Raw genomic sequence first — 57671 nt, 5'->3', positions numbered from 1 at the left:
CATGCGCGGCACCGGTCCTTATGCCGATATGATCGCACAGAGGTTTGCCGCGGCCCTGCGCCGCTATGGATACGCGCGCAAGCTGCCCGATCTGCGCACGGATCTGTTCGGCCCGCCTGCGCAGGCGGGCGATCAGCTGTCGCTGTTCTAGCGCTCAGCCGCCCCGGCGGCGGGTGCGGCGCGGGGCAGGGGCATTGTCGCCGGTGCCGTCCACATCGGAGGAAAACCCGCCCAGCGTCTCGGTGATCTGGTCCAGCGTCGGGCGCGGCCCGCGCGGGCGCGTCTCCAGCGCCTCGCGCATCTTGGTCAGATGCTCGGCCATGGTGCCGCAGCAGCCGCCGATGATCGTGGCGCCCGCATCGCGCGCAAGGCAGGCATACTCGGCCATCAGGTCCGGCGTGCCGTCATAATGGATATGCCCGTCCACGAATTTGGGGATGCCGGCATTGCCCTTGGCCACGATGGGCCGCTCGGAGCCTTGGGCGACAAAGCCCAGCACGGTGCGCAGAAGGTCCGACGCGCCGACGCCGCAATTGGCGCCGTAGGCCAGCGGCTTGTGATCCAGCGTCTCCACCATGTCGGCCATCCCGGACGAGGTCATGCCCATCATCGTGCGCCCGGCGGTATCGAAACTCATCGTGCCGACCCATGGCATGCCCGCCAGCATGAACGCCTCGGCGGCGGCCTTGTATTCCTCGGGCGCGGAGATCGTCTCGAGCCACAACACATCGGCGCCGCCCTCTTTCAGGCCCTCGGCCTGCTCGTGGAACATCTCGACCGCCAGCTCATGCGTGAGCGTGCCCATCGGCGCCATGATGTCGCCCGTCGGGCCGACCGATCCGGCCACGATCACCGGGCGGTCATAGCGGTCGGCCACCTCGCGCCCGATCTCGGCGGACATGCGCGACAGCTCGCGCGCGCGTTTCTGCGCACCGTGCAGCTTCAGGCGCGAGGCGTTGCCGCCAAAGCTGTTGGTCAGGAACAGATCGCTGCCCGCATCCACCGCCATCTTGTACAGCGTGGTGATCCGGTCGGGGTGCTTTTCGTTCCAGAATTCCGGCGCGTCGCCCGATTCAAGACCCATGTTGAACAGGTTCGTGCCTGTCGCGCCATCGGCGAGGATCCAGTCGCGCTGCGACATCATGCGGGAAAGTGCGTTGCTCATGGGGCCATCCGTTTGATTGATGCGCGCGTTGTGTCATGCGGCGGCGCGGCCCGCAAATGCATATCCTGCAGGCCGCGCCGGGGCGCTTCAGTTCTCGGCGACAAGCTGCGCCTTGGCGGCGGCCATCAGTTCCGCCCGCTTGGCGCGGATCGTGTCGGGATCGGCCTTGTCGCCCAGATCGCCCGCGACCTTGCGGATGACATCCTCGAACCCGGCTTCCTCGAAATCGGCCTTGATGACCTCGCGCGCATAGGCGTCGGCCTCGTCTCCGGTCTTGCCCATCAGGTCGGCGGCCCACAGGCCCAGCAGCTTGTTGCAGCGTGCCTCGGCCTTGAATTTCATCTCTTCGTCATGGGCATACTTGTTCTCGAAGGCGGTTTCGCGGTCTTTGAATGTATTCATCTGTGGGTGTCCCTTCGCTGGATCGTTCTGAGTGGATCTTCCTCCAGATATGGCGCCGCGCGCGCGTGATCGCAAGAGGCGCAGTGTGCTTGCGGCAGGGCGGGCCATGATCTACATACCCCAGTAACGCAGATCGGGGCCGACTCCCCATAGGCAAGGGCAGATTCAGCATGGCACGTCGCAAGAAGATTTACGAAGGCAAGGCCAAGACCCTTTACGAGGGCCCCGAGCCGGGCACCATTGTCCAGTATTTCAAGGATGACGCCACCGCCTTCAACGCCGAGAAAAAGGCCGTGATCGAGGGCAAGGGCGTTCTGAACAACATCCTCAGCGAATATTTCATGGTCGGTCTGGCCAATATCGGCGTGCCGACGCATTTCCTGAAGCGTCTGAACATGCGCGAACAGCTGGTGCGCCAGGTCGAGATCATTCCGCTGGAAGTGATCGTGCGCAACTATGCCGCCGGCACCATGGCCAAGCGTCTGGGGCTGGAGGAGGGCACGCAGCTGCCGCGTCCCATCGTCGAATACTGCCTGAAGGACGACAAGCTGGGCGATCCGCTGGTCACAGAGGAACATATCGCCGCGTTTGGCTGGGCGTCCCAGCAGGATCTGGACGACATGCTGTCGCTCGCTCTGCGGGTGAACGATTTCCTCGCGGGCGTCATGTACGGCGTCGGGATCAAGCTGATCGACTTCAAGATCGAGATCGGCCGCGTCTATGACGGCGATTTCCAGCGCCTGATCGTCGCCGATGAAATCAGCCCCGACAGCTGCCGCCTGTGGGATATCGAGACCGGCCAGAAGCTGGACAAGGACGTGTTCCGCCGCGATCTGGGCAGCCTGACGGATGCCTATACCGAGGTGGCCAAGCGTCTTGGCGTATTGCCCAAAGGGGCCACTCCGATGGCGCGGCCCACGCTGATCAACTGATTTTTCACGTCTCTACCCAAGGATACAGCCAATGAAAGCGCGCGTTTACATCATGCTCAAGACCGGCGTTCTGGACCCGCAGGGCGAGGCGGTGCGCCACGCGCTGGGATCGCTCGGGTTTGACGGCGTCAATTCCGTGCGCCAGGGCAAGGTGATCGAGCTGGACTTGAAGGACGGCACTACCGAGGCCACTATAAATGATATGTGCGAGCGTCTGCTGGCCAATACCGTGATTGAAAGCTACCGGGTGGAGATCCTCTGATGCATGCCGCTGTCGTCGTCTTTCCCGGATCGAACTGCGATCGCGATCTTGCCGTGGCGCTCAGCCGCGCGGGGGCGCGCGTCACGATGGTCTGGCACAAGGATACCGCGATGCCGCAGGGCGTCGATCTGATCGCGGTGCCGGGCGGGTTTTCCTTTGGCGATTACCTGCGCTGCGGCGCGATTGCCGCCAACTCGCCGATTTGCCAATCGGTCAAGGCCCATGCCGAGCGGGGCGGATATGTGCTGGGCATCTGCAACGGGTTTCAGATCCTGACCGAAACGCGCGTTCTGCCCGGCACCTTGCTGCGCAACGCGGCGCTGAAATACATCTGCCGCCCCGTGCCGTTGACGGTGACGACCGCCGATAGCGCGTTCACCTGCCGTTACGAGGCGGGCCAGACGATCACGGTGCCGATCGCGCATCACGACGGCAACTATCACGCCGATGCCGAAACGCTGGCCGCGCTCAAGGATGAGGACCGCATCGCGTTCCGCTACGCGCGCAACCCGAATGGCTCGGCCGACGATATCGCCGGCATCCTGTCGCAGAACCGCCGCGTGCTGGGCATGATGCCCCATCCCGAGCGGATGGCCGAGCCCGCCCATGGCGGCACGGACGGCGCGGCGATGTTCGCGGGGCTGGTCGATCAACTGGCACACGCCTAGACGGGGCCAAGAGCCTTGAGACAGGCGCGTCCCCGCCGTAACCTCGATACATGAGCACGCCGCCCCCCATTGCACAGCGACCGACGACCACGCCGGAGCGGCGTGAGAAGCTGAAGCGCGTCGTGCGCTCCAACAGCTGGTGGGTGCGGCTGGCGCTGATCGTGATGACGGCGCTGGCGGTGGGGACGGTCTATGTCACCAACCGGCTGCTGACGGACCGCTTTACCGAGAACACGCGCAACCGGGCCGAGCTGCGCCTCGTGCTCTATTCCGGCAACCTTTTGAGCGAGTTGCGCCAGAACGCCATCGTCCCGCAGCTTCTGGCGCGCGATCCGGCGCTGATCGCGGCGCTGAATTCGGGCAACTATTCGCAATCGACGCAGCGCCTGATTTCCTTCGTTGACGAGATCGGCGCCGCATCGCTGACCTTGCTGGACAAGGACGGGCGCACGGTGGCCGCCACGGACCGCAACACGCTGGGCGAATCGCACCGCACATCGCCCTATTACGTCGATGCACTGCGCGCCAAGGACACGATCTTTACGCTGCTCCAGAATGACACGGGGCGGTTCGAGTTCATCTATTCGCGCCGCGTGGAAAGCCAGGGCGCGCTGATCGGCGTCATCCTCGTGGCCGTGGACCTGCACAAATACGAGCGCGCCTGGGCGGGCATCTCCGACGCCGTCATCGTGTCCGACAGCGAGGGCCGGATCATCCTGTCGACCGAGCCGCGCTGGCGCGGCCTGACCGAGGCCGAGGCGCTGGCACGCCAGCCCGTCAGCAGCGCGATCGAGCGCGCGCTGCAGGCCACCGCCGACTGGACGACAATCCCGCCCGATGCCTATCTGGGCGGCGAGGCGGTGATGCGGGTGTCGGGCCGCGTGGCGTTTCGCGGCTGGCGCATCGCCAACTTCACCACCTATGACAGCGTGCGCGAAAAGGTGAACGGGTTCCTTGCGCTCGAAATCATGGGGTTCGCGATTCTGCTGGCGCTGGCGTTCTATTTCCTCAACCGCAAGACCGCCGTGCGCATGGCCCTGTTTCAGCGCGAGTCGGCAGAGCTTCGCGCATTGAACCTGCGCTTGCAGCGGGAAATCGCCGAGCGCGAGCGCGTGCAGGAAAACCTTGCCGTGGCCGAACAGACGCTGGCCCAAAGCTCCAAACTGGCCGCGTTGGGCGAGATGTCGGCGGCCGTCAGTCACGAGCTGAACCAGCCGCTGGCGGCGATGAAGACCTACCTGGCCGGCGCGCGCCTTTTGCTGACGCGCAACCGCCCGGACGAGACGCTCTCGTCCTTCCAGCGGATCGACGATCTGATCGAGCGTATGGGCGCGATCACCAAGCAGCTCAAATCCTACGCGCGCCGCACCGGGGACACGTTCGAGCCTGTAAATATAGGCGATGCGCTGGCCTCGTCGCTGGCGATGATGGAGCCGCAGCTGCGCCAGCGGCGCGTCACCATCAACCGCAGCCTGCCGGACGAGCCGGTGATGGTGATGGGCGACCGGGTGCGCATCGAGCAGGTGATGATCAACCTTCTGCGCAACGCGCTCGATGCCACGCAGACCGTCGACGAGGCGCAGATCGACATCGTTCTGGCCGCGGGCTCCATGGCCGTGCTGACGGTGCGCGACAACGGGCATGGCCTGAAGGATATCGACAACCTGTTCGAGCCCTTTCACACCACCAAGGAGCCGGGCGAGGGCGTGGGTCTGGGGCTTGCCATTTCGTCGGGGATCGTGAACGACCTTGGCGGACGGCTGACCGCGCGCGACGCGGCGGCGGGAGGGGCTGTATTTGAGATGCGCCTGCCTATCTTGGATGAAGAAACCCGTGCAGCGGAGTAAAGCGGATGGCCAATGCGATGAAGATTGCGATTGTCGATGACGAAAAGGACATGCGCCAGTCGATCAGCCAATGGCTGGCCTTGTCTGGCTATGACACCGAAACCTTTCCCAGCGCCGAGGATGCGCTGAAGGCTCTGGGCCCCGATTATCCGGGCATCGTGGTCACCGACATCCGCATGCCCGGCATGGATGGGATGCAGTTCCTCAAAAAGCTGATGGGCACTGACAGCACCTTGCCGGTCATCATGATCACCGGCCATGGCGATGTGCCCATGGCGGTCGAGGCGATGCGCGTCGGCGCCTATGATTTTCTGGAAAAGCCCTTCAACCCCGACCGCATGACCGAACTGGCCAAGAAGGCCACCCATGCCCGCCGCCTGACGCTGGACAACCGCGCGCTGCGGCGGGAACTTTCGGATGGCGGCCAACTGATGAAAAAGCTCATCGGCTCCAGCCCCGTGATGGAGCGGCTGAAGGAGGACATTCTCGATCTGGGGCAGGCTGATGGCCATGTCCTGATCGACGGCGAGACGGGCACCGGCAAGACGCTGGTCGCCCATGCGCTGCATGCCGTCGGCGCGCGCGCGGGCAAGAAATTCGTGCTGGTCTCCTGCGCCGCCTACGAGCAGGAGCAGCTGTCAAAACGCCTCTTCGGCCCGATGAACCCCGAGGACAGCCGCCTTCCGGCCGTCGAGGAGGCGCGCGGCGGCACGCTGGTGCTGGAGGATATCGAGGCGCTGAGCGACGGTTTGCAGGCGCGCCTGCTGACATGGCTGAACGAGGAGGGAACGCCGCCCGAGACGCGGCTGGTCGCGATCAGCAACCTGCAGGACGAGGGCAAGACATCCGAGGACGCACTGCGCTCCGATCTGTTCTATCGTCTGGCGAGCTTGCGGATCACCGTGCCGCCGCTGCGCCAGCGCGGCGAGGATATCCTGACGCTCTTCACCCGGTTCTCCGACCAGTTCGCCGATGATTACGGCTGTGATGCGCCGCAGGTCAGCGCGCAGGAGGCGGCCCAGCTGCTTCAGGCGCCGTGGCCTGGCAATGTGCGCCAGCTGTTCAACGTGGCCGAGCGGGCGGTGCTTCAATCGCGGCGCGGGTCGGGCACCATCGTGTCGCTCCTCATGTCCGATCATCAGGACATGCAGCCGGTAATGACGACCGAAGGCAAGCCGCTCAAGGAATATGTCGAGGCGTTCGAACGGATGCTGATCGACAACACCATGCGCCGCCACAAGGGCAGCATCGCCGCCGTCATGGACGAGCTGTGCCTGCCGCGCCGGACCCTGAATGAGAAGATGGCGAAATACGCGCTGCAACGCTCCGATTACCTTTGAAATCAGGCGATGCGCCGGGCCGGACCGGGCCCGGCGTCCTGCGGCGCCGGGCAGCGCCTGCACTTGGCGCGCGCTCTTCGGGTATTTTGCCCATTGTCATTGGGGGCCATGGCGCATTACTGTGCCAATGTGGATAAACGCCCGAAAATGCGTCTTGCCACATGAGTTTCGCTGTTTCGGACAGAGTGTAGGCGCAAAGGCCGGCACGTTCGGGCAGACCGATCAGGCCACCCGCAAGGGGGCCGCCTTAACGCCGGGCCGCCCCACGGGAGCGCTTCGGATATATCATGGGCGCCGCACGCGGCGCCGGAGACCAAACGCGATGACGCGCGCAACACAGGAAAACACTCCGCCGGGGGGCCGACATGGCGCCCCCGCATGCGTGCGCAGCCTCGCCACAATCAGACATCCCCTGCACGACGCCGCCCCACCGGGGCGGCTGCGCGTGCCCGGATGCGAACGGACAACATGGCCAAGAAAATGCTTATCGATGCCACCCACGCGGAGGAAACCCGCGTCGTGGTGGTGGACGGAAACAAGGTCGAGGAATTCGACTTCGAGTCCGAAAACAAACGGCAGCTTGCCGGAAATATCTATCTCGCCAAGGTAACCCGCGTCGAGCCGTCGCTTCAGGCGGCCTTTATCGACTATGGCGGAAACCGTCACGGGTTCCTTGCGTTTTCGGAAATCCACCCCGATTACTACCAGATCCCCATCGCCGACCGCGAGGCGCTGATGGAAGAAGAGCGCGCCTATGCCGAGGCCCAGGAGGCCGAGGAAGAGAATGGCGACAAGTCCAAGCGCCGCTCGCGCGGCGGGCGCAGCCGCTCCAAGGCCGAAAAGACCAGCTCGGACGAGGATGCGGTAACGCAGTCCGACGTTTCGGGAATGGAGACGATCGATTTCGACGTCGACGAAGGCACCTCGCCCATGGACCGCGTCGCCGAAACGCCCGTGGAAGAGCCCAATGGCGGCCCGGACACATCCAATGGCGATAACGGCGACAGCGATGATGACGACAGCGACAGCGACGACGATGCCCCGCGCAAGCCGCGCCGCACATCGCGCACCCGCCGCTCGCGCCGCGATGACGACACCGACGACAGCATCGACGATGCTGCCGACAAGGATGAGGATATCGAGGTCGTCGCCGACGAGGACAGCCACGACGATATCCGCCCGCCCCGCAAGCCCCGCGCGCGCAAGTACAAGATCCAGGAGGTCGTCAAGGTCCGCCAGATCCTGCTGGTCCAGGTCGTCAAGGAAGAGCGCGGCAACAAGGGCGCGGCGCTGACCACCTATCTGTCGCTGGCGGGTCGCTATTGCGTCCTGATGCCCAACACCGCCCGCGGCGGCGGCATCAGCCGCAAGATCACCAACGCGCCCGACCGCAAGAAGCTGAAGGAAATCGCCAACGAGATCGACGTGCCCAAGGGCGCGGGCCTGATCGTGCGCACGGCAGGCGCCAAGCGCACCAAGCCGGAAATCAAGCGCGATTACGAGTATCTTCAACGCATGTGGGAGCAGATCCGCGAACTAACGCTGAAATCCATCGCGCCCGCCAAGATCTACGAAGAGGGCGATCTGATCAAGCGCTCGATCCGCGACCTCTATAATCGCGAGATCGACGAGGTTCTAGTGGAGGGCGAGCGCGGCTATCGCATCGCCAAGGACTTCATGAAGATGATCATGCCGTCCCACGCGAAGAACGTGAAGCATTACGTCGACACGATGCCGCTTTTCGCGCGCTTCCAGGTGGAATCCTACCTCAACTCGATGTTCAACCCGACGGTTCAGCTGAAATCCGGCGGCTATATCGTGATCGGCGTGACCGAGGCGCTTGTCGCCGTCGACGTCAACTCCGGCCGCGCCACCAAGGAAGGCTCGATCGAGGAAACCGCGCTCAAGACCAACCTTGAGGCCGCCGAGGAGGTCGCCCGCCAGCTGCGCCTGCGCGATCTTGCCGGCCTCATCGTCATCGACTTCATCGACATGGACGAGCGCAAGAACAACGCCGCCGTCGAAAAGCGCATGAAGGACAAGCTCAAGACCGACCGCGCGCGCATCCAGGTCAGCCGCATTTCCGGCTTTGGCCTGATGGAGATGAGCCGCCAGCGCCTGCGCCCCGGCATGATCGAGGCGACGACGCAGCCTTGCCCGTCCTGCCACGGCACCGGCCTGATCCGCTCGGACGACAACCTTGCGCTGAACATCCTGCGCCAGGTCGAGGAAGAGGGCACCAAGGGCCGCTCGCTTGAGGTCTTGGTGCGCGCGCCGGTTGCCATCGCCAACTTCATGATGAACCAAAAGCGCGAGCGCGTCGGCCAGATCGAGGTCCGCTATGGCATGTCGGTGCGCATCGAGGGCGATCCCAGCCTCATCAGCCCCGACTTCTCGCTGGAGAAGTTCAAGACAGCCACCCGCGCCGTGCCCGAGCAGGTCGTGCGCGTGGTATCGGCCGACAGCACGCTGATGGAGGATATCGACAGCGAGACCGAGGCCGATCCCGACGAACTGCCCGCCGATGATGACGCCGACAGCGACGAGGGCAGCCAGACGCGAAACGAATCGAACGGCAATGGCGGCAATGGCGAGGATGACGGCGACAAGCCCAAGAAGCGCCGCCGCCGCCGCCGCCGCAAATCGTCCTCCAGATCGCAGAACGGCGACGACAACGGCGGCGATAGCGACGATTCCGATGACGCCTCCGATGACTCCGATGATGATCAGGAGGAGGATCGCACCCGGCGCGGCAACGGTGCGGATGCGCCTGCCCAGAACGGCGATGACGCGCCCCAGCCGGTCGCCGCCGCAGCCGACGCGAACGGCGCCGCGACCGACGAAGAAGAGGCGCCCAAGCCCAAGCGCACACGCAAACCCCGCGCCAAGAAGGCGGACGCGGATACAGCGCCCGAAGCCGTCCCGGCGGCCGAGGATGCGCCCAAACCCAAACCCGCGCGCAAGCCGCGGACCCGCAAGGCAGACAGCGCCCCGGCAGTGACCACCGAAGCCCCGGCAACCGAGGCCGAGCCTCAGCCCATGCCGATGCCCGAGGCCGCCGATCAGCCGCAGGCCGCGCCTGTCGCCGACGTCGCGCCAGAGACCGCCGCGCCCCCCGCGTCGGCGCCTTCGGACGCGCAACCGGCGCAAGAGCCTGAAGCGGCCTCCACCGCAGAGGCCACGCCTCAGCCCGAGGCCGAGCCGGAAAAGCCCAAGCGCAAGGGCTGGTGGTCGCTCGGCCGCTAAAGCATTTCGCTTTTAACCTGAGCGATCAGCGAGAGGCGAAACGCTTTAACCCACCGCAGCCCCCGGCGCCGCCGCGCGCCGGGCCTGCCGCGCGCCGGTCTTCATCTTGGCGAAAATACTCAAAAAAACGGCGTGATCCTCGCGGATCGCGCCGTTTTCCAATGCTGCCCGGTGCAGGCGCAGGACCGTCAGCCGCCCTTGCGCACCCGATAGCGCGAATGCGCACCGGCCTCGTCCACCGAGACCAGCGTATGACCGGCCTCATTGCAAAAATGCGGCACGTCGATCATCGCCGCCGGATCGTCGGCGCAAAGCTCGACTTCGGCGCCGGGCGCGAGCGGCGCCATGCGCTTGCGCAGCTTTAGGACGGGCAGGGGGCACAAAAGCCCGATCGCATCGATTTTTTCCATATATTTCCAGATAATCGGCCCCCTCGCATCTGTCCACAGCCTTGTGACATTGCGCCGCGTGACGCCGTGCGATCAATGCGCTAAGCCTCGCTCATGTTCGGAATCGAAATCATGGATGCGGGCCTCATTCCCGCGATGGTCGTGGCGCTTCTGGCGGGCACGCTCTCGTTTCTCAGCCCTTGCGTGCTGCCCATCGTGCCGCCCTATCTGGCCTATATGAGCGGCGTGACGCTGCAGGATCTGTCCCAGCAGGGGGGCGCGTCGCGGCGCCGCGCGGTCCTTCAGGCGGTGTTTTTCGTCCTGGGGCTTTCGACAATCTTCCTTCTGCTCGGCGCGGCCGCGTCCGCGCTTGGGCTGGCCTTTTTGCAATACCAATCGACGCTCAGCGCAATCGCGGGGGTGCTGGTCATGGTGTTCGGCCTGCATTTCCTGGGTATCCTGCGCATCGGTTTCCTGGACCGCGAGATGCGCATGGACGCGGGCGATCGCGGCGGCAGTGCCTTTGGCGCCTATATCCTCGGCCTTGCCTTCGCGTTCGGCTGGACGCCCTGCATCGGTCCGCAACTGGGCGCCATTCTGAGCCTTGCGGCAAGCGAGGCGTCGGTCACGCGCGGCACCATGTTGCTGGCGGTCTACGCCATCGGCCTTGGCGTGCCTTTCATCCTCGTCGCCGCGTTCCTGCCGCGCCTGACCGGCTTCATGGGCTGGATGAAGCGGCACATGGACCGGATCGAGAAGATCATGGGCCTTTTGCTGTGGACGATCGGGCTGATGATGCTGACGGGCGGCTTTTCGGCCTTCGCCTTCTGGCTGCTGGAGACATTCCCGGCGCTGGCCGTGCTGGGCTGATTGCGGGGCGGACATACTCTTGCCCTGATCATCCCGCAGCATGTGCGCCCGACAGGCAGCCCCGGATATCCGCGCATGACGACCAGCCCCGCCCGCAATAGTGATGCCAGCGCCCCGCGCGCGGCGCGGCGGCGCGTGTTCTACATACCCGGCTACGATCCCATTCATCCGCGCCGCTACCGCGAGCTTTACCGCAAGGAAGGCGCGGCGCAGGCGGCCATTTCGGGCTATGAGCTGAGCCTTGCCGCGCGCGGCGGTGGCGGGCGCTATGGCTGGCACGTGACGGCGCGCATGGACGGCGCCGAGGCGCGGGCCGAGGTCGACGTGCTGGTCTGGTCCGACATCGTGCGCGCGTCGATGAGCCACACGATTCCCGCCACCTATCTGCAACTGCTGCAGACCGCATGTATCTATATCGCAAGCGGCGCGCTCTTCCGGCTCATGCGGCTGCGCAAGGGGCCGGTGATCGCCGCGCTTTACCCGGTAGGGATGTTGTTAGTTCAGCTTGCCGTCGCACTGGGGCTGGGTCACGGCGCAGGCCGTGCGCTGGCGCTGGTTCCGGCCCATCTGCCGCTGTCGAGCGGCGGAGCGGCGCTGGTGGCCTTCGTTCTTTATGCAAGCGCGCTGTTCTTCGTGGCGCGAACGGTGCTGCGCTGGTTCAAACGCAAGGACGGCAGATTCTATGCGTATTACCTGATGCACGACTACGCCTTTTCCGCGCGCCACAGCGGCGCCAATCCGCCAGCGCTTGAGGCGCGGATGGCCGAGTTTGCAGACGATATCGCTACCGCGCTCGAAGGCGACGTGGACGAGGTTCTGATCGTCGGCCATTCCTCGGGCGCGCATCTGGCAGTGTCCATTCTCGCCGATCTGATCCGCGCTGGCCGCGTGCCCGAAGACGGCCCGGCGTTGTCGCTGCTCACGCTGGGGCAGGTGGTGCCGATGGTGTCCTTCCTGCGGGGCGCCCATCGGCTGCGCGCGGATCTGGCCTATCTGGCGGCGTCGGAGGCGCTGGCATGGGTCGATGTGACCGCGCCGGGCGACGGCTGCGCCTTTGCGCTGTGCGATCCGGTAAGCGTCAGCGGCGTTGCGCCGCCGGGCAAACGCTGGCCGCTGGTGATCTCGGCGGCGTTTACGCAAACGCTGAGCGCCGCGCGCTGGCGCGAATTGCGGTGGAAGTTCTTTCGCCTGCATTTCCAATATCTGTGCGCCTTCGACCGGCCCGGAGACTATGACTATTTCCGCATCACCGCAGGCCCGATGACGCTGGGCCAGCGGTTCGCGGGCCGTGCGCCCTCGGCCAGCCGGATCGAGAAGCCGGTCAATGAATTCACGGACATCGCGACATGATCCAGCCGCCCAAGCCCCCGTCACGGCCCGGCCGGGTGTCGATGTGGCGCTATCTGCGCCTTTTCCGCGCCGATATCCTGTCGGCGCAGCCTGCGCGGCTTTACCGCGCGTGGATGGCCGAATTCCGCACCCCGTTCTTCCGCTCTTACTTGTGCAACCAGCCGGATCTGGTGAACCTCGTGCTGAAGGAGCGGCCCGATGATTTCCCCAAATCCATGCGCGTGCGCGAGGGGCTGACGCCGCTTCTGGGCAATTCGGTCTTCGTCACCAATGGCGAGACGTGGAAGCGTCAGCGCCGCATCATCGATCCCGCCTTCGAGGGCGGGCGCCTGCGCCATGTGTTTCCGGCCATGCGCGATGCGGGGCAGGGCGCGGTCGCGCGGCTGGGCGCCATCGCGGACGGCACGCCGCAGGATATCGAGGGCGAGGCCAGCCACGCCGCCGCCGACGTGATCTTTCGCACGCTGTTTTCAATCCCGATCCAGAACGAGATCGCCGCGCGCGTCTTCAACGAATTCCGTGCCCATCAGCGCAGCCAGCCGGTGGTCAATCTGGCGGCGCTTGTGCCGCTGCCGCGCTGCCTGCCGCGCCCGCACAGCCGCGCCACGCGCCGGACCGCGCATGTGATCCGCAGCCTGATCCGGCAACTGACGACCGAACGCATGGCGCAGATCGTGGCGGGCGGCGCGCCCGATGATCTGGCGACCAAGATCATGACAACGCCCGATCCGGCGACGAACCAGCGCTTTGACACCGAGGAGATGGTCGATCAGGTCGCCATCTTCTTTCTCGCCGGCCACGAGACGAGCGCATCGGCGCTGGCATGGGCGCTCTATCTGGTGGCGCTTTATCCCGACTGGCAGGACCGGCTGGCGGACGAGGCGCAGGCGGCATTCGGTGGCGGCGCGCCGGAATTTTCGCATATGGGCAAGCTGCCGCTGACGCGCGATGTCTTTCGCGAAACCCTGCGACTTTATCCGCCCGTGCCGATGATGGTGCGGCAGGCCCGCTGCCCCGAGGCGTTTCGGGGCCGGGCCATCGCGCCGGGCAGTCAGGTGGTTCTCAGCCCGTGGCACCTGCACCGGCACGAGCGGATCTGGGACAATCCCGACGGGTTCGATCCCGCGCGCTATGGCACCGAGGCGGGGCGCAAATGCCTGCGCGAGGCGTTCATTCCCTTTTCGGCCGGGCAGCGCGTCTGCCCCGGTGCGGGCTTTGCGATGATCGAGGGGCCGCTGATACTGGCCATGCTGCTGCGCGCCTTTCGCTTTGAGACGGCGCCGGACCGCCCGGCGATGCCGGTGGCGCATCTGACAGTGCGCGGCAAGGACGGGATCTGGCTCAGGATCCGGCCGCGATATACGGGCGACACGCGCTAGCCGCGCATCCGCGCGCCGTCCGCATCGAAAAGCGGCGCGGTGATCAGCACCGCGTCGCGCATCTGGCCCAGTATCTCGATCTGCGCGGTCTTGCCCGGCTCGGCCATGTCGCGCGGGATCAGCCCCAGCGCGATGGATTTGCCCGCATGGTGCGAATAGCCGCCCGAGGTGACGAAACCCATCACGCTGCCGTCCAGCCAGATCGGCTCGTAGCCGTGGGCGTCGGCGTCATCCGCATCCACCTCGAACGCCACCAGCTTGCGCGCGGCGCCCTTGGCGCGCTCGGCCTCGGCGGCAGCGCGGCCGATGAAATCGCTGTTCTTGGACCACGCGATAAAGCGGTCCATGCCCGTCTCGCCCGGTGTGTAATCGGGCGAGAATTCGGACAGCCACGAGCCAAAGAACTTGTCCAGACGCAGCGACATCATCGCGCGCATCCCGAATGGGCGCATCCCGCGGCTTTGGCCCGCGTCCCAAAGCGTCTGCCACAGCGCGCGCTGCGCCATCGGATCGCAATAGATCTCGTATCCCAGATCGCCGGTATAGCTGACGCGCTGAACCAGGCATTCGGCCATGCCGATGGCCGCATGGCGCAGGTCCATGAAGCGCATGTCTGATACAGCATCGCGGGTGCAGGCCATCAGCACCTCGCGCGCCTTCGGCCCCGCGATCTGGAAGCCGGTCAGCCGGTCGCTGACATTCTCCACATGCACGCCCGGCGCCTCGTGGCCCTGGAACCAGCGCATGTGGTTGGCTTGCGCGCCGTAGCTGGCGGTCAGCTGAAACGCCGTGTCCGAAAGGCACGATATGGTGAAATCGCCCATCAGCCGCCCTCGCGGCGACAGCATCGGCGTCAGCGACAGGCGCCCCGGCTGCGGCACGCGGCCCGCCATCAGCCGGTCCAGCCACGCGCGCGCCCCCGGCCCCGTCACCAGGTATTTGCCGAAATTCTGCACCTCGTTGATGCCGACGCCCTCGCGCACGGCGCGGACCTCGCGCGCGGTCGCCTCGAACGCGTTCGAGCGGCGGAAACTGGGCGTCTCGTAGCGCGGCTCATCGCCTTGGGCGAAATAGTTGGCCACCTCCAGCCCGTATTGCTGGCCCCAGACCGCGCCAAGATCGTTCAGCACGTCATACATCGGCGTGGTCAGGAACGGGCGCGCGGCGGGCAGTTCCTCGTTCGGGTAGCTGACGGAAAACCGTTTCTGGTAGTTCTCGACCACCTTGGGCCGCGTATAGCCCGGCGTGATCCAGTCGCCGAAGCGGGCCACGTCCATCGCGGTGACGTCGCGCTCGCATTCGCCCTGGGTCATCCATTGCGCCAGCATCAGGCCAACGCCGCCCCCCTGGCTGAACCCCGCCATGACGCCGCAGGCGGACCAATAGCCGCGCAGCCCCGGCACCGGCCCGACCAGAGGGTTGCCATCGGGGGCAAAGGTGAACGGGCCATGAATGACCGATTTGACACCCGCCCGCCCCAGCGCCGGGAACCGGCGATAGGCAAATTCGATGCTGTCCTCGATCTTGTCGAGGTTGTCGGGCAGCAGTTCGTGGCCGAAATCCCACGGCGTTCCGTCGACGGCCCAGGGGCGGGCCTTCTGCTCGTAAAACCCGATGCAAAGGCCGCGGCCCTCCTGGCGCAGGTAGGATTCGCCCGCCAGGTCCATGACATGCGGATGTTCGGCCTCCCGCGCGACGATTTCGGGCACGTCATCCGTCACGATATACTGATGCTCCATCGGGTGCAGCGGCAGGTAGACGCCGGCCATCGCGCCCACCTCGCGCGCCCAGAGGCCGCCGGCGTTGACCACATGCTCGGCATGCACCGTGCCCTTGTCGGTGACCACGTCCCATGTGCCGTCGGGCCTTTGCCGCGTCTCGCGCACCATGCAATGGGTGTGGATCGCCGCGCCGCCCATGCGCGCGGCCCTGGCATAGGCGTGGGTGGTGCCCGACGGGTCCAGATGCCCGTCTAGCGGGTCGTAAAGGCCGCCGATGATGCCGTCCGTGTTCGTCACCGGCGCGATCTGCGCGATCTCCTCGGGCGTGACGATATGGGTGTCGAGGCCCATGTAGCGATGCTTGGCCCGCTCGGCCAGCAGCATGTCGAAACGGTCGGCATTGTCGGCCAGCGTCACGCCGCCCACGTGATGCAACCCGCAGGACATGCCGGTGATCTGCTCCAGCTCCTTGTAAAGGCGGATGGTGTAGCCCTGAAGCGCGGCCATGTTGGTATCGCCGTTCAGCGTGTGAAACCCGCCCGCCGCGTGCCAGGTGGAGCCCGAGGTCAGATCGGAGCGCTCCAGCAGCATGACGTCGGACCAGCCCAGCTTGGTCAGGTGATAAAGGACGCTGCATCCGACGACGCCGCCGCCGATCACGACGGCCTGTGCGGTGGTTTTCATGGGGCTTCCCTTGTTGCTGGCCATGCGGGCAAGGTGCGGGGGCTGCCCGGCCTTGGCATGCGCGCCTGCGACAGATCCTGTCGTTTTTGGGGTCATCGGCGGGCAGGCCGCGGGAAAACGATGGAACCTGCCCCCGGCACATGCAATTGATAAGCGATGAAGAACATCCTGCTGATCCCCTCGACCCTGTGGCGCAAGGCGCGCAATTATTCGCGCAAGCTGTGGGTGCGCGTGCTGTTGATGGGGATGCTTTCGCTGTTTGCGCTTGGCCTGACGCAGCTGATCGAGCTGTTCGTTCCCGAGCAACTGGCCGGGCGCCTGTCGGGGACGTCGGCGGACCGGCTGCTGGATATCATCGCCAGCGCGATGCTGTCGGTCACGATCTTTTCGATGACGGTGATGGTCTCGACCTATCGCAGCTCGGCCTCGCAATGGACGCCGCGGGTGCATCAGCTGATCATGCAGGACAGCACGACGCAAAAGACGCTGGCGGCCTTTATCGGCGCGTGGGTCTATGCGCTGATCGCGATCATCCTGCGCGAGACGAGCGTTTTCGGGGACGAGCATGCGCTGGTGATCTTCTGGCTGACGGTGCTGGTGCTGGCCTATGTCGTGTGGTCGCTGGTGCGCTGGGTGCTGCATCTGCAGACCTTCGGCAGCCTGCTGCACACCACGCGGCAGGTCGAGGACATCACCAAGCGGCGCTTCAAGGAGCGTCTGAAGACGCCCTGTCTTGGCGCCAACCCGCTGCGCGGGGACGTGCCGCGCGATGCAACCTCGGTCGCGTCCGACGAAAGCGGCTATATCCAGCATATCTATCCCGAAGGGCTTCAGGCGGTCGCCGAGCGCTATGAGGTGCGCGTCTATCTGCCCAAGCCGATCGGCGAGTTCGTCTTTCTGCACGAGCCGCTGCTGTGGTACGAGGGCCGCGTCAAGGAGGACGACCGCGAGGAATTCCTGTCGCTTCTGCGCGGGCATGTCAGCGTCGAGGATCTGCGCAGCTACGATCAGGATCCCCGGTTCGGTCTGACCGTGATGGGCGAGATCGCCTCCAAGGCGCTGTCGCCGGGCATCAACGATCCGGGCACGGCGATTGACGTCATCACCCGCGTCGGGCGCATCCTGTCCAGCTATTCGGACGAGAACGTCAACGAGGAGGAGCAGGAAGAGGGCGGCGAGGGCCCCGATCTGGACCGGCTCTGGGTGCCGCCGCTCAGCCCGGGCAATCTGCTGGACGATGGCTTTGGCGCGCTGTCGCGCGATGGCGCGCAGCTCTACGAGGTGCAGCACCGCCTTCAGGCAACGCTGGCCGGACTGATGCAACATCCCGATGCGGGGCTGCGCAACGCGGCCGAGAAATTTGCCGAACTTGCGCTGCGGCGCGCGCTGGATCATATGGATTTCGCCCCCGACCGGGACCGTCTGCTGGCCGCCGTCAGCGAGCGGTTGCGCCTGCGCGTGACCGAGGCGTAGGGCCGCGCAGTGACTTGTCCCGCCGCGACGCCGTTTGTCGCTGCGAGGCAATCGCGCCACCCGCCGCGCGTTAAAGCTGCGGCAGAAATATGAGCCGAGGACCCTGCCCATGAAAACCCACGCACAGGCTGTCGTCATCGGGGGCGGCGTCATCGGATGTTCGATCCTTTACCATCTGACGAAACTGGGCTGGACCGATGTGATCCTGCTGGAGCGGGACGAGCTGACGTCGGGCTCTACATGGCATGCGGCGGCCAACATCCACGGGCTGCACGACAGCGCCAATATCAGCCGCCTGCAGCACTACACCATGACGCTTTACAACCGGCTGGAGGCCGAGACGGGCCAAAGCTGCGGCGTGTTCCAGCCCGGCTCGCTTTACCTCGCGCAGACCGAGGCGCGCGAGCATCAGCTGCGCCTGCAGGCGGCCAAGGCCCGGCTTTATGGCATGAATTTCAGCGAGATAGATCGCGCCGAGGCCGAGGCGCTGCATCCGCTGGTCAATTTCGACGGCATTCGCTGCATCATGTGGGAGCCGGACGGCGGCAACGTGGACCCGTCGGGCGTGACCGCCGCCTACGCGGCCGGCGCGCGGGCGGCGGGGGCCGAAATCCACCGCTTCACGCCGGTCACCGCCACCCGGCACCAGCCCGATGGCAGCTGGATCGTCGAGACGCCCAAGGGCAATATCAGCACCCCCTGGATCGTCAATGCCGCCGGCCTCTGGGGCCGGGAGGTGGCGGCGCTGGCGGGGATCACCCTGCCGCTGCAACCGACCGAGCACCAGTATTTCGTGACCGAAACGATTGCCGAGATCGCCGCGCTGGACCGCCGCCTGCCGTCGGTCGCCGACCGGGACGGCGAATACTATTTGCGGCAAGAGGGCAAAGGCCTGCTGATCGGCGCCTATGAAAAGGATATGCGTTTCTGGGCGGAGGAGGGCACACCGCTGGATTTCGCGCATGAGCTTTTCGCCGATGATCTGGACCGGATCGAGTACAACATGATGCGCGCCATCGACCGCGTGCCGGCCGCGGGCGCGGCGGGGATCAAGCGGGTCATCAACGGCCCGATGATCTGGACGCCCGACGCCAACGTGATCCTTGGCCCCGTGCCCGAAAAGAAGGGCTATTTTTGCTGCAACGGCATCATCCCCGGATTTTCGCAATCGGCCGGGATGGGCCTCATGGTGGCCGACTGGATCGTCGAGGGCGAGATGCGCCATGACATGTTCGCATGGGACATGGCGCGCTTCGGCGACTGGGCGGACAAGGCATTCACCAAGGCGAAGGTGGGCGATCAATACGCCAACCGCTTTGCCATCCACTTCCCGTATGAAGAGCGCAGCGCAGGCCGCCCCTGCCGCGTGCGCCCGGCCTATGAAATGCAAAAGGACATGGGTGCGGTGTTCGGCCTGAACTATGGCTGGGAGCATCCGCTGTGGTTTGCGGGCACGCCCGGCGTCGAGGAGACCAAGGGCTTCACGCGCCAGAACTGGTGGGCGCCCGTGGGCGAGGAATGCCGCATGCTGCGCGAGCGGGCGGGGATCATCGACATATCGAACTTTGCCAAATACCGCTGCGCCGGGCCGGGCGCCGAGGCATGGCTGAACGCCGTCTTCGCCAACCGCATGCCGGGCGCGGTAGGCCGGTCCTGTCTGACGCCGCTGATCTCTGTGCGCGGCGGAATTGCGGGGGATTTCACCGTCACGCGCACCGCAGAAGACGAATTCTGGATCATCGGGTCGGGCATGGCCGAGCGGTATCACAAGCGGTTCTTCAACATGGTCCCGTTGCCCGAAGGGACCATTTTCGAAAGCCGGACAGAGGCGATCTGCGGCTTCAACGTCGCGGGCCCCGGATCGCGCGAGCTGCTTCAGGGGCTGACCGACGCATCGCTTGCGACCGCGGATTTCCCGTTCATGCGCTCCGCCAGCATCCGGGTGGCGGGCGTCGAGTGCCTCGCGCTGCGCGTCAGCTTCACCGGCGATCTGGGATGGGAGCTGCATTGCGCGACCGGCGATCAGGTCGCGCTCTACACGGCGCTTCTGGAGGCCGGGCGCGCGCTGGGCGCAGGCCCCGTGGGCAGCCGCGCGCTGATGAGCCTGCGCATCGAGAAGGGCTATGGCAGCTGGGGGCGCGAATACAGTCCCGAATACTGGCCGCAGGAGGTGGGGCTGGCGCCGCTGGTCAAGCTGGACAAGGATTTCCTGCATCGGGATGCCGCCGCCGCCGCGATGCGCGAGCCCGCGCGCGAGACGCTGGTCCTGCTGCATCTGGACGAGGCGGACACGCAGGCATCGGGCGCCGATGCCACCGGCGGCGAGCCGATCTTCAAGGACGGCGCGGGCATCGGGCGCGTGACGTCGGGCAGCTACGGCTACTGGGTGGGGATGAGCCTGGCGCTGGGCTATGTCAAAGGCGCGCAGCCGGGCGACCGCGTCGAGGTGATGGTGCTGGGCCGGCCGCATGGCGCCACGATCCTGCCCGCGCCGCCCTTCGATCCCGATGGAGCACGGCTGCGCGGTTGAAGCGGCGGGGCTAAAGGCCGGGTCAAAGCTTGCTGATCTTCAGCCGCGTGATGCGGTTTGCCTTGCGCGCCATCACCTCGAAGCGGAAGCCGTGGAAGTTGAACACCTGGTTCACCTTCGGGATCATCTGCGCCTCGTGGATGACCAGCCCGGCGATGGTGTTGGCCTCGTCATCGGGCAGCGACCAGTCGGTCGCGCGGTTCAGGTCGCGGATCGTCATGGCGCCATCGACCAGAAACTGGTTGTCGTCGCTGCGCCGGATCGGATGCTCGGCGTCGGTGTCGAATTCGTCTGTGATCTCGCCGACGATCTCTTCCAGAATGTCCTCCAGCGTGATGAGCCCCTGAAGCGAGCCGTATTCGTCCACCACCAGCGCGAAATGCGTGCGCATGCGCAGGAATTGCCGCATCTGATCGTCCAGCGTCGTGGTTTCGGGCACGAAATAGGGCTTTCTCACCACCGACTTGATGTCGAAGCGGCGCCATGCGCTGGCGCTGCCGCCCTCGCCAAGGGCGAGCCTGTGCATCGCGCGCAGCAGATCCTTGGCGTGGACGATGCCGATGATATTGTCGGGATCGCCCTCGTAGACGGGCAGGCGGGTATGGGGCGATTTCAGACATTGATCGAGGATCGCCACCGGCTCCAGCCCCGCGTCGATCATCTCGATCTGGCTGCGGTGGCGCATGATTTCCTCGACCGCCCGCTCGCCCAGATCAAGCGCGCCGAGGATGCGATCGCGGTCCTCCTTTTCGACGACGCCTTCGGAATGGCCAAGGTAAAGCGCGCCTGCGATCTCCTCGCGCACGGCGAGGATCTGGCCGTCGGGATCGGTCTTGACGCCGAAGATCCTCAGGACCAGCCGCACGAAGACGCGCACCGCCGACACGACCGGCGAAAACAGGCGGATCACGATGGTGATGACGGGGGCGACGCGGCTGGCCGCGACCTCGGCATTGGTGATGGCATAGGTCTTGGGCAGGACCTCGGCAAAGACCAGCACCAGCAGCGTCATCACCAGCGTGGCCAGCGCCACGCCCGAATCGCCGAACATCCGCGTGAAGAGCGCGGTGGCCAGCGACGTGGCCAGGATGTTGACCAGGTTGTTGCCCAGCAGGACCGAACCGATCAGCCGCTCGTTGTCTTCGGTGATCGCCAGCGCACGCTCGGCGCCGGTATCGCCCTTGTCGGCGCGCGCGCGCAGCTTGCCGCGCGATGCCGCCGTCAGTGCGGTTTCACTGCCCGAAAACAGCCCCGACAGCACCAACAGCAGCAGGATGGCGCCCGCGGTCAACCAGAAGGCCAGATCGAAAATCGCGAATGTCGCGTCCATGGGGGTGCAAGTCCTTTTGTGCCGCTATGGCGTTCTGTGCCGTGTTCGGCAGGCAGGTACCCTTCAAAAATTCCCGCCGCCGGATGGTGTCGCCCGCCCGCCTTGCGCGGTGTGCGAAACGTCATGGCTTTATGGGCCGCGCGGCGCCCGCGATCAAGGGAGCCTTGGCGATTGCGCGTGCCAAAGGGCGGATGGACGGGAGAGGCGCGCGCAGCTAGGGCGTTTCGGATTTGCGCGGCGCCTGCTCCGAGAGGGGGTGATGCTCCAGCACCAGCGCCTGCAGGCGGGCGTCCAGAACATGGGTGTAAATCTCGGTCGTGGCGACATCGGCATGGCCCAGAAGCGCCTGAATGGCCATCAGATCCGCGCCATTGGCCAGAAGATGCGTGGCAAAGGCGTGGCGCAGCGTGTGCGGCGTGACCTTGGCCGGGCTGACGCCCGCGCAGGCGGCGATCTCCTTGATCAGCACGTAAAAGCGGTGGCGCGTCAGGTGGCCGGCCTTGCCCGATGAGGCGAAGAGATACGCAGGCGGCGCGGCGCCGCGCGCGCGGTCGGCTTCGGCCTGCGCGTCCAGCATCGCCAGCCAGGCCTGAAGCGCGGCGCGGGCCGGGGGGGACAGCGGCACCATCCGCTCCTTGCCGCCCTTGCCGCGAATCATCAGCATCTGGGGGTTGCCGCGGGCCGAGGCGACAGGCAGCGAGACCAGCTCGCTCACGCGCATCCCGGTGGCGTATAGCAACTCCATCAGGCAGGTGTTGCGACACCGGTCGCGGGCGCTGCGCCCGGTGGTGCGCGCGGCCTCCAGCAGGCGGTCGACCTCGTCCTCGGTCAGGGTCTTGGGCAGGCGGGCATCACGGCCGGGCCCCTTGATCTGGACCGCCGGATTGTCGGCGCGCAAGCGATCCTCGAACGCGAAGCGATAGAGCTGCTTGATCGCCGAGAGCCGCCGCGCGCGGGTGGATTTGGCCAGCCCCTGCGCCTCCAGCCCGACAAGGTAGCGCTCCACATCGGCGCGCTGGGCGCTGGCCGGGCCCAGCCCCGCATGCGCCAGCCAGCCGGTGAAATCGGCCAGATCGCGCGCATAGGCGTCCAGCGTGTTGCGCGCGGCCCCCTGCTCGGCGGCCTGCGCCTCAAGGAATGCGGCGATCCAGTGCGCATCGCTCATTGGGCCTGCTCCAGGATCAGCGCCTGAAGCGCGGCGCGGCGCGCGGTATCCTCCAGGCCGACGGCGCGCAGCGTGCCAAGGGCATCCGCCATCTGGCGCGGGTCGCCGTCCGCGCGGTCAAATTGCAGCGCGGCGGACAGGATCGCCTCGCCCAGCTTGCCTCGCCGGATCAGCTCTGCATGCTCTGGCGGGGCCTGCGGCGGGGCCGCGAACGCACCGGCAATCACTTGTTCCGCGGCGCCATCGGCGAGCGCGGCATCCGCGCGCCCCTGCGCCAGGGCGGCAAGCGCCCGCGCGGCAGGCCCCGGCGGCGGGGAGGCGGCCACAGCCTCGTATTCGGAGGTCAGCAGCGCGATGCGGAATGCCAGCACCTGCGCGTCGCCGGTCAGCTCGGCCTCGTCCAGCCGCGCCGCGAACATCTCGGCAAACGGCAGCTCCAGTCCGACCTCGCGCATCAGATCCCACGCGGCGGTCAACGCGGCGCCGATGGCACCGGGCGCGCCGTCCTCAAGCGCGGCGTCCAGATCCTGCACCGCCTGCGCGCGGTCCCACACCCCGCCCGACGCGGACGGGCTTTGCCGTGTGTAAAGCCCCATCAGGCGGTTCGCCCCCAGCGCGCCCAGCCGGGTCAGCCGCTCGGCCGCCTCGATCTCGGCCTTCCAGCCGACGGTGCCGCGCAGGTCCGCCATCGCGAAGGCCGCAGGCAAATCGCGCGTCGCCAGCGGCGTGCCGATCGCCTCGAACAGGCGGAAATCCAGTGCAGTGGGCTGCGTCATCGGCGCAGGCGGCGCTGCGCCATCCGACATCTCGGGATCGAGGAAATGATCCAGCAGCGCCGCCCGCTCGGCGCCCAGCGATCCCAGCGCAAGGCGTGTGTCATAGAGCAGCAGCGCGGTGCGCCAGTCGCCGGTCAGCGCGGTGCAATAGATCTGCGCCGCGTCGTCATTCAGAAGCGTCGGCGCATCGCGCAGGGCGGTGCAGGCCTCGACCTCGTTGCCGATCAGCAGCGAAAGATCGAACCATTCGCCGAAAAGCGCGGCCCGTTCCGGCCCGGCGCGCGTCATCAGCTCCAGCGCAGGCTCCACGGCGCCGAAGCGGCGCAGGATGGCGACGCGGGTCCGCAGATAAGCGCCCGAATCCCCCTGCGGCGGGTCGGCCTCGGCCAGAAGAAGCGTGTGATAAAGCGCCTGGATCGCCGGCGGCGGCTGCGTGCTGACCCGGCGCCAGAGCGCGGTCAGATCGGCCGCATCGCTGCTGCGCCACAAATCCGCCGGCAATCCCGTCACCGAGGGGGGCAGCAGCCCGACGGCGCCCGCCGTGGCCGCATCCAGCGGCGTCACCTCGACGCTGGGGATCGTAACCTGGCCCGCGACGGGGGGCTCGTCCGCGCGCGGGGCGGGCGCGGCCTGCTCCAGCCAGTCGATCGCCGACAGCGGATCGGGCACCGCGGGCCGGGCAGTTTGCTGCGCATCCAGCGCGGCGGGCAGGGCAAACAGTGTCGCCAGCGCTGCGGTGGCTAAGGCATCATTCCACGTCAAGAATGATTTCCTGACGAATCTCGCTGGAAGGCGGGGCGAAATCGGCGCCGAAAAACGGGCCCAGATACGCGTATCCGACCAGCCCGATGAACGCGAGAATGGCCAGATAAAACAACCATTTGATAAGTCTGAACACGATATGCCTGCCTGCCTTGCGGTCTGTTTTGCCCAACTTATAACTGGCCTTTTGCACAAGATCACGTCATTCAATGCGGCGATGCGATATTTGGGCGGGGGAGTGCCGAGCGTGGCCAATGCAGGCACCGGCAAACTGAAGAAGACGGTGGTTCTGGTGGGCATGATGGGCGCCGGCAAAACCGCGGTAGGCCGCGCCCTGGCAAGCCGTCTGTCCGTGCCCTTTCTCGATTCCGACGCCGAGATCGAATCCGCCGCCGCCATGACCATAGCCGAGATTTTCGCCCGCGACGGCGAGGCGTTCTTTCGCAGCCGCGAAAGCGAAATCATCGACCGTTTGCTGCGCGGCCCTTGCTGTATCCTGTCCACCGGGGGCGGCGCGTTCCTGTCCGCGCGCAACCGTGATCTGATCTCGGCCAAGGGGGTTTCGGTCTGGCTGAACGCGGATCTCAGGCTGCTGTGGAGCCGGGTAAAGAACAAGGATACCAGGCCCTTATTGCGCACTCCTGATCCATATCGCACGTTGCGGGATCTGTTCGAGGCGCGCACCCCGATCTATGCCAAGGCCGATCTGGCCGTCGTCTCGGATGCCAGCTATACGATCGACATGATGGCCAGCCAGGTGATCGCGGCCCTCGCCACGCGCCCCGATGTTCTGGAGGTTTCATGACACAAGCGTACCGGACGATCCATGTTCCGCTGGACGGGCGCGCCTATGACGTGCTTGTCGGTCCCGGCCTTCTGGCCCGGTCGGGCGCGCTGATCGCGCCGCTTTTGCGCCGCAAGCGCGTGGCCGTCGTGACTGACGAGACAGTCGGCGCGCTTCATCTGGACGCGCTGCGCGAAGGGCTGGCGGCCGAGGGCATCGACATGACCGCGCTGGCGCTTGCGCCGGGCGAGGGCACCAAATGCTGGTCCGCGCTGGAGCGCAGCACCGAATGGCTGCTGGAGCAGCAGATCGAGCGGGGCGATATCGTCATCGCGTTCGGCGGCGGCGTGATCGGCGATCTGGTCGGCTTTGCCGCGGCGATCCTGCGGCGCGGCGTGCGCTTCGTGCAGATCCCCACCAGCCTGCTGGCGCAGGTCGACAGCTCGGTCGGGGGCAAGACCGGCATCAACTCGCCCAAGGGCAAGAACCTGATCGGCGCCTTCCATCAGCCCAGCCTTGTTCTGGCCGATACCCACATGCTGCGAACGCTGAAAACCCGTGACTTTCTGGCCGGTTACGGCGAGGTCGTAAAGTATGGCCTTCTGGGCGACGCGGGCTTTTTCGAGTGGCTGGAAGCCCACGCGCCCGACATGGCCGCCGGGAGCGAGGAGGCGCGCGTTCACGCCGTCGCGCGCGCGGTCCAGATGAAGGCCGACATCGTCGCGCGCGATGAGACCGAACAGGGCGAGCGCGCGCTCTTGAACCTTGGCCACACCTTCGGCCACGCGCTGGAGGCCGCCACCGGCTATGGCGATCGGCTGCTGCATGGCGAGGGCGTGGCCATCGGCTGCGCGCTGGCGTTCGAGCTGTCGGCGCGTCTGGGCCTCTGCGCTCAAGAGACGCCAAGCCGCGTGCGCGCCCATCTGAGCGACATGAAGATGAAGGTGGATCTGTCTGACATCAAAGGTGATCTTCCGGATGCCGCAGGGCTGATGGCGCTCATGGCGCAGGACAAGAAGGTGCAGGACGGCAAGCTGCGCTTCATCCTGGCGCGCGGCATCGGTTCGGCCTTCATCACATCGGATGTCCCCCAAAGCGCCGTGATGGCGGTGCTTGAGGACGCGCTGGCGCAGCGCTGACGCGGCGCGCTTTCGTCGTTCCCGCAGGCGCCGGGCCATGCGCCCGCGCTGCACGCTCGCGCCGGTTTTGTCCCCTTGCGCCTGTCTTTGCCGCGTCCTAACACTTTGCGCATGAAACTACTTTTTCTTGGCGATGTCATGGGGCGCGGCGGTCGGCGCGCGGTTGCAGAGCGGCTGCCGGGTCTGCGCAGCGAATGGGGGCTCGATTTCGTCGTGGTGAACGGCGAGAACGCGACCGGCGGAATGGGGCTGAGCGGTGAGCACGCGCAGGGCCTGCTGGAGGCGGGCGCCGATTGCGTCACGCTGGGCGATCACGCGTTTGACCAAAAGGACATGCTGCGCGCCATCGAGGGCGAGCCGCGCATCCTGCGCCCGCTGAACTTTGCCAAGGGCGCGCCGGGGCGCGGGCATCGCGTATTCTCGGATGCGCGCGGGCGCAAGGTGCTGGTCGCGCAGGTGCTGGGCCAGGTGTTCATGAAGCGCGCCTTTGACGATCCCTTCTCGGCGCTGGATGCCACGCTGCGGGCCCATGTTCTGGGCGGTGCGGTGCAGGCGGCGATCGTGGATATCCACTGCGAGGCGACCAGCGAGAAAATGGGCGTCGGCCATTTCTGCGACGGGCGCGCATCGCTGGTGGTGGGCACGCATACCCATATTCCCACCGCCGACGCGCAAATCCTGCCCGGTGGCACCGCCTATCTGTCGGATGCGGGCATGTGCGGCGATTATGACAGCGTCATCGGCATGGAAAAGGAAGAGCCCTTGCGCCGCTTCGTCACCGGCATGGCCAAGGGCCGCTTTTCCCCCGCTATGGCCGATGTCACCCTGTCGGGCGTCTATGTAGAGACCGACGACCGCACCGGGCACGCGACCCGGATCGAGATGGTCCGGCAGGGCGGCCGCCTTGCGCAGGCCGGTCCGTGACCGATCGCCGCCTTGGGCTTTATGGTGTGCTCTTTGTCATGGGGGCAGGGTGGGGCCTGTCGGTGCCGCTGGCCAAGATCGCGGTCAGCACCGGGCACCAGCCGCTGGGCCTGATCTTCTGGCAGCTGGTCGTGATTGTCGCGCTCTTGGGCACGATCAACGCGCTGCGCGGCAAGACGTTGAAACTCGGGCGCGAATACTGGCGGCTTTACCTGATGATCGCGCTGTGCGGCGCGGTTCTGCCCGATATCTTCTTCTACCTTGCGGCGATGAGGCTGCCCGGCGGCATCATGTCGATCGTGCTGGCCAGCGTGCCGATCTTTTCGCTGCCCATCGCCCTTGCGCTCGGAAACGAGCGGTTTGCCTGGCGGCGCCTCATCGGGCTGTCCTTTGGCCTTCTGGGCATCGTGCTGCTGATCGGCCCCGATGCCAGCCTGCCGGACCGCGCGATGGCCGCCTTTGTGCCGATCGCCCTGCTGGCGCCCGCGCTCTACGCGACCGAGGGCAACCTGGTGGCGAAATGGGGCACCCAGGGGCTGGATCCGATCCAGACCATCCTTGGCGCGTCGCTCTTGGGCATGGTGATCACGGCGCCGCTTGCGGCGGCCTCGGGGCAGTGGGTCAATCCGCTGAGCAGCTTTGGCGCGCCCGAGCTGGCGCTGGCGGCCTCGGCGGCGCTGCACGGGATCGTCTATGCCGTTTACGTGTGGCTGGTCGGGCGGGCCGGGTCCGTCTTTGCGGCGCAGTCCAGCTATCTGGTGACGGGCTTTGGCGTGCTTTGGTCCATGCTGCTGCTGAGCGAGCGCTACGCGCTGCTGGTGTGGCTGGCGCTGGCGATCATGATGGTGGGAACCGCGATGGTTCAGCCGCGCGCGCGCAATCAACCTGTTGCGCCGCACCCGGCCATCGGCGATCATGCGGATGGCGCATAAGGCGTCTGTCGGCAATATCTCGGGTGCAGCATTCTTGTGAAACGCAGTAAGACACGCCAGCGTTGCGCGCGTCCGGTCCGCGCCGGGCGCCTCGGGATCGGGGCGAAACGCTTCTGGGGGCGGAACCGGCCGTGATCGCATATCTCGACTTGTCGCAGACGGCGCAGGCACTGATGACGCTGGGCGTTGTCGTGATCATGTTCGTCATGTTCGTGCGCGAGAATTATCCCACCGAAGTGGTGGCGCTGGCCGGCGCGGGGGCGATGCTGGCGCTGGGCCTCTTGCCCTATGATGCGGCGCTGGAGGTGCTGTCCAACCCGGCGCCCTGGACCATTGCGGTGATGTTCATCCTCATGGGCGCGCTGGTACGCACCGGCGCGCTGGAGGCGTTCACCTCGATCGCGGACCGGCGCGCGCGCACCAGTCCCAAGATGGCGGTGGCGATGATGATGCTGCTGGTCGTCTTCGGGTCGGCCTTCATGAACAACACGCCCGTCGTCGTGGTGATGATCCCGGTTTTCGTGCAACTGGCGCGCACGATGAAGATACCGGCCTCGCGCCTGCTGATCCCGCTGAGCTATGCGGCGATCCTGGGCGGCACGCTGACGCTGATCGGCACATCGACGAACCTTCTGGTGGACGGCGTCGCCCGCGCGCGGGGGATGGAGCCGTTCGGCATTTTCGAGATCACGCCGCTGGCAGCGGTGCTGGTTGCTTGGGGCATGATCTATCTGCGGTTTTTCGGGCCGTTCCTGCTGCCCGACCGCGATTCGATGGCTGACATGCTGTCTGACCGCAGCCGCATGAAGTTCTTTACCGAGGCGGTGATCCCGCCCGACAGCAACCTGATCGGGCGCGAGGTCACCGGCGTGCAGCTGTTCAAACGCGAGGGCGTGCGCCTGATCGACGTGGTGCGCGGCGACCGTTCGCTGCGGAACGATCTGACGGGCGTGACGCTGGAAGTGGGCGATCTAGTCGTTCTGCGCACCCAGATGACCGAACTTCTGAGCCTTCAGAACGACAAGAGCCTGCGCCGGGTGGATCAGCTTTCGGCGGTCGAGACGACGACCGTCGAGGTGCTGATCACACCGGGCTGCAAGATGGTGGGGCGCAGCCTCGGCTCGCTCCGGCTGCGGCGGCGCTATGGGGTCTATCCGCTGGCGGTGCACCGGCGGAACCAGAATATCGGCCGACAGCTGGACACGCTGATCGTCAAGATCGGCGACACGCTGCTGCTGGAGGGTGCGCCCGAGGACATCCGGCGCCTGTCCAGCGAAATGGACATGGTCGATGTCTCCGAGCCGTCGGCGCGCGCGTTCCGGCGCGGCCACGCACCGATTGCGCTGGGGGCGCTGGCGGGGATCGTGGTGCTGTCGGCGCTGGGCGTCGCGCCGATCCTGTTCCTGTCGATCCTCGCGGTCGCGGTGGTTCTGCTGACCCGCTGCATCGACGCGGACGAGGCGTTCAGCTTTATCGACGGGCGGCTTCTGGCGCTGATCTTTGCGATGCTGGCGATCGGCGCGGCGCTGGATCATTCGGGCGCGGTGCAACTGATCGCCAACACGCTGGCGCCCTGGATGATGCAGTTGCCGCCCTTCGCGGTCGTGCTGGCGGTCTACTTGCTGGCCACGACGCTGACGGAAGTGGTGTCGAACAACGCGGTTGCGGTGGTGATGAGCCCCATCGCCATTGGCCTCGCGGATGTCATGGGGGTGGATCCGCGCCCGCTGGTCGTGGCGGTGATGTTCGCGGCCTCGGCCAGTTTCGCCACGCCCATCGGCTATCAGACCAACACGCTGGTCTACGGGCCCGGCGGTTACCGGTTTACCGATTTTCTGCGCGTCGGCGTGCCGCTCAATCTCAGCATCGCGCTGCTGTCATCGGCACTGATCCCGCTGATCTGGCCGCTTTGAGGCAGGCGCGCCGGCCCTCTTGCCCCGGCCCCTGCGCCTGTTTTATAGAAAGCCCATAATCAACATCCGCGATCTCAGAAGGAACCTTCATGGCCGGCCATTCCAAATGGGCAAACATCCAGCACCGCAAGGGGCGCCAGGACGCTGTCCGCGCCAAGCTGTTTTCGAAGATCAGCAAGGAGATCACCGTCGCCGCCAAGATGGGCGATCCCGATCCCGAAAAGAACCCGCGCCTGCGCATGGCCGTCAAGGAAGCGAAGAGCCAGTCGGTGCCCAAGGACGTGATCGACCGCGCGATCAAGAAATCCCAGGTGGGCGAAGGCGACGATTACGAGGAGATCCGCTATGAGGGCTATGGCCCGAACGGCGTGGCCGTGATCGTCGAGGCGATGACCGACAACCGCAACCGCACCGCCAGCACCGTGCGCAGCACCTTCACCAAGAACGGCGGCAACCTGGGCGAGACCGGCAGCGTCGGCTTCATGTTCGAGCGCAAGGGCGAAATCGTCTATGGCACCGACGCGGGCGACGCCGACACCGTGATGATGGCCGCGATCGAGGCCGGCGCCGAGGATGTGGAATCGGGCGAAGAGGGCCACACCATATGGTGCGCCGACACGGACCTGAACGAGGTGTCCACCGCGCTTGAGGCCTCCTTGGGCGAGAGCGAGACAACGCGCCTGTCCTGGCGCCCGACCACCACGACCGAGATGGACCTCGAGGCGATGCAGAAGCTGATGAAGCTGATCGACGCGCTGGAGGATGACGACGACGTGCAGCGCGTCACCACGAATTTCGACGCCTCGGACGAGGTCATGGCGCAGCTTTAACGCGCGCCGTCCGTCCATCTTGTCACCTTTCCGGCGCCCCGCCTCGCGTGGCCCGGCGCGCCGATGCCGTGGTTTTTCCAGAAATCACGGTATGGTGCGGCCTGCGCAATCAAAAATGTTGCCAGCGCTTGAGCGCCATATATAGTCATTCCCAGACTGGCAGGCGCAAGCGGAGGTCACCGAAACAGGATGGACGCAGATTTCAGGACGGATTTCGTGCGCGCCCCCGGCGCCCTGAAACAGCATCCTGCGCTGGTCCTGAATGCGGATTATCGCCCGCTGAGTTATTATCCCCTGTCGCTCTGGACATGGCAGGACGCGATCAAGGCGGTTTGGCTGAACCGCGTCGATATCGTGGCCGAATACGATCACTTCGTGCATTCGCCCAGCATGCAGATCCGCATCCCGTCTGTCATCGTGCTCAAGGATTTCGTGCAGCCCCGCAAACGCGTGGCCTTCACCCGGTTCAACCTGTTCCTGCGCGATGAATTCCGCTGCCAGTATTGCGGCGCGCGCGGTGATCTGACCTTCGATCATGTGGTGCCGCGCGCGCGGGGCGGCAGGACCAGCTGGACCAATGTCGTTGCCGCCTGCAGCCGCTGCAACCTGCGCAAGGGCTCGACCAGCCTCGCGCGCTCCGGCCTGACGCTGCGCCGACCGCCGCGCGCCCCCGAGGCCGAGCAGCTGCGCAACCTGGGGCGCAAATTCCCGCCGGGCCACCTGCACGCCAGTTGGCTGGATTTCCTCTATTGGGACGCCGAGCTGGAGGCGTGACGGCGCGGCATAGCCTTGCGCCTGCCGCGTTGGCGTCAGGTGCAGATGCGCGCCGCCTGCGTGCCGTATTCGGAATAGGATTTCCAGAATCGCTTGTCACTTTCGCGGCTGGATTGGCGGATATCCTGCGCCGATTGCGGATCGCGATAGAACTTGACCGCGCGCGCCTGATCGCCGCGCGACAGGTGCTGATCGGCGACCGCCTGAATGCAGCCGCAAAGCCGGTCGGAACGCGCCTTGCGATCCGACGCGAGGCAGGCAGAGCGTAGCGGGCCGCTGGCGCTGGGCGCATAGAAGGGCGTCGCAGCCGACACCCCGCGCTGCGGCCGGTCCTTGAACCTGTTGGCGCCGCCGCATCCGGCGAGCGCCACGATCATGCCCAGAATCACGATATGCTTCATCTTTACTGCCTCATTCTTGTGCGGGTCGTTGCTCCGCAGGGCCGGGGTGGAACCGCCTTGACCCGCCTGTTGCTGGTCGCCTTTCTGCCTGATGCGCACAGATTTTTCAATTCACAAGATGCTCCCGCCCAATCGCGCCCGCGCAATGCGATCCAGCTTGACCAGACCCTTGATACACACCATATCGGACGCCATGACAGACCTCGCACATATACGCAATTTCTCGATCGTGGCGCATATCGACCACGGTAAATCCACGCTGGCCGATCGCCTGATCCAGCAGACGAACACCGTCGCCGAGCGGGACATGAAAGAGCAGATGCTCGACAGCATGGATATCGAGCGCGAGCGCGGCATCACGATCAAGGCGCAGACGGTGCGCATCAACTATACCGCGCTGAACGGCGAGGAATATGTCCTTAACCTGATCGACACGCCCGGCCATGTCGATTTCGCCTATGAGGTCAGCCGCTCCATGCGCGCGGTCGAGGGCTCGCTTCTGGTGGTGGACAGCACCCAAGGGGTCGAGGCGCAGACGCTGGCCAATGTCTATACCGCCATCGACGCCAACCACGAGATCATTCCGGTTCTGAACAAGATCGACCTGCCCGCCACCGATTGCGAGCGCGTGGCCGAGCAGATCGAGGACGTGATCGGCATCGACGCATCTAACGCGATCCGCGTCAGCGCCAAGACCGGGCAGGGCATCATCGAGACGCTTGAGGCGATCATCACCCATCTGCCGCCGCCCAAGGGCGACGCATCCGCGCCGCTCAAGGCGATGCTGGTGGACAGCTGGTATGACGCCTATCTGGGCGTCATCGTCCTGGTGCGGATCATGGATGGCGTTCTGAAAAAGGGCGACCGTGTGCGCATGATGCAGAATGGATCGGTCCATCAGGTCGAGCGGATCGGTGTTTTCCGCCCCGCGATGACGGTGGTGGATCAGCTGGGGCCGGGCGAGATCGGCTTTATCACTGCATCGATCAAGCAGGTGCGCGACACCAAGGTGGGCGATACGATCACCCACGACAAGGCGCCCTGTGCCGCGCCGCTGCCGGGGTTCAAGCCATCGGTGCCGGTGGTCTTCTGCGGCCTATTCCCCGTCGATTCGGCCGAGTTCGAGGATTTGCGCGACGCGATCGAGAAGCTGGCCCTGAACGACGCGAGCTTCAGCTCCGAGATGGAGACGTCGGCGGCGCTCGGCTTCGGTTTTCGCTGCGGGTTCCTGGGGCTTTTGCATCTTGAGGTGATCCGCGACCGGATCGAGCGCGAGTATGACATCGAGCTGATCACGACCGCGCCCTCGGTCATCTACAATGTATTTATGAAGGACGGCACCTTGCTGCCGCTGCACAACCCGGCGGACATGCCGGACCTGTCCACCGTTGACCATGTCGAAGAGCCGCGCATCAAGGCGACGATCCTGGTGCCGGACGAGTATCTGGGCGATGTGCTGAAGCTGTGCCAGGACCGGCGCGGCATCCAGCAGGATTTGACCTATGCGGGCAGCCGCGCGATGGTGGTCTATGATCTGCCGCTCAACGAGGTGGTGTTCGATTTCTACGACCGGCTGAAATCGGTGACCAAGGGGTATGCCAGCTTCGACTATCACATGACCGGCTATCGCACTGATAACCTTGTGAAAATGTCGATCCTGGTGAATGACGAGCCGGTGGATGCGCTGTCGATGATGGTGCACCGCGACCGTGCGGAAATGCGCGGGCGCGCGATGGTTGAAAAGCTGAAGGATCTGATCCCGCGGCACATGTTCAAGATCCCCATCCAGGCGGCCATCGGGGGCAAGGTGATCGCGCGCGAGACGCTCTCGGCGATGCGCAAGGACGTGACCGCCAAATGCTATGGCGGCGATGCGACGCGCAAAAAGAAGCTGCTGGAAAAGCAGAAGGCCGGCAAGAAGAAGATGCGCCAGTTCGGCAAGGTGGACATTCCGCAAGAGGCATTCATCTCCGCGTTGAAGATGGACGGTTAAGGCCAGGCGCCCAAAGCGTTTCGCCTTTAACCTGAGCCATCCGCGAGAGGCGAAACGCGCGCCACGCCTACATGTCGCGAGCGTTTCGCGAAAATTTGTGATCCAGTTTTTTCGCGAAACGCTTTAGCCGCTCAGGTCAGGATCATGTCCGATGGCGCCATATGGTGAATCGTGGAGTGCGGCCAATCCTCGGGCTCTCGCGTCCAGCCGTGCCGGACCGGCGCGAAATGGCAGGTGTCGACATGGCGCTGGAGGTCCGCCTTGCCGCGAATATGCCGCGCCCTGAGCTTGGTCTTGCAGCGCGGATCGAGCGCTTCCAAGACCTTCAGCTCAGCCGTAAAAGCGGCTTCCAAGCTGCGCTGGCGTTCCCTGAGCGCGGCGCCATCCGCCGATGTCCAGATCGCATCGATGCGGTCCGGCAATATGACAACGGCAAGACACTCCGCCGATTGTTCCCGGCAAACAGCGTCATGAGCCTGGCTGAGCAAGGCCGCACGCTCGGCCGCTGATGCGTTGCCGGAACAGGGAGCGTTCAAGGTGAACGCGAAGGTGCTCCCGGAGCAGTGTGTTTGAAAAAATCGCCGCATGCCTCAACATCGCGCAACCGTGTTAAACAAAGATTGATGCGGCACCGATATTTCATCCGGGCGCAAAAAAACGGCCCCACCGGAGGCCGCCTTTTCACTCCGCACATCAATGATGGCGCTTATTCGGCTTCGTTTTCGATCGCTTCGCCGGCATTCTGAACGTCGCGCCCGAATCCTTCGGTCGTCTCGCAGGCGGCGATGCCCAGGATTGCAACCATGGCCAGTGTAAGTCTCAACATTGTAACTCTCCCTTCGCTTTTGTTGCAATTGAACGCGCCGAATGGCAATGGGTTCCGGCCGAAGGGCGCGAAAACCGAAGAAAAGCCGCTTTGGGATGCCGTGGGGGCAAGATGCTCTGACATGGATCAAGGCAGCAAGGCAGGTTGCGCGTCAATCTGCGCAAAACATATCCAGCGACGGAGCGCGACCATGTGGCGATTGGCCGGAATATTGCATCTTTTCATAGGCTCGACCTTGGCAGGCAGCGCGATCATCGCCGCGCTGGTCATGGGCTATGACGACACGAACGGCATTCTGATTGCCGCCGCTTTGGGATTTGTCATCAGCTTCCCGGTGACGTGGCTGGTGGCCCGGCAGTTGTGGCAGGAGTGAAACAGCGGCCTTCTTGCGGTGGGCGACTGAGTTGACAGGGGCAGGGGCCTGCGTACCATGTTTAAAGCGTTTCACGAAAAATCTGGATCACAGTTTTTCGCGAAATGCCCGCGACATGTAGGTGTGGTGCGCGTTTCGCCTCCAGCTGATGGCTCAGGTTAAAGGCGAAACGCTTTGGTGGTGAGTTGACGCCGCACATCCATATGCGGAGTTTTTAGATAACGAGGGACATTATGAAGAACTTGGTAAACGCCGCGCGTGGAATTTTGACAGGCGCGGCGCTGGGGCTGTTTGCTGCGCCGGCAATTGCGCAGCAGCAGGTCATCGTCATCATCGCGACGGTAGATCACGCCCCGGCGCGCGCGGCGTCTGTGGGGCAGGAAAAACTGTTCCGCTATGGCACCCGCGAGAATAACTGCCCCGCCGGATTGCAGCCTGTGACAGGCGACGGAACGGTCAGCTGCGGCGTGCCGAACCAGTACCGCACATACCAGCGTGTGATGAAGCATCCCGCACAGCGCGCCCGAAGCCACCAGCCGCGCCGCTACAGCGCGCGTCCCGATTGACGCGAAGGCGTCAATGGCTGCTCCTGACGCGCGCCGCAGGCGTTGCAAGCGGCATAGAGCGGCTGAAATCATGCAATGAGTTGCAGGCGGGCGGTCCCAAGGGGCCGCCCGTTGCGTTGGTGGCCATGGGGGCAACACGCGAAACGAAAACCGCCCCAGACCTTTCGGCGGGGCGGCGGGATGTGTCCACAGCAGGGCGATGCCTTGCTTCAGGCTGCGCTCAGCCCGACTTGGGCTCGGAGCGGGCTTCGGCATGGCCTGCCGCGTCGGGCGCCTTGCCCTTGGGGTTCAGCGGGTCGTCCTGGCGCTGCACGGAACCTTCGAAATGGGCGCCGGATTCGATCGCGATGGTCTTGTGAATGATGTCGCCCTCGACGCGTGCGGTCGATGTCAGGCGCACCTTCAGGCCGCGAACGCGCCCCACGATGCGGCCGTTGATCACGACATCATCGGCAATGACCTCGCCCTTGATCGTGGCGGTTTCACCGATGGTCAGCAGATGCGCGCGGATGTCGCCCTCGACCGTGCCCTCGACCTGGATGTCGCCGGTGGTCTTCATGTTGCCGGTCACGTGCAGATCCGAGGACAGCACCGATGCCGGGGGCTTCGCCTTGGGCGCGGACGGCTTGAAGTCGCCTCCCGACGAGGCCGCAGGCTTGGGCGCGTCCAGAGGCTTGTCATGGCCGACCGGCTTGGGCGCGTCGCCCTTCTGCGGGCCAGGTTCGTTGATTTTGCTCTTAGAAAACATTTCTACCAGCCTTGATGAATGTCATTGCGTTGATGGCCTTGCCGTCCACCCTGATTTCATAGTGTAGATGGGTGCCGGTGGATCGTCCAGAGTTTCCCATATCACCGATATGATCCCCACGCGAGACCCTTTGCCCCTTCTTCACGCGGATTTTGGATTGATGCGCATAGCGCGTCTCGATCCCGAAGGCGTGTTCGATCTTGACCAGGCGGCCATAGCCGGACTGCCAGCCCGCATGCGTGACGACGCCGTCGGCGGGGGCATAGATGGGCGAGCCGTGATCGCCGGCCATGTCCGTGCCGCTGTGCATGCGGCCCCAACGAGGGCCATAGCCCGAGGTGTAGCGGAACGCGTTCTTGAGCGGCAGCGCAAAGGGCGCCTTTTCGGCGGCGATGCGATAAAGATTCAGCCGGTCCAGTTGGTTGAGAAGGCGATTGGCCCGCGCCGCATCGGGCGAGGGGGCCTCGCCGCGGGTGGACAGGCTCAGCGGCATGAGCGGGCCGCCCTGGCCCGAATAGCCCTTGCGCACGGTGTTCAGGATCTTGTCCGTGCTCATCCCGGCGGCGGCGAACATCTTGTCCAGCGGCTCGACCGATATCGTCATCGCGTCTTCGAGCTGGCGGAAGATCTGGTCGTTCTGGTCCTGCATCAGGCGGATCTGCTGCTGCATCTCGTCGGCCTGAAGCAGCGCATCCTGGGCGTCGGCGATGATCTGGTCGCGCTCGGCGGCCGTGTCGGCCAGCGCCTGGGTCAGGAAATCGACGGCATTGCCGCCGTTGCCATCATCGGAGGCCAGCGCGTCGCCCGTGCCCGATGTCTCCAGCTCGGCGGTGAGCGTTTCGGCCTTGCCGCGCGCCTCTTCGCGCTCGCGCATTGTACGGCGCAGGGTGGACTGGATCACACCGATGCCCGTCTCCATCTCGCGGCGGCGCGTCTCTGACGCCAGAAGTTCGGACTGCATGACCGAAATCTGTTCGAGCGCGGAGTTGAACCGCTCCTGCGCCTCGCGCGCCTCGACGGCGCGCTTGTCGCGCTCGCTGCTCAGATCGTTCAGGCGGCTTTCATAGCTGCGCTGATCGCGCTTGGCCTGCTCGCGGAAATTGCCGGACCCGATGCTGTCCATCAGCAGGATCGCCGTGGCGATGATGGACCAGGCGACGATCAGGGACGCGCCGCCAAAGGCGATCAGCTGTGTCGCAGGGCGCAGCCGGATGAAGCGGGTATCCGATTCCGAGCGCAGGAAAACCCGGCGTTCCGGGAAATGGCGCTCAAGAAATGAGCGAATTCTTATGGCGATGCGTGTCCGCAAGTATCCCGTCCTCGATTGTCCCGATTGTACCGTCCCGAAATGGCGCGCATCCTTTTGGTCCCGTCGCGCCTTGGCGTTTTGCTTAGCCAGACTGCGTCCGGGGGGCAACAGTTTTGGCCCCGGCGCGCCCGCGAATCGCGGTCTGGCGCCGATAAACGGCAGATTATTGCCGATCTGCATCGGCTTGAGCGGCCATTCGCGCGCTCGCGCTGCGCCCGTTTGTCGCAAAACGGGGCGCGCGCCCGCGCCGGCGCCGCGTCAGAGCGCGCGGGCGGCGTCCAGAACGTCCTGCGCGTGGCCGGGCACCTTCACCTTGCGCCAGACCTGCGCGATGCGCCCATCGGCGCCGATCAGGAACGTGCTGCGCTCGATCCCCATGAAGGTCTTGCCGTACATCTTCTTTTCCGCCCAGACGCCGTAATCCTCGCAGACCGTGCCATCCGCGTCCGAGAGAAGGGGAACGGTCAGATCGTGTTTCGTGCGAAACTTGTCATGCTTGGCGATTGTGTCCTTCGAAATGCCCATGATCTTGACGCCCGCCTTGGCGAACTCGGGCTGAAGGGCGGTGAAATCCAGCGCTTCGCGGGTGCATCCGGAGGTGTCGTCGCGCGGATAGAAAAACAGCACGACCGGCGCGCCGCGCAGATCGCTAAGCCGAATTTCGCCGCCTCCCGCGGCGGGAAGTGTGAAATCGGGTGCATTATCGGAAATTTCAGGCATGTGGTGTCCTTGGTGCGATGGCGCCCGTCGCAGTGGCGATGGCGCCTGTTCATGATATATTAGCCTTGCGGGCGCCCGATGGAAGAGAGGCGCCCGCAGCGCAGGACAAAGGGGCGCGCAGACGCACCCGGGGAGCAGATGAGCGAGACAGGATCCCAGCCGCCCGGTGCGGACAGCCCCGCGCGTGACGCGCAGGCCCGCCGCGCCCGCAAACGGCGCAGGCGCCGCAAGGCGGGGCTCTGGTCGCTGCTGAGCATCGCCGCGCTGGCGGTCGCGCTGTCGGTCTTCGTGCTTGCCCATCTGGGCACGCCGGTGGTGGTGCCCGACTGGCTGCGCGCGCGCATCACCGAGCGGATCAATGCGCAGGTTGGCGGCCTTGAGGTGGAGCTGGGCCAGATGGTCGTCGTGGTCGACACGGGCTGGACGCCGCGCTTGGCGCTGCGCGATGTCACGCTGCGCGGCTGGGACGGGCGCGTCATCGCCACGCTGGCCGAACTTGGCGGCACGCTGGCGCCGCGCCCGCTGCTGCAAGGGCAGGTCCGGCCGGGCAGCATCCGGCTGGCCGGTTTGCAGCTGCATCTGCGGCGCGACGATTCGGGCGCTGTCGGGGTCGAGCTGGGCAATGATCTGGGCGTGCAGGCAGGCGCCCGGCGCGCGCCGCGCGATGTGCCGTCGCTGATCAGCATGGTTGACGAGGCGCTGGGGCGTCCCGGCCTTGCCTCGCTCACCGGGGTGCATGCCGACAATCTGACCCTGCGCTACGAGGATGCGCGCAGCGGCCGCGCCTGGACGGTCAACGGCGGCAAGCTGGCCGCGACGCGAGAGGACGGGTTTCTGCGCGCGCGCGGCGATTTCACCGTGCTGGGCGCGCAGGATTATCCCAGCACGCTGGAGTTCAATTTCTCCAGCCGCATCGGCAGCACGGCGGCGCAGCTGGGCGTGAATTTCTCGGACCTGCCCGCGGGCGAGCTGGCGCTCCAGTCGCCGGCGCTGGCGGTTCTGGGGGCGCTGGATGCGCCGATCTCGGGCGCGCTGCGCGTGCGGCTGGACGGCGCCGGACGGCTTGGCCCGCTCAACGCGACGCTGCAGATCGGCAAGGGCGCGCTGCAGCCCACACCGGCGACCAAGCCCATCGCGTTCGACTCGGCACGCACCTATTTCACCTATGATCCGGCCGCCCAGAAGATCGAGATCGCGGCGCTTTCGATCGACAGCAAATGGGTCACGGCCAGCGCCGAAGGCACCGCGCATCTGATCGGCGGCACCAGCGGCTGGCCCGACGAGCTGATCGCGCAGCTGCGCGTCACCGACATCACCGCCGATCCGGCAGATCTTTATGCCGAGCCGGTCCATGTGGACAGTGCCGCGCTGGACATGCGCCTTGTGCTGGAGCCCTTTCATCTGAGCCTTGGGCAGCTGAGCCTGTCGGATCAGGGCCGGCATCTGGTGCTGCAGGGCGATCTGCGCGCCGGACGTGCGGGCTGGGATCTTGCGCTGGACGGGCGGCTGGACGGCATCACGCGCACCCGCCTGATGCAGCTATGGCCCGAAGCGGCGGTTTCCAAGACCCGAAAATGGGTGGCCGAGAATGTCGGCCAGGGCGATCTGCGCAATATCGACCTGGCCTTCAGGCTGCGCCCCAAGGCGCGGCCGGATGTCGCGCTGGCCTTCGACTTTGCGCAGCTCGACACCCGCTTCATGAAGCAGATGCCACGGATCGAGGAGATGTCGGGCAAGGCCATGCTGGTCGGCGGGCGCTTTGCCATCGAGGCCGAAACCGGCCGGATCGAGGCGCCGCAGGGCGGGGCGATCGACATTGCGGGCACCGCGTTCGTCGTGCCCGACACGACCATTCCGGGCGGCCCCGCCGAGGCCGCCGTGCGCACCCAGAGCAGCGTCACCGCCGCGCTGGCGCTGATCGACGAAGAACCCTTCCGCTTCCTGTCCAAGCAGGGCCGCCCGGTGGATCTGGCCGATGGGCAGGCGCGCGTTGCGGCCGATCTGCGCTTTCCGCTGGTCAAGAACCTCAAGACCGAGGATGTGCAGGTCGAAGTGACCGGCCGCCTTGCGGATCTGAGCAGCGATGTGCTGGTGCCGGGGCGCGTGCTGACGGCGCAGGCGCTGGATTTGCGGCTGGCCGATAATCAGCTGCGCATCGGCGGCGATGGCCAGTTGGACGGCGTGCCCTTCAACGGCCACTGGACCGCCACGCTGGGCCCGGACGCGGCGGGCAGCCGCGTGGAGGGCACATTGACGCTGAGCCAGCAGTTCTCGGACGCGTTCGGTATCGGTCTGCCGCCCGGCAGCCTGACCGGCAGCGCGCCCGCGCAGGTGGTGGTCGACCTGGCCAAGGAAGGCGCCGGCGCCTTTTCGCTGTCCTCGGATCTGGCGGGGCTGGGCCTGTCGCTGCCGCAATTGAACTGGAGTCTGCCGCGCAGCGCCCGCGGCGCGCTGGAGGTGCGCGGCCGTCTGGGCGAGCCGCCGCAGATCGATCGGTTGTCGCTCGACGCGCCGGGGCTGGGTGCGCTGGGCAGCGTCACGCTGAAGCCCGGCGGTCTGCTGGACCGCGCGCTGTTCAGCCAGGTCCGGGTCGGCGGGTGGCTGAACGCGCCCGTGACGCTGGTCGGGCGGGGCAGGGGCGCGGCGCCCGCCGTGGTCCTCAATGGCGGCAGCATCGATCTGCGCAAGGCGGATCTGGGCGGCGGTGGCGGCGGGGCCGGCGGTCCGATAACGCTGGCGCTGGACCGGCTGGTGGTCTCGGACGGGCTCTCTCTGACGGGGTTTCGCGCCAAGCTGGACACGGCGCGCGGCGTCGATGGCAGCTTTACGGGTCTCGTCAATGGCGGCGCCGCGATCCGCGGCCAGATCGTGCCGCAATCCGGGCGCAGCGCCTACCGCATCACCACCACGGATGCGGGCGGCGTGCTGGGCTCGGCAGGGGTGCTGAAACAGGCGCGGGGCGGCGAGATGGAGCTGATCCTGTCGCCCGCGGGCGCGGCCGGCACCTATGAAGGGCAGCTGACCGGGGGCGATATCTGGCTGACCGATGCGCCCGCCCTCGCCGCGCTGCTGAGCGCGCTCAGCGTGGTCGGCCTGCTGGAGCAGATGTCGGGCAGTGGTATCCATTTCAGCGATGTCAACGCGCGGTTCCGGCTGGCGCCGGAGCGCCTGACGCTTTATTCAAGCAGCGCGGTGGGCGCGTCCATGGGGATCTCGATGGACGGCTATTACCACCTCGGCACCAAGCAGATGGACATGCAGGGCGTCGTGTCGCCGCTTTACGTGGTGAACGCGATCGGCGCCATGTTCACCCGCGCGGGCGAGGGGCTGGTCGGCGTGAATTACACACTGAGGGGACCGGCCGCATCGCCCTCGGTCGGGGTCAACCCGCTGTCGCTGCTGACGCCCGGCATGTTCCGCGAGATTTTCCGCCGCCCGCCCCCGGCGCCCCCCGCGGCGCAGCGCCCCGCCGAAGGCACCGCCGCGCCCGCGCCGCAAGCGGGCACAGCGCCGCCGCAGGTGCGCAAGCCGGTGGATCGCGGGCGCAGCAACCGACCTTGACGCGCGCCGCGATGCCCGGCAAGACCCGCGCCGATGCCGCAGCCAGACGGGGCCACCATGAAGCTGAGCGATTTCGACTATGACCTGCCAGAGACGCTGATCGCCACGCGGCCCGCCCGCCCGCGCAGCGCCGCCCGGCTGCTGGTGGCGGAGGGCAGCCGCATCACCGATGCCCATGTCGGCGATCTGCCGGATTGGCTGCGCCCCGGCGACCGCCTCGTGCTGAACGACACGCGCGTCATTCCCGCGCGCCTGTCGGGAACGCGCCGTCGCAGCGGTGCGCAGGGCGAAACGGAGGCGCGCATCGAGGTCACGCTGCTGGAGCCGCGTGCGGATGGCGCATGGGCCGCGATGGTCAAGCCGCTGAAAAAGCTCGCGATGGGCGAGACGGTGGTTTTCTCCGCGGCGCTTTCGGCCACACTGGAGGGCAAGGCGGACGGGCAGGCGCATCTGCGGTTCAACCTTGCGGGCGATGATTTCGACGCGGCGCTGGAGCAGGCGGGCGCCATGCCGCTGCCGCCCTATATCGCCGCGCGGCGCCCGGCAGATGCGGCCGACAGGGACGATTATCAAACCGTCTGGGCGCGCCATTCCGGCGCTGTCGCGGCGCCGACCGCATCGCTGCATTTCGATGACGCCCTGCTGGCCGCGCTGACGGCAAAGGGCGTGGCGCTCACCCATGTGACGCTGCATGTCGGCGCGGGCACGTTCCTGCCCGTCAAGGTGGATGACGTCACAACCCACAAGATGCACGCCGAGTGGGGCGAGGTGACGCCCCAGGCCGCCGCCGAGATTGCAGCCACCCGCGCCGCAGGCGGGCGCGTCATCCCCGTCGGCACCACCGCGCTGCGCCTGATCGAGAGCGCGGCGCGCGCAAGCGGCGCGATCGCGCCATGGCAGGGCGAGACGGACATCTTCATCTATCCCGGCTTCGATTTCCGCGTGACCGATGCGCTGATGACCAACTTCCATCTGCCGAAATCGACGCTGATGATGCTGGTCTCCGCGCTCATGGGGCATGAGACTGTCCGGCAGATTTACGCCCATGCGGTGACACATGAATACAGGTTTTTTTCGTACGGTGACGCATCCCTGTTGATCCCGCGCCCAAAGACTGCCAAGGCCGACTGAAACGGCCGCAAGGCGACACCGCCGGGGCGGGCGGGACAACGGGGAAAGACGCGCGATGATCAAGGTTCTGTCAGGCGCCTGGGCGCTGCTGTTCGGCATGATGCTGCTGCAGGTTGGCAATGGCATGCAAGGCACGCTTCTGGGTATCCGCGGCGAGATCGAGGGGTTTTCCACCTTCGAGATGTCGCTGATCATGTCGGGTTACTTCATCGGCTTCCTTTTCGGCTCGCGCATGGCGCCCGAGATGATCCGCCGGGTGGGGCATGTGCGCGTCTTCGCCGCGCTCGGCTCGATGATTTCGTCGGTGATGCTGCTCTATCCGACATGGACCGACCCCTGGGCCTGGGGCGCGGCGCGGATCCTGATCGGGTTCTGCTTTTCGGGCGTCTATGTGACGGCCGAATCCTGGCTCAACAACTCGGCCAGCAACGAGAACCGGGGCAAGGCGCTGTCGCTCTACATGATCGTGCAGATGATCGGCATCGTCTCGGCGCAGGCGCTGCTGATCGTGGCCGATCCCGGCGGGTTCATCCTGTTCATCATTCCCTCGGTGCTGATCTCGATCTCCTTCGCGCCGATCCTTCTGTCGGTCAGCCCGACACCCGCCTTCGAGGCGACCAAACCGATGACCCTGATGCAGATCTACCACACGTCGCCCTTGGGCTGCGTGGGCATGTTCCTGCTGGGCGGTGTCTTCTCGGCGCAGTTCGGCATGGGCGCGGTCTATGGCGGCAAGGCAGGGCTGAGCGTGGGCGAGATTTCGGCCTTCGTGTCGTCCTTCTACGTGGGCGCGATGATCGTGCAATATCCGCTGGGGTGGCTGTCGGACAAGATGGACCGCCGCCTGCTGATCCTTGTCGCGTCGGCCGGCGTCGCCCTGGGCGCGTTCGTGGCCATGCTCTTTGGCGAGGTGTTCGCGGTGCTGCTGGCTGCGGCCTTCGTGGTGGGCGGGCTGTCCAACCCGCTTTATTCGCTGCTGATCGCCTATACCAACGACTTCCTGACGCATGAGGACATGCCGGCCGCCGCAAGCGGCCTGGTGTTCATCAACGGTCTCGGCGCGGTGGCCGGCCCGCTGATCACCGGCTGGATGATGGGGGTGATGGGGCCCAGCGGCTTTTTCCTCTATATCGCCATTCTGGGCGCGGCTATGGCCATCTATGCGGGCTACCGCATGACGCAGCGCAAGCGGCATGTCGTGATCGACGCGGTCGAGGGATATGCGCCGGTCATGCCGTCCTCGTCCCCGATGGCTGCTACCTTCGCGCAGGAATACGTCATCGACGTGGCCCAGGAAGAGGCCGCAGAGGAGGCGGACGCGCGCGCGGCGGAGTTCTGATGGGCGATACTGGCCACATTCTGCCGACGTGAGTGGAATGTCGCATTTGAAGTAATACTTTACTGTTCAATGGGCGCCCTAAGCCATTACCCTGAACATATCGGCATTGGTCACAAAAGGAGCAGACCCGTGGTGAATCCGGACGACGTCTTGAATTTCTGGCTCGACGAGGTGGGCGAGAAGGGGTGGTACATCCAATCGAAGAAACTGGATACCACCATCCGCGACCGGTTCGAGCCGGTCTGGCGCAAGGCGCGCGAAGGGAATTACGGCCTGTGGCTGACCTATCCCAGCGGGACATTGGCCTATATCATCCTGATGGACCAGTTCCCACGCAACATGTTCCGCGGCAGCGGCGAGAGTTTTGCCACCGACCGCCATTCCATTGCTGCCGCCAAGGCCGCGATCGGGCGCAAGTGGGATCTGGCAATAGACGAGCCCGCGCGCCAGTTCTTCTATCTGCCGCTCATGCATTCGGAGAACCTGTGCGATCAGGAACGCTGCATCCGCCTGATTTGCGAGCGGATGCCGGAAACCGGCGACGGCACGTTGCTCCATGCGCAGGCGCATCGCGAGGTGATCCGCCAGTTCGGCCGCTTTCCCTACCGCAACGAGGCGCTGGGCCGCAAATCGACGCTGGCCGAAATCGCCTATCTCAAGGCGGGCGCATACGCCCACACCCTGCGCCAGCTTCAGCAAAAATCCGTCGCCTGACGCGGCTGCGTTCGTGCGGCGCGCGCCATCGTGCAGATGCGTTGTGACTTGGCCGGATGTGGTTTAGCATCCGGCGACACACCTCATCCCGGAGACGCACATGGCCCCCAAATCCTTTGACATGATCGTGATCGGCGCCGGTCCCGGCGGCTATGTCGCCGCCATCCGCGCCGCACAGCTGGGCCTGTCGGTCGCCATTGTCGAGCGCGAGAATATGGGGGGCATCTGCCTCAACTGGGGTTGCATCCCGACCAAGGCGATGCTGCGCTCGTCCGAGGTGTTTCACCTGATGCACCGGGCCAAGGAATTCGGACTGACGGCGGACAAGATCGGCTATGATCTGGACGCGGTCGTCAAACGCTCGCGCGGGGTGGCCAAGCAGCTGTCCGATGGAATCGGCCATCTGATGAAAAAGAACAAGATCAATGTGTTCCGCGGCGAAGCTCATCTGCCCGCCAAGGGGAGGGTCGCCGTCAAGATGGACAAGGGCGACGATGAAGAGCTGACATCCAAGAATATCGTCCTCGCCACCGGCGCGCGTGCCCGCGAATTGCCGGGGCTGGAGGCCGACGGCGATCTGGTCTGGACCTACCGCCATGCGCTGGTCCCGCCGCGCATGCCCAAGAAGCTGCTGGTGATCGGATCGGGCGCCATCGGGATCGAGTTTGCCAGCTTCTACAACACGCTCGGCGCGCAGACGACCGTGGTGGAGGTGATGGACCGGATCCTGCCGGTCGAGGATGCGGAGATCTCGAAATTCGCCAAGAAGCAGTTTGAAAAGCAGGGCATGACCATTCTGCAGAAGGCGGCCGTCAAGCAGCTGGACCGCGGCAAGGGCAAGGTCACGGCCCATATCGAAACCGGTGGCAAGGTCGAGAAACAGGAATTCGACACGGTCATTTCCGCTGTCGGCATCGTCGGAAATGTCGAGGATCTGGGTCTTGAGGATCTGGGGGTGAAGATCGACCGCGCCCATGTTGTGACGGACGAATACTGCCGCACCGGCGTGGACGGCCTCTATGCCATCGGCGATATCGCGGGCGCGCCGTGGCTGGCGCACAAGGCCAGCCATGAGGGCGTGATGGTGGCCGAGCTGATCGCCGGAAAGGATCCGCACCCCGTCAAACCGAACAGCATCGCCGGCTGCACCTATTCAAACCCGCAAGTCGCCTCGGTCGGCTATACCGAGGCCAAGGCCAAGGAGCTGGGATACGACATCAAGGTCGGCCGCTTCCCGTTCATCGGCAACGGCAAGGCCATCGCGCTGGGCGAGGCCGAAGGCATGATCAAGACCATCTTCGACGCCAAGACCGGCGAGCTTCTGGGCGCGCATATGATCGGCGCCGAAGTGACGGAACTGATCCAGGGCTACATCGTCGGCCGCCAGCTTGAGACGACCGAAGAGGATCTGATGAACACCGTCTTCCCGCATCCCACGCTGAGCGAGATGATGCACGAAAGCGTGCTGGACGCATACGGGCGCGTCATTCACATGTAGGGGCCGCGGTCAGCCCAGCTTTTCCTTCAGCCAGTCGCGCAAGGCGACGGCGTTGTTGTGATTCTCGTCCTTGGCGGCGTAGATCAACGTCACGCGGCCATCCTTGGCGCGCTTGGCCAGATCGTCGGCGGCATCGCAATCGTCCAGCTCCCGCGCATAGCGGCGACGGAACTCGTCCCATTTTTCGGTGTCGTGATCATACCACTTGCGCAAGTCGTCGCTGGGCGCGACCTCCTTGCCCCATTCGTCCAGTTCCAGATCCTCCTTCGCCACGCCGCGTGGCCAGAGGCGATCCGCCAATACCCGATAGCCATCGTTTTCGGCCATCTCATCATAGGCGCGCCGTGTTCTGATATCCATGATAAGCCTCCTTTCAAAACAAACGGTAAACGGCGCAAAAGGTTTCTCACAGAAACGTTCCGCTTCTGTTCGCAATTACGGGTTGGAAGGCCGACCGGCATACACTATCTGTTAATCCTCACTCCCCGGAGGCATCATGGCTGAGCTGAAGAACATCGAAGTGCGCGGTGCGCGCGAGCATAACCTCAAGAATATCGACGTGGATATCCCGCGCGATCAGCTGGTTGTCATCACCGGCCTGTCCGGGTCCGGCAAATCCAGCCTCGCCTTCGACACGATCTATGCCGAGGGACAGCGCCGATATGTCGAATCGCTGTCGGCCTACGCGCGCCAGTTTCTGGACATGATGCAAAAGCCCGATGTGGACCATATCAGCGGCCTGTCCCCCGCGATCAGCATCGAGCAGAAGACGACGAGCAAGAACCCGCGCTCGACGGTCGGCACCGTGACGGAAATCTACGACTATCTGCGCCTGTTGTTCGCCCGCGCGGGCACGCCCTATTCCCCCGCCACCGGCAAGCCGATCGAGGCGCAGCAGGTGCAGGACATGGTCGACCGAATCATGGCGATGGAGGAGGGCACGCGCGCTTATCTGCTGGCCCCCATCGTGCGCGACCGAAAGGGCGAATACCGCAAGGAATTCATGGAGCTGCGCAAAAATGGATTTCAGCGCGTCAAGGTAAATGGCGAATTCTACGAGCTGGACGAGCCGCCCACTCTGGACAAGAAATTCCGCCATGACATCGACGTCGTCGTTGACCGGCTGGTGGTCCGGGAAGGACTGGAGACGCGGCTGGCCGACAGCTTGCGCACCGCGCTGGACCTTGCCGACGGTATCGCCATTCTGGAAACCGCGCCCAGCGAAGGCGAGCCGGAGCGCCTCACCTTTTCCGAGAAATTCGCCTGTCCCGTGTCCGGCTTCACCATCCCCGAGATCGAACCGCGCCTGTTTTCCTTCAACGCGCCCTTTGGCGCCTGCCCGGTCTGCGACGGTCTGGGGGTCGAGCTGTTCTTTGACGAGCGGTTGGTCGTGCCCGATCAGAATCTGAAGATCTATGACGGCGCGCTGGCCCCGTGGCGCAAGGGCAAGAGCCCGTATTTCAAGCAGACGATCGAGGCGATCGCGCGGCATTACGAATTCGACATGAAGACCAAATGGAAGGATCTGCCTGCCCACGTGCAGCAGGTGTTCCTGCACGGCTCCGGCGAGGAGGAAATCGCCTTTCGCTATGACGAGGGCGGACGCGTCTACAACGTCAGCCGCGTGTTCGAGGGCGTGATCCCCAACATGGAGCGCCGCTATCGCGAGACGGATTCTGCCTGGATCCGCGAAGAATTCGAGCGCTATCAGAACAACCGCCCCTGCGGCGCCTGCGAGGGTTACCGCCTGCGCGACGAGGCGCTGGCGGTCAAGATTGCCGGTCTGCATGTCGGGCAGGTGGTCCAGATGTCGATCCGCGAGGCGGCGGAATGGGTGACTGAGGCGCCCAAAAGCCTGAGCAACCAGAAGAACGAGATCGCGCGCGCCATTTTCAAGGAAATCCGCGAGCGGCTGGGGTTTCTGAACAATGTCGGGCTTGAGTACCTCACGCTCAGCCGCAATGCCGGCACCCTGTCGGGCGGAGAATCCCAGCGGATCCGGCTGGCCAGCCAGATCGGCAGCGGGCTGACCGGCGTGCTTTACGTGCTGGACGAGCCCAGCATCGGCTTGCATCAGCGCGACAATGATCGCCTGCTGCAAACGCTGAAAAACCTGCGTGATCAGGGCAATACGGTGATCGTTGTCGAGCATGACGAAGAGGCGATCCGCGAGGCTGATTATGTCTTTGACATCGGGCCGGGCGCGGGGGTGCATGGCGGGCAGGTGGTCAGCCATGGCATCCCGTCGGCGGTGGCGGCCGATCCGAACTCGATCACCGGGCAATATCTGTCCGGCACGCGCGAGATTTCGGTGCCCGCCAAACGGCGCAAGGGGAACGGGAAAAAGCTGAAGGTGGTCAAGGCGACCGGCAACAACCTGAAGAACGTGACGGCGGAATTTCCGCTGGGCAAATTCGTCTGCGTGTCGGGCGTGTCGGGCGGCGGCAAATCGACCCTGACGATCGAAACGCTGTTCAAGACGGCGTCGATGCATCTGAACGGCGCGCGCCAGACGCCTGCGCCCTGCGAGACGATCAAGGGGCTGGAGCATCTGGACAAGGTCATCGACATCGACCAGCGGCCCATCGGGCGCACGCCGCGCTCGAACCCGGCGACCTATACGGGCGCCTTCACGCCGATCCGCGACTGGTTTGCCGGGCTGCCGGAAGCCAAGGCGCGCGGCTACAAGCCGGGGCGCTTCAGCTTCAACGTCAAGGGCGGGCGCTGCGAGGCGTGTCAGGGGGACGGCGTCATCAAGATCGAGATGCATTTCCTGCCCGATGTTTATGTCACTTGCGAGACATGCCAAGGCGCGCGCTATAACCGCGAGACTTTGGAAATCCGCTTCAAGGGCAAGAGCATAGCGGACGTTCTTGATATGACGGTGGAAGACGCGCAGGAGTTCTTCAAGGCGGTGCCCAGCATCCGCGAGAAGATGGATGCGCTGGTGCGTGTCGGGCTTGGCTATATCAAGGTCGGCCAGCAGGCGACGACGCTGTCAGGCGGCGAGGCGCAGCGCGTCAAACTGTCCAAGGAACTGGCCAAGCGCAGCACCGGGCGGACCTTGTATATCTTGGACGAGCCAACGACGGGTCTGCATTTCGAGGACGTGAAAAAGCTGCTCGAGGTGCTGCACGAACTGGTGGACAGCGGCAATACGGTGATCGTGATCGAACACAATCTCGACGTCATCAAGACGGCGGACTGGATCATCGATATTGGCCCCGAGGGCGGCGATGGCGGCGGCGAGGTGGTGGCCACCGGCACCCCCGAAAAGGTGGCGGAAGAGCCGCGCAGCCATACCGGCCATTACCTCAAGCCGATGCTGTCGCCGCGCAGAATGGCCGCCGAGTAGGGCCGCCGTTCCTTAGCCCGCCGCGCCCTGTGCGGGGCGGGCATGTTGAAACCACGCGCGGGCGCGATCCAGATCGGCGAATTTGCCAAGATAGTATCCTTGCGCGAGCGGCACGCCCAGCTCGTGTAGGGTGATCAGCTCGTTTTCCGTCTCGATGCCTTCGGCAACGATGGCCGCGTCGATTTCCACGGCAAACCGGACCAGCGCCGCGGCGAGCGAGCGGCGCACGATGTCGGTGTCGATTTGGCTGGTGAGGGAGATGTCCAGCTTGATGATGTCCGGATGCAGGCGGACGATATGCTGCAAGCCGGAATACCCCGCGCCCGCATCGTCAATGGCCAGCCGGATGCCGCGAAACCGCAGCGCGTCCAGCTCGCGCAGCAGCCCGTCATAATCCTCCACCATCGCGTGTTCGGTCACTTCCAGCACGATCCGCTCTGTCGGCCAGTCCTTGAACACGCCGCCGAGCCGCCCCGAGGCCACCGTTTCAGGGGAGGCGTTCACCGAGACGTAGATATGCGGGGGCAGGTCATCCAGCGCCGCCAGCGCCTTTTCGATCACGCATATCTCCAGATCGGTTTGCAGACCGACCGCCTTTGCGTCATCAAACCACAGGTTCGGTGGGCGATAAGGTTGCGGGCGAAATCGGCACAGCGCCTCGAACCCCTTCGGGCGCCGGGCGGCAGCGTCCATGATGGGTTGATAGGCAATGTCGAAATCGCGCCTGTCCAGAACGTCGCCAATGACGCTGCGCGCCGCGTCGAATGCCACGCGGGCGGATATCTTGTCGTTCACCTGCTCGGCGGAGAGGTCGGCGAAGGCGCGCATCACCGCAAGGTCGCGCTGGGTCAGATCGGGCCGGGCGCTGCGGCTGAGGCAGCAAAACATGCCGTAGGCGCTGCCGTCGCGCCGCCGGATCGGCACGCTGACATGGCTGCGGATCGGGATCGCGTGGGTCAGATCGAGCGCCTGGCAGATCTGGTGGCTGGCCGTGTCGACGATCAACTCGGGCAGGCGCCCGGCAAGGATATGGCGGCAGTAGACCTGATCGAGCGGCACTGCGCGCCCGACATGCGCCAGATCCTCGAAGCCCGGCGCGCTGACCGCGCGGAAGACAAGATCATCGGCGACGAATTCGGACAGATAGGCCACCTCCATATCCAGATGGGTGCGGACAAACTCCAGCGCAGCGGTGACGGTGTCGCTCGTACCATCCAGTTTCAGATCGGCGACCATGGGCAAAACGGGATCCGGTGCGGGCGTGACTTTGGACATGCGAGACCTCTGCAATCTGAGCGTTGCAGGCAGCTTACCGGTCGAACATGACCAATTTCTTGACGGCGTCTGGCCGATATCAGTTTTTCAATCAGATTGTAGAGAGGCGCGTCAGGGGTCGGTTGCCTTCGGCTCGGTCGGCCCAGGTTTTGCCTTGCGCAACGCCGAGGGGCCCGAGCTGTCGCCCAGAAAATGACCCAGCGCTTGCAGCCCTTCGATTTCATCGCAAACGATCTTGACCACGATCAGGACCGGAACGGCGACGACCATCCCGACGACGGACCAGATATAGGCGAAAAAGGCGACGATCAGGAACAGGATCGGCGTGTTCAGCTGCATCCGCCGCGAGATCAGCAAAGGCGTCACGATCTGTCCCTCGATCGAGGTGAGCGCCATGTAGGTCATGAACACGCCGAACGCCTCCCAAGCCTGTTCGAACGACACGAAGGCCACGAGCGCGGCCACCCCCGCGCCGACGACGGCGCCGAGGAAGGGGATGAAATTCAGCGTGAAGGCCATGACACCGATGGCGATGGCGTTGGGCAGCTCCCACAGATACATTGCCGCGCCGATGCTCAGCCCCAACCCGGCATTGATCAGCGCAATCCCGCCCAGATAGCGGCCCAGCCGGTCCTCGATCGTCTTGATGATCTCGACCGCGCGGCGCTTGTCCCGCAGCTTGGGCAGGCTCTCGACGGTGCGAAGCGCAAAGAAATCGCCCGACCCGATCAGGAAGAACGTCAGGAAGATCGCGAAGATGACCTGGCTCAGCACCTTGGGCGCCATGGTCAGGATCGTGACGGAGGTGCTGGTTTCGGAGACGACCTCCACCTCCATCGCGGTCTTTTCCTTGCCGCTGCCCACGGCGTCGTCGATGGCCTTGGCGGCCTCGTTGACCTTGGCAAGGGCGCTGTTGCTCTCGCCCAGCTTGCCTTGCATGTCGCGCATGAGGCTGGGCATGTCGTCGATCAGGGTGGCGACCGGCTCGGCGAACCAGAAGATCCCGATGGCAGTGATGATGAAGAGGATCGAGGTGAAGAATGTCGCGATCAGCATGCTGGGCATACCCAGGCGTTCCAGCGCCCGGCGCGGCCTGCTGAACACGAAATAGGACAGGATCGCGGCGGTGACGGGGATCAGGAAATTCGCCGCAGACACCAGCGCGGCCACCAAGGCAATAATGAATATGCCGATCAACGGCACGTAAATGCGTTTTGGCGCGCTCATGCGTCTATTGTCCCCCTGATCGCCTAATAAGCGATGAAGGGCAAACGCGGCTGCGGGCCGGGCGGTTCCGGTGCGGGCCGCTTATTCGCGGCCCCGTGCGGCCAGGCGCGGCAGCATGGCGCTGAAATCGCGGCCGCGGCCATCCTCCTTCTCGACGAACTGCGCATAGAGCGCGCGCGCCGCGGCGCCCAGCGGCGTATCCGCATCCGCCGCTTCGGCGGCCTGCTGGGCCAGCGTCAGATCCTTCAGCATCAGCTCGGCGGCAAAACCGGGTTTATAGTCATTGTCAGCGGGGCTTTTGGGACCGATGCCGGGGGCGGGGCAGTAGGCGTTCATCGACCAGCTGTAGCCCGAGGAGGTGCTGACCACGTCGAACATCGCCTGCCGGTCCAGCCCCAACTTGTCGGCCAGCGCGAAGGCCTCGCAGGTGACGATCATGGTCGCGCCAAGGATCATGTTGTTGCAGATCTTCGCAGCCTGCCCATTGCCCGAGGGGCCGCAATGTACGGCCTTCGCGCCCATGATGTCAAAGAGCGGCTTCGCGGTGGCAAAGCCCGCGTCGTCGCCGCCCACCATGAAGGTCAGCGTGCCGCCCGAGGCGCCGCCGATGCCGCCCGATACCGGCGCGTCGAGCGCCGACAGCCCGGCCTTTTGCGCCTGCGCGGCCACGTCCCGCGCGCTGTCCACATCAACGGTCGAGCAGTCGAGGAAGACGGCGCCGGGTGCCATGGCCGGGATGATCTGATCGGCCACGCTGCGCAGGATATCGCCATTGGGCAGCATGGTGATGACCACGTCGGCACCCGTTGCGGCCTCCTCGGCGCTGGCGGCGCTGGCGACACCTTCGGCGCTGACACCGGCGGGATCAAAGCCTGTCACCTCATGCCCGGCAGCGGCCAGGTTTGCGGCCATCGGCCCGCCCATGTTGCCCAGTCCAACGAATCCGATCTTCATGTCATAGCCTTCCCGCGTCTGAAATCGCGGCAGAGTATCGTGATCTGCGGGCCATAGGCAATGGCCCGGCGGCGCTGAATTCGCGGAAGTTTTCCAGCCCAAACCAAGCGGGCACCGATGCTCTCAAAGGTCGGCGTGAAACTCGTCGATCAGATGCGCAACGACCGCTGCAAGCGCGCCCTCGCGGTCCTTTCCGGCCTGCGTTGCCGCGTCAAAGACCTGCCTCTGGCGGTCGGCGCTGTTGCCGCCGCCTGCAATCTGGCGCGCGCGCGCCACCTCCTGCGCCGAGCCGAAGTGGATCGCATCCTCGGCGATGATGTCCAGCATCTCGCCGATGAGCTCGTCCATGGGAATGATCTGGCCCATGCCGAAATCGATCAGCCCCTCGCGCACGCCATAGCGCTGCGCGCGCCAGCGGTTTTCGGAGATCAGGAATGTCTCGTAAATGCGCCAGCGCTGATTTTTCACCGCCAGCCGCCATAGCATCCGCGCCAGCCCCTGGGTCAGCGCCGCCAGTGTCAGCGCATCCTCCAGCCGGGGCTGCACGTCGCATATGCGCGATTCCAGCGTCGGATATTTCGATGAGGGGCGCAGATCCCACCAGATCTTGGACGCGTCCTTGATCGCGCCCAGATCGATCAGCACCTGCACCGCGCGCTCATACTCGCCATGGCTGCTCATGCGCGGGGGCAGGCCGGTGCGGGGCAGGTTGTCGAACACGGTCAGCCGGTAGCTGTCCAGCCCGGTATCATGCCCCTGCCAGAAGGGCGACGAACAGCTCAGCGCCAGAAGATGCGGCAGGAAATAGCTGAGCTGGTTCATCATGTCGATGCGCCGGTCCGGGCCATCGATGCCCACATGCACATGCATCCCGCAGATCAGCATCCGGCGCACGACCCCGGCCAGATCGGTGGACAGATCGTTATAGCGCTCCTTGTCGGTATGGGTCTGCTCGCGCCAGCGCGAAAAGGGATGGCATGACGCCGCGATGGGGGTGAGGCCGAACTTCGCGGCCTCATGCGAGACGCAGGCGCGCAGGCGCCGGAGATCCTCGCGCACCTCGGCGATGGTGCCGCACACCTTCGTGCCCACCTCGATCTGACAGGTCAGGTATTCCGGGCTGACCTGGGCATTGAGGGCACTGCGGCAGGCATCCATCAACGCCTCGGGCGCGGCGGCCAGCGCCATCGTCTGGCTGTCGACGAGCAGATATTCCTCTTCGATGCCGATGGTGAAATCCGGATGGGCCTGGGCCATGGCGCGCCTTTCGCTGGGGCATGTCCAGCAAAGCGCAGCCGCGCCGCCCTGCCAAGGAAATTCTGCGAATTTCCGGGCGCAGACGTAAAACGCCCGGCTGCGGGAGCCGGGCGTTTCGCGCCTCGTGTCAGTCGGCCAGTTTGAAGTGGAACTCGCCGCCTTCCTTGATTCCGCTCGGCCAGCGCGAGGTCACGGTCTTGGTCTTGGTGTAGAACTTGAACGCGTCGGGGCCGTACTGGTTGAGATCGCCGAAGGCCGATTTCTTCCAGCCGCCGAAGGTGTAATGCGCCAGCGGCACCGGGATCGGGAAGTTGACGCCGACCATGCCCACATTGACGCGGGACGCGAAATCGCGCGCCGCATCGCCATCGCGGGTAAAGATCGCCGTGCCGTTGCCCATCTCGTGATCCGAGGCCAGTTTCAGCGCTTCCTCATAGCTGCCTGCGCGCACCGTGCACAGGACCGGGCCGAAAATCTCCTGCTGGTAGATGTCCATCTCCGGCGTCACCTTGTCGAACAGATGCGGGCCGACAAAGAAGCCGTCCTCATAGCCTTGCAGACTGAACCCGCGCCCGTCGACGACCAGCTCGGCGCCCTGATCGATGCCGGACTGCACCAGACCTTCGATCCGCTTTTTCGCTTCGGCGGTCACGACGGGGCCGTAATCCATCTCGGTGTCCGAGGTGTAGGGGCCGACCTTCAGCTTTTCGATGCGCGGCACCAGCTTTTCGATCAGCTTGTCCGCGGTCTCGTCGCCCACGGGAACGGCGACCGAGATCGCCATGCAGCGCTCGCCCGCGGCGCCGTAGCCTGCGCCGATCAGCGCGTCGGCGGCCTGATCCATGTCCGCGTCGGGCATGATGATCATGTGGTTCTTGGCACCGCCAAAGCACTGCGCTCGCTTGCCGTTGCTGCAGGCGCGGCCATAGATATACTGCGCGATGGGCGTCGAGCCGACAAAGCCGACGGCCATGATCGTCTCGTTGTCGAGGATCGCGTCGACCGATTCCTTGTCGCCGTTGACGACCTGGCAGATGCCATCGGGCAGACCCGCCTCGGTCCAGAGTTCAGCCAGCATCAGCGGGCAGGAGGGGTCGCGCTCGGACGGCTTGATGATGACGGCGTTGCCCGCCGCGATCGCCGGGCCCATTTTCCACATCGGGATCATGGCCGGGAAGTTGAAGGGCGTGATGCCCGCAACGACACCCAAGGGCTGGCGCATCGAATAGATGTCGATGCCGGTCGAGGCGTTGCCGGAATATTCGCCCTTCAGGAAATGGGGCGCGCCGATGCAGAATTCGATCACTTCCATGCCGCGCTGCACGTCGCCGCGCGCGTCGGGGATGGTCTTGCCATGCTCGCGGCTGATCGCCTCGGCCAGCTTGTCCATGTCGCGGTTGATGAGGCGCACGTATTCCATCATCACGCGGGCGCGTTTCTGCGGGTTGACCGCGGCCCATTCTTCCTGCGCCTTCGCCGCATCCGCGACGGCCTGGTTCAGCTCGTCCACGGAGGCAAGCGGCGTCTTGGCCTGCACTTCGCCGGTGGCGGGGTTGAAGACATCCGCAAAGCGGCCGGATGTGCCTTTGACATGCTTGCCATTGATGTAATGCGTCAGTTCGGTCGTCATGGAACCCTCCATTTTCATTTGCGCCCAGCATAGGCTTGCAAAAATAGGCTGAACAGAGGCAATATCTCAAACGGAGTTTGCATTTTTGCAAAATGGAGGCGGGATGCAGCCACAATGGGACGATCTGAGGATATTTCTGGCGGTGTCGCGCCACGAAAGCCTGTCGGCGGCCGGCCGCGTTCTGAAGATCGACCCGGCCACCGTCGGCCGACGCATCGCCCGGCTGGAGGAGGCGCTGAAGGCGCCGCTTTTCGCGAAATCGCCGCAGGGATACGCGCTGACCGGCGAGGGCCAGCGTCTGGCCGAGCGCGCGGCCCGTGCCGAGCAGGAAATGACCGCCGCGTTCGAGGATCTGCCGGGGCGGGGCGGGCGCCTGAGCGGCCAGATCCGGCTGGGCTCGCCCGATGGATCGGCGAATTTCCTGCTGCCGCAGGTCTGCGCCCAGATCGTCGAGCGCAACCCGGATCTGGAGGTGCAGATCGTCGCGCTGCCGCGCGTGTTCAACCTGTCGCGCCGCGAGGCGGACATGGCCATCGCCGTCAGCGCGCCGGTTGCCGGGCGGCTGAGCGTGCAAAAAGTGACCGACTACAGGCTGAGCCTTGTGGCCTCGAAGGAATATCTGCGTCTCAAGGGCCCGATCCGCCGGCGGCAGGATCTGCGCGATCACCGCATCGTCGGCTATATCCAGGACATGATTTTCGACAAGGAGCTGGATTACATGGCCGAGGCCGGGCTGCCGCGCGTCGATCTGGCCAGCAATTCGGTGTCGGTGCAATTCAGCTGGATCCGGCAGGGCGCGGGCATCGGCATCGTGCATGATTTCTCGATCCCGTTCGGCCATGACATGGTGCGTATCCTGCCGGGCGACATCAACCTTTTGCGCAGTTTCTACCTGATCCGCCACGTGGATGACCGCCGCCTTGACCGGCTCAACCGCTTTGCCGAGGAACTGGCCAGCGGAATGCGCCGCGAGGTCGCGCGGCTGGAATCGCTGTGCCGGGATGACCCGCGTGCTTGACAGAAGGCGGTCAATCTTTACGCTGATTTGTGAATGATAGCGATAACGGGGTGCGATATGCTGGTTCAACAAATCCTCAAGACCAAAGCCAACACCGATGTGTTCACCATCGCGCCGGGTTTGGCGGTATCCGACGCGGCGGCCAAGCTGTCGGAAAATCGCATCGGCGCGCTGATCGTCGCGGACGAG

Annotated in this window: 50 protein-coding genes (2 of these 50 only partly in view); 30 read left to right on the top strand and 20 right to left on the bottom strand. The window is 65.3% G+C overall.

Annotation, left to right across the window (positions count from 1 at the left end; all coding sequences use genetic code 11):
- Positions 1–151 carry the 3' portion of a PA0069 family radical SAM protein gene (locus DC366_RS02625; protein WP_243405009.1) on the top strand. The gene continues 932 nt to the left of window position 1, outside the view, so only the last 151 of its 1083 coding nucleotides appear in the window; its start codon lies off the left edge, out of view; it ends in the stop codon at positions 149–151.
- A gap of 3 nt (positions 152–154) precedes the next feature.
- On the opposite strand, the gene bmt is transcribed toward DC366_RS02625, so the two are convergent.
- Positions 155–1165 (bottom strand): betaine--homocysteine S-methyltransferase, encoded by a 1011-nt coding sequence (gene bmt / locus DC366_RS02620; protein WP_108690596.1) that lies wholly within the window; start codon positions 1163–1165, stop codon positions 155–157.
- A gap of 87 nt (positions 1166–1252) precedes the next feature.
- On the bottom strand, positions 1253–1567 hold the full coding sequence (locus DC366_RS02615) for a DUF1476 domain-containing protein (protein WP_108690595.1): 315 nt from the start codon (positions 1565–1567) through the stop codon (positions 1253–1255).
- A gap of 170 nt (positions 1568–1737) precedes the next feature.
- Here DC366_RS02615 and purC point away from each other — a divergent pair, with 170 nt between their 5' ends.
- From purC to DC366_RS02585, 6 genes are all read left to right on the top strand, one after another.
- Positions 1738–2499 carry a phosphoribosylaminoimidazolesuccinocarboxamide synthase gene (purC, locus tag DC366_RS02610; protein ID WP_108690594.1) on the top strand — a complete coding sequence of 254 codons (762 nt, stop codon included), beginning with the start codon at positions 1738–1740 and terminating at the stop codon, positions 2497–2499.
- Between the two features lie 31 nt (positions 2500–2530).
- A complete protein-coding gene (gene purS / locus DC366_RS02605) occupies positions 2531–2761 on the top strand; it encodes a phosphoribosylformylglycinamidine synthase subunit PurS (RefSeq protein WP_108690593.1) in 231 nt (76 codons plus the stop codon).
- Positions 2761–3429 carry a phosphoribosylformylglycinamidine synthase subunit PurQ gene (gene purQ / locus DC366_RS02600; RefSeq protein WP_108690592.1) on the top strand — a complete coding sequence of 223 codons (669 nt, stop codon included), beginning with the start codon at positions 2761–2763 and terminating at the stop codon, positions 3427–3429. Before purS ends, purQ begins: the two co-directional genes overlap by 1 nt.
- Before the next feature lie 50 nt (positions 3430–3479).
- Entirely contained in the window at positions 3480–5276 is a 1797-nt protein-coding gene (locus DC366_RS02595) for a sensor histidine kinase (protein ID WP_108690591.1), read from the top strand.
- 5 nt (positions 5277–5281) lie between these two features.
- Positions 5282–6616 (top strand): sigma-54-dependent transcriptional regulator, encoded by a 1335-nt coding sequence (locus DC366_RS02590; protein ID WP_108690590.1) that lies wholly within the window; start codon positions 5282–5284, stop codon positions 6614–6616.
- 468 nt (positions 6617–7084) lie between these two features.
- Positions 7085–9862, top strand: coding sequence for an Rne/Rng family ribonuclease (locus DC366_RS02585; RefSeq protein WP_108690589.1), 2778 nt, complete (start codon positions 7085–7087; stop codon positions 9860–9862).
- 188 nt (positions 9863–10050) lie between these two features.
- On the opposite strand, the gene DC366_RS02580 is transcribed toward DC366_RS02585, so the two are convergent.
- Complete coding sequence (locus tag DC366_RS02580; RefSeq protein ID WP_108690588.1) at positions 10051–10272, bottom strand: sulfurtransferase TusA family protein; 222 nt, start codon at positions 10270–10272, stop codon at positions 10051–10053.
- 93 nt (positions 10273–10365) lie between these two features.
- Here DC366_RS02580 and DC366_RS02575 point away from each other — a divergent pair, with 93 nt between their 5' ends.
- The 3 genes from DC366_RS02575 (at position 10366) to DC366_RS02565 (ending at position 13850) form a co-directional block, all read left to right on the top strand.
- Positions 10366–11121, top strand: coding sequence for a cytochrome c biogenesis CcdA family protein (locus DC366_RS02575; protein WP_108690587.1), 756 nt, complete (start codon positions 10366–10368; stop codon positions 11119–11121).
- 75 nt (positions 11122–11196) lie between these two features.
- Positions 11197–12471, top strand: a complete 1275-nt coding sequence (locus tag DC366_RS02570; RefSeq protein ID WP_108690834.1) for a hypothetical protein — start codon at positions 11197–11199, stop codon at positions 12469–12471.
- Positions 12468–13850 carry a cytochrome P450 gene (locus DC366_RS02565; RefSeq protein ID WP_108690586.1) on the top strand — a complete coding sequence of 461 codons (1383 nt, stop codon included), beginning with the start codon at positions 12468–12470 and terminating at the stop codon, positions 13848–13850. Before DC366_RS02570 ends, DC366_RS02565 begins: the two co-directional genes overlap by 4 nt.
- Here the strand turns inward: DC366_RS02565 and DC366_RS02560 are convergent.
- Positions 13847–16255 carry a GcvT family protein gene (locus tag DC366_RS02560; RefSeq protein WP_108690833.1) on the bottom strand — a complete coding sequence of 803 codons (2409 nt, stop codon included), beginning with the start codon at positions 16253–16255 and terminating at the stop codon, positions 13847–13849. The genes DC366_RS02565 and DC366_RS02560 overlap by 4 nt on opposite strands.
- A 156-nt stretch (positions 16256–16411) precedes the next feature.
- On the opposite strand from DC366_RS02560, the gene DC366_RS02555 reads away from it, so the two are divergent.
- Together DC366_RS02555 and DC366_RS02550 are read left to right on the top strand one after the other, a co-directional pair.
- Positions 16412–17728, top strand: coding sequence for a DUF2254 domain-containing protein (locus tag DC366_RS02555; protein WP_108690585.1), 1317 nt, complete (start codon positions 16412–16414; stop codon positions 17726–17728).
- Positions 17729–17837: 109 nt separating this feature from the next.
- The gene (locus DC366_RS02550) at positions 17838–20258 is read left to right on the top strand and encodes a GcvT family protein (protein ID WP_108690584.1); all 2421 of its coding nucleotides are present in this window, start codon (positions 17838–17840) and stop codon (positions 20256–20258) included.
- Between the two features lie 22 nt (positions 20259–20280).
- On the opposite strand, the gene DC366_RS02545 is transcribed toward DC366_RS02550, so the two are convergent.
- The 4 genes from DC366_RS02545 to DC366_RS02530 form a co-directional block, all read right to left on the bottom strand.
- A complete protein-coding gene (locus DC366_RS02545; RefSeq protein ID WP_108690583.1) occupies positions 20281–21588 on the bottom strand; it encodes an HlyC/CorC family transporter in 1308 nt (435 codons plus the stop codon).
- Positions 21589–21802: 214 nt separating this feature from the next.
- Complete coding sequence (locus DC366_RS02540; RefSeq protein ID WP_108690582.1) at positions 21803–22753, bottom strand: tyrosine recombinase; 951 nt, start codon at positions 22751–22753, stop codon at positions 21803–21805.
- On the bottom strand, positions 22750–24291 hold the full coding sequence (locus tag DC366_RS19790) for a hypothetical protein (protein WP_165802828.1): 1542 nt from the start codon (positions 24289–24291) through the stop codon (positions 22750–22752). The genes DC366_RS02540 and DC366_RS19790 overlap by 4 nt, the downstream gene beginning before the upstream one ends.
- Positions 24278–24484 carry a hypothetical protein gene (locus DC366_RS02530; RefSeq protein WP_108690581.1) on the bottom strand — a complete coding sequence of 69 codons (207 nt, stop codon included), beginning with the start codon at positions 24482–24484 and terminating at the stop codon, positions 24278–24280. The genes DC366_RS19790 and DC366_RS02530 overlap by 14 nt, the downstream gene beginning before the upstream one ends.
- A 24-nt stretch (positions 24485–24508) precedes the next feature.
- Here DC366_RS02530 and DC366_RS02525 point away from each other — a divergent pair, with 24 nt between their 5' ends.
- The 7 genes from DC366_RS02525 (at position 24509) to DC366_RS02495 (ending at position 31587) form a co-directional block, all read left to right on the top strand.
- A complete protein-coding gene (locus DC366_RS02525; protein WP_108690832.1) occupies positions 24509–25096 on the top strand; it encodes a shikimate kinase in 588 nt (195 codons plus the stop codon).
- Positions 25093–26214 (top strand): 3-dehydroquinate synthase, encoded by a 1122-nt coding sequence (aroB, locus tag DC366_RS02520; RefSeq protein WP_108690580.1) that lies wholly within the window; start codon positions 25093–25095, stop codon positions 26212–26214. Before DC366_RS02525 ends, aroB begins: the two co-directional genes overlap by 4 nt.
- A gap of 111 nt (positions 26215–26325) precedes the next feature.
- The gene (locus DC366_RS02515) at positions 26326–27138 is read left to right on the top strand and encodes a TIGR00282 family metallophosphoesterase (RefSeq protein WP_108690579.1); all 813 of its coding nucleotides are present in this window, start codon (positions 26326–26328) and stop codon (positions 27136–27138) included.
- Complete coding sequence (locus tag DC366_RS02510; protein WP_243405008.1) at positions 27135–28070, top strand: DMT family transporter; 936 nt, start codon at positions 27135–27137, stop codon at positions 28068–28070. The genes DC366_RS02515 and DC366_RS02510 overlap by 4 nt, the downstream gene beginning before the upstream one ends.
- A 173-nt stretch (positions 28071–28243) precedes the next feature.
- Positions 28244–29983 (top strand): SLC13 family permease, encoded by a 1740-nt coding sequence (locus DC366_RS02505; RefSeq protein ID WP_108690830.1) that lies wholly within the window; start codon positions 28244–28246, stop codon positions 29981–29983.
- 89 nt (positions 29984–30072) lie between these two features.
- On the top strand, positions 30073–30813 hold the full coding sequence (locus tag DC366_RS02500) for a YebC/PmpR family DNA-binding transcriptional regulator (protein ID WP_108690578.1): 741 nt from the start codon (positions 30073–30075) through the stop codon (positions 30811–30813).
- Positions 30814–31002: 189 nt separating this feature from the next.
- Positions 31003–31587 carry an HNH endonuclease gene (locus tag DC366_RS02495; protein WP_108690577.1) on the top strand — a complete coding sequence of 195 codons (585 nt, stop codon included), beginning with the start codon at positions 31003–31005 and terminating at the stop codon, positions 31585–31587.
- A 35-nt stretch (positions 31588–31622) separates the two neighbouring features.
- On the opposite strand, the gene DC366_RS02490 is transcribed toward DC366_RS02495, so the two are convergent.
- Positions 31623–31988, bottom strand: a complete 366-nt coding sequence (locus DC366_RS02490) for a hypothetical protein (protein ID WP_108690829.1) — start codon at positions 31986–31988, stop codon at positions 31623–31625.
- 193 nt (positions 31989–32181) lie between these two features.
- Between DC366_RS02490 and lepA the strand changes: the two genes are divergently transcribed.
- Entirely contained in the window at positions 32182–33981 is a 1800-nt protein-coding gene (gene lepA, locus DC366_RS02485; protein ID WP_108690576.1) for a translation elongation factor 4, read from the top strand.
- A 131-nt stretch (positions 33982–34112) separates the two neighbouring features.
- Here the strand turns inward: lepA and DC366_RS19610 are convergent, their stop codons facing one another.
- Positions 34113–34568 (bottom strand): hypothetical protein, encoded by a 456-nt coding sequence (locus tag DC366_RS19610; RefSeq protein ID WP_133176158.1) that lies wholly within the window; start codon positions 34566–34568, stop codon positions 34113–34115.
- A gap of 119 nt (positions 34569–34687) precedes the next feature.
- Positions 34688–34807: an entericidin A/B family lipoprotein gene (locus tag DC366_RS02475; RefSeq protein ID WP_108690574.1), complete on the bottom strand. Its 120-nt coding sequence runs from the start codon at positions 34805–34807 to the stop codon at positions 34688–34690.
- Positions 34808–34997: 190 nt separating this feature from the next.
- Here DC366_RS02475 and DC366_RS02470 point away from each other — a divergent pair, with 190 nt between their 5' ends.
- Both DC366_RS02470 and DC366_RS02465 read left to right on the top strand, forming a co-directional pair.
- Complete coding sequence (locus tag DC366_RS02470; protein WP_108690573.1) at positions 34998–35180, top strand: CTP synthetase; 183 nt, start codon at positions 34998–35000, stop codon at positions 35178–35180.
- Positions 35181–35413: 233 nt separating this feature from the next.
- Entirely contained in the window at positions 35414–35746 is a 333-nt protein-coding gene (locus tag DC366_RS02465) for a hypothetical protein (RefSeq protein WP_243405007.1), read from the top strand.
- 220 nt (positions 35747–35966) lie between these two features.
- Here DC366_RS02465 and DC366_RS02460 read toward each other — a convergent pair whose 3' ends face one another.
- The 3 genes from DC366_RS02460 to DC366_RS02450 form a co-directional block, all read right to left on the bottom strand.
- Positions 35967–36494 (bottom strand): bactofilin family protein, encoded by a 528-nt coding sequence (locus DC366_RS02460; RefSeq protein ID WP_108690572.1) that lies wholly within the window; start codon positions 36492–36494, stop codon positions 35967–35969.
- Positions 36484–37803 (bottom strand): M23 family metallopeptidase, encoded by a 1320-nt coding sequence (locus DC366_RS02455; RefSeq protein WP_207768647.1) that lies wholly within the window; start codon positions 37801–37803, stop codon positions 36484–36486. The genes DC366_RS02460 and DC366_RS02455 overlap by 11 nt, the downstream gene beginning before the upstream one ends.
- Positions 37804–38061: 258 nt before the next feature.
- A complete protein-coding gene (locus tag DC366_RS02450) occupies positions 38062–38523 on the bottom strand; it encodes a peroxiredoxin (protein ID WP_108690571.1) in 462 nt (153 codons plus the stop codon).
- Between the two features lie 138 nt (positions 38524–38661).
- Between DC366_RS02450 and DC366_RS02445 the strand changes: the two genes are divergently transcribed.
- From DC366_RS02445 to lpdA, 5 genes are all read left to right on the top strand, one after another.
- The gene (locus DC366_RS02445; protein ID WP_108690826.1) at positions 38662–42084 is read left to right on the top strand and encodes an AsmA family protein; all 3423 of its coding nucleotides are present in this window, start codon (positions 38662–38664) and stop codon (positions 42082–42084) included.
- A 57-nt stretch (positions 42085–42141) separates the two neighbouring features.
- Positions 42142–43215, top strand: coding sequence for a tRNA preQ1(34) S-adenosylmethionine ribosyltransferase-isomerase QueA (queA, locus tag DC366_RS02440; protein ID WP_108690825.1), 1074 nt, complete (start codon positions 42142–42144; stop codon positions 43213–43215).
- Positions 43216–43270: 55 nt separating this feature from the next.
- Positions 43271–44554, top strand: a complete 1284-nt coding sequence (locus tag DC366_RS02435) for an MFS transporter (protein WP_108690570.1) — start codon at positions 43271–43273, stop codon at positions 44552–44554.
- Positions 44555–44683: 129 nt separating this feature from the next.
- Complete coding sequence (locus DC366_RS02430; protein ID WP_108690569.1) at positions 44684–45268, top strand: DUF924 family protein; 585 nt, start codon at positions 44684–44686, stop codon at positions 45266–45268.
- Positions 45269–45368: 100 nt separating this feature from the next.
- The gene (gene lpdA / locus DC366_RS02425) at positions 45369–46766 is read left to right on the top strand and encodes a dihydrolipoyl dehydrogenase (RefSeq protein WP_108690568.1); all 1398 of its coding nucleotides are present in this window, start codon (positions 45369–45371) and stop codon (positions 46764–46766) included.
- Between the two features lie 9 nt (positions 46767–46775).
- On the opposite strand, the gene DC366_RS02420 is transcribed toward lpdA, so the two are convergent.
- On the bottom strand, positions 46776–47126 hold the full coding sequence (locus DC366_RS02420; RefSeq protein WP_108690567.1) for a DUF488 domain-containing protein: 351 nt from the start codon (positions 47124–47126) through the stop codon (positions 46776–46778).
- Positions 47127–47262: 136 nt separating this feature from the next.
- Here DC366_RS02420 and uvrA point away from each other — a divergent pair, with 136 nt between their 5' ends.
- Positions 47263–50121 (top strand): excinuclease ABC subunit UvrA, encoded by a 2859-nt coding sequence (gene uvrA, locus DC366_RS02415; protein WP_108690566.1) that lies wholly within the window; start codon positions 47263–47265, stop codon positions 50119–50121.
- Between the two features lie 12 nt (positions 50122–50133).
- On the opposite strand, the gene DC366_RS02410 is transcribed toward uvrA, so the two are convergent.
- The 5 genes from DC366_RS02410 to DC366_RS02390 all read right to left on the bottom strand — a co-directional run bounded on the left by DC366_RS02410 (position 50134) and on the right by DC366_RS02390 (position 56464).
- On the bottom strand, positions 50134–51396 hold the full coding sequence (locus DC366_RS02410) for a sensor domain-containing phosphodiesterase (RefSeq protein WP_108690565.1): 1263 nt from the start codon (positions 51394–51396) through the stop codon (positions 50134–50136).
- A 111-nt stretch (positions 51397–51507) separates the two neighbouring features.
- Complete coding sequence (locus DC366_RS02405; protein ID WP_108690564.1) at positions 51508–52623, bottom strand: AI-2E family transporter; 1116 nt, start codon at positions 52621–52623, stop codon at positions 51508–51510.
- Positions 52624–52704: 81 nt separating this feature from the next.
- Positions 52705–53610, bottom strand: coding sequence for a 3-hydroxyisobutyrate dehydrogenase (gene mmsB, locus DC366_RS02400; protein WP_279305750.1), 906 nt, complete (start codon positions 53608–53610; stop codon positions 52705–52707).
- Positions 53611–53700: 90 nt separating this feature from the next.
- Positions 53701–54834: a carboxylate-amine ligase gene (locus tag DC366_RS02395; protein WP_108690562.1), complete on the bottom strand. Its 1134-nt coding sequence runs from the start codon at positions 54832–54834 to the stop codon at positions 53701–53703.
- A gap of 127 nt (positions 54835–54961) precedes the next feature.
- The gene (locus DC366_RS02390) at positions 54962–56464 is read right to left on the bottom strand and encodes a CoA-acylating methylmalonate-semialdehyde dehydrogenase (RefSeq protein WP_108690824.1); all 1503 of its coding nucleotides are present in this window, start codon (positions 56462–56464) and stop codon (positions 54962–54964) included.
- Between the two features lie 103 nt (positions 56465–56567).
- On the opposite strand from DC366_RS02390, the gene DC366_RS02385 reads away from it, so the two are divergent.
- The gene (locus DC366_RS02385) at positions 56568–57482 is read left to right on the top strand and encodes a LysR family transcriptional regulator (RefSeq protein ID WP_108690561.1); all 915 of its coding nucleotides are present in this window, start codon (positions 56568–56570) and stop codon (positions 57480–57482) included.
- A gap of 57 nt (positions 57483–57539) precedes the next feature.
- On the top strand, positions 57540–57671 hold the beginning of the coding sequence (locus DC366_RS02380; protein WP_108690560.1) for a CBS domain-containing protein. The gene runs 303 nt beyond the window's last position; only the first 132 of its 435 coding nucleotides appear in the window; the start codon lies at positions 57540–57542; its stop codon lies beyond the right edge, outside the window.

Source organism: Pelagivirga sediminicola, from assembly GCF_003072125.1.
Taxonomy (GTDB): Bacteria; Pseudomonadota; Alphaproteobacteria; order Rhodobacterales; family Rhodobacteraceae; genus Roseovarius; species Roseovarius sediminicola.
The sequence above is the reverse complement of the archived record's forward strand: the minus strand, read 5'-3'. Positions and strand labels throughout refer to the sequence as shown.

What these genes read in the sequence shown, in the direction of transcription:
- bmt (WP_108690596.1), bottom strand. Translation starts at nt 1,165, where the DNA reads ATGAGCAACGCACTTTCCCGCATGATGTCGCAGCGCGACTGGATCCTC.
- DC366_RS02615 (WP_108690595.1), bottom strand. Translation starts at nt 1,567, where the DNA reads ATGAATACATTCAAAGACCGCGAAACCGCCTTCGAGAACAAGTATGCC.
- purC (WP_108690594.1), top strand. Translation starts at nt 1,738, where the DNA reads ATGGCACGTCGCAAGAAGATTTACGAAGGCAAGGCCAAGACCCTTTAC.
- purS (WP_108690593.1), top strand. Translation starts at nt 2,531, where the DNA reads ATGAAAGCGCGCGTTTACATCATGCTCAAGACCGGCGTTCTGGACCCG.
- purQ (WP_108690592.1), top strand. Translation starts at nt 2,761, where the DNA reads ATGCATGCCGCTGTCGTCGTCTTTCCCGGATCGAACTGCGATCGCGAT.
- DC366_RS02595 (WP_108690591.1), top strand. Translation starts at nt 3,480, where the DNA reads ATGAGCACGCCGCCCCCCATTGCACAGCGACCGACGACCACGCCGGAG.
- DC366_RS02590 (WP_108690590.1), top strand. Translation starts at nt 5,282, where the DNA reads ATGGCCAATGCGATGAAGATTGCGATTGTCGATGACGAAAAGGACATG.
- DC366_RS02585 (WP_108690589.1), top strand. Translation starts at nt 7,085, where the DNA reads ATGGCCAAGAAAATGCTTATCGATGCCACCCACGCGGAGGAAACCCGC.
- DC366_RS02580 (WP_108690588.1), bottom strand. Translation starts at nt 10,272, where the DNA reads ATGGAAAAAATCGATGCGATCGGGCTTTTGTGCCCCCTGCCCGTCCTA.
- DC366_RS02575 (WP_108690587.1), top strand. Translation starts at nt 10,366, where the DNA reads ATGTTCGGAATCGAAATCATGGATGCGGGCCTCATTCCCGCGATGGTC.
- DC366_RS02570 (WP_108690834.1), top strand. Translation starts at nt 11,197, where the DNA reads ATGACGACCAGCCCCGCCCGCAATAGTGATGCCAGCGCCCCGCGCGCG.
- DC366_RS02565 (WP_108690586.1), top strand. Translation starts at nt 12,468, where the DNA reads ATGATCCAGCCGCCCAAGCCCCCGTCACGGCCCGGCCGGGTGTCGATG.
- DC366_RS02560 (WP_108690833.1), bottom strand. Translation starts at nt 16,255, where the DNA reads ATGAAAACCACCGCACAGGCCGTCGTGATCGGCGGCGGCGTCGTCGGA.
- DC366_RS02555 (WP_108690585.1), top strand. Translation starts at nt 16,412, where the DNA reads ATGAAGAACATCCTGCTGATCCCCTCGACCCTGTGGCGCAAGGCGCGC.
- DC366_RS02550 (WP_108690584.1), top strand. Translation starts at nt 17,838, where the DNA reads ATGAAAACCCACGCACAGGCTGTCGTCATCGGGGGCGGCGTCATCGGA.
- DC366_RS02545 (WP_108690583.1), bottom strand. Translation starts at nt 21,588, where the DNA reads ATGGACGCGACATTCGCGATTTTCGATCTGGCCTTCTGGTTGACCGCG.
- DC366_RS02540 (WP_108690582.1), bottom strand. Translation starts at nt 22,753, where the DNA reads ATGAGCGATGCGCACTGGATCGCCGCATTCCTTGAGGCGCAGGCCGCC.
- DC366_RS02525 (WP_108690832.1), top strand. Translation starts at nt 24,509, where the DNA reads ATGCGATATTTGGGCGGGGGAGTGCCGAGCGTGGCCAATGCAGGCACC.
- aroB (WP_108690580.1), top strand. Translation starts at nt 25,093, where the DNA reads ATGACACAAGCGTACCGGACGATCCATGTTCCGCTGGACGGGCGCGCC.
- DC366_RS02515 (WP_108690579.1), top strand. Translation starts at nt 26,326, where the DNA reads ATGAAACTACTTTTTCTTGGCGATGTCATGGGGCGCGGCGGTCGGCGC.
- DC366_RS02505 (WP_108690830.1), top strand. Translation starts at nt 28,244, where the DNA reads ATGACGCTGGGCGTTGTCGTGATCATGTTCGTCATGTTCGTGCGCGAG.
- DC366_RS02500 (WP_108690578.1), top strand. Translation starts at nt 30,073, where the DNA reads ATGGCCGGCCATTCCAAATGGGCAAACATCCAGCACCGCAAGGGGCGC.
- DC366_RS02495 (WP_108690577.1), top strand. Translation starts at nt 31,003, where the DNA reads ATGGACGCAGATTTCAGGACGGATTTCGTGCGCGCCCCCGGCGCCCTG.
- DC366_RS02490 (WP_108690829.1), bottom strand. Translation starts at nt 31,988, where the DNA reads ATGAAGCATATCGTGATTCTGGGCATGATCGTGGCGCTCGCCGGATGC.
- lepA (WP_108690576.1), top strand. Translation starts at nt 32,182, where the DNA reads ATGACAGACCTCGCACATATACGCAATTTCTCGATCGTGGCGCATATC.
- DC366_RS19610 (WP_133176158.1), bottom strand. Translation starts at nt 34,568, where the DNA reads ATGCGGCGATTTTTTCAAACACACTGCTCCGGGAGCACCTTCGCGTTC.
- DC366_RS02475 (WP_108690574.1), bottom strand. Translation starts at nt 34,807, where the DNA reads ATGTTGAGACTTACACTGGCCATGGTTGCAATCCTGGGCATCGCCGCC.
- DC366_RS02470 (WP_108690573.1), top strand. Translation starts at nt 34,998, where the DNA reads ATGTGGCGATTGGCCGGAATATTGCATCTTTTCATAGGCTCGACCTTG.
- DC366_RS02465 (WP_243405007.1), top strand. Translation starts at nt 35,414, where the DNA reads ATGAAGAACTTGGTAAACGCCGCGCGTGGAATTTTGACAGGCGCGGCG.
- DC366_RS02460 (WP_108690572.1), bottom strand. Translation starts at nt 36,494, where the DNA reads ATGTTTTCTAAGAGCAAAATCAACGAACCTGGCCCGCAGAAGGGCGAC.
- DC366_RS02450 (WP_108690571.1), bottom strand. Translation starts at nt 38,523, where the DNA reads ATGCCTGAAATTTCCGATAATGCACCCGATTTCACACTTCCCGCCGCG.
- DC366_RS02445 (WP_108690826.1), top strand. Translation starts at nt 38,662, where the DNA reads ATGAGCGAGACAGGATCCCAGCCGCCCGGTGCGGACAGCCCCGCGCGT.
- queA (WP_108690825.1), top strand. Translation starts at nt 42,142, where the DNA reads ATGAAGCTGAGCGATTTCGACTATGACCTGCCAGAGACGCTGATCGCC.
- DC366_RS02435 (WP_108690570.1), top strand. Translation starts at nt 43,271, where the DNA reads ATGATCAAGGTTCTGTCAGGCGCCTGGGCGCTGCTGTTCGGCATGATG.
- lpdA (WP_108690568.1), top strand. Translation starts at nt 45,369, where the DNA reads ATGGCCCCCAAATCCTTTGACATGATCGTGATCGGCGCCGGTCCCGGC.
- DC366_RS02420 (WP_108690567.1), bottom strand. Translation starts at nt 47,126, where the DNA reads ATGGATATCAGAACACGGCGCGCCTATGATGAGATGGCCGAAAACGAT.
- uvrA (WP_108690566.1), top strand. Translation starts at nt 47,263, where the DNA reads ATGGCTGAGCTGAAGAACATCGAAGTGCGCGGTGCGCGCGAGCATAAC.
- DC366_RS02410 (WP_108690565.1), bottom strand. Translation starts at nt 51,396, where the DNA reads ATGTCCAAAGTCACGCCCGCACCGGATCCCGTTTTGCCCATGGTCGCC.
- DC366_RS02405 (WP_108690564.1), bottom strand. Translation starts at nt 52,623, where the DNA reads ATGAGCGCGCCAAAACGCATTTACGTGCCGTTGATCGGCATATTCATT.
- DC366_RS02395 (WP_108690562.1), bottom strand. Translation starts at nt 54,834, where the DNA reads ATGGCCCAGGCCCATCCGGATTTCACCATCGGCATCGAAGAGGAATAT.
- DC366_RS02390 (WP_108690824.1), bottom strand. Translation starts at nt 56,464, where the DNA reads ATGACGACCGAACTGACGCATTACATCAATGGCAAGCATGTCAAAGGC.
- DC366_RS02385 (WP_108690561.1), top strand. Translation starts at nt 56,568, where the DNA reads ATGCAGCCACAATGGGACGATCTGAGGATATTTCTGGCGGTGTCGCGC.